General features: G+C 63.1%; 46 protein-coding genes and 1 pseudogene (1 of these 47 only partly in view). 14 read left to right on the plus strand and 33 right to left on the minus strand.

The window, feature by feature from the left end; translation table 11 throughout:
* The 4 genes from QCE49_RS22865 to QCE49_RS22880 form a co-directional block, all read right to left on the minus strand.
* On the minus strand, positions 1-385 hold the 5' end (the start) of the coding sequence (locus QCE49_RS22865; RefSeq protein WP_250457321.1) for a hypothetical protein. 1,709 nt of this gene lie to the left of the window's left edge; only the first 385 of its 2,094 coding nucleotides appear in the window; the start codon lies at positions 383-385; the stop codon falls past the left edge of the window.
* A complete protein-coding gene (locus tag QCE49_RS22870) occupies positions 382-1,695 on the minus strand; it encodes a phosphatase PAP2 family protein (protein ID WP_051996625.1) in 1,314 nt (437 codons plus the stop codon). Before QCE49_RS22870 ends, QCE49_RS22865 begins: the two co-directional genes overlap by 4 nt.
* 37 nt (positions 1,696-1,732) lie before the next feature.
* Entirely contained in the window at positions 1,733-3,532 is a 1,800-nt protein-coding gene (locus QCE49_RS22875) for an adenylate/guanylate cyclase domain-containing protein (protein WP_250457320.1), read from the minus strand.
* A gap of 256 nt (positions 3,533-3,788) precedes the next feature.
* The gene (locus QCE49_RS22880) at positions 3,789-4,799 is read right to left on the minus strand and encodes a LuxR C-terminal-related transcriptional regulator (RefSeq protein WP_250457318.1); all 1,011 of its coding nucleotides are present in this window, start codon (positions 4,797-4,799) and stop codon (positions 3,789-3,791) included.
* Between the two features lie 144 nt (positions 4,800-4,943).
* Between QCE49_RS22880 and QCE49_RS22885 the strand changes: the two genes are divergently transcribed.
* Positions 4,944-6,569, plus strand: coding sequence for an ABC transporter substrate-binding protein (locus QCE49_RS22885; RefSeq protein ID WP_250457316.1), 1,626 nt, complete (start codon positions 4,944-4,946; stop codon positions 6,567-6,569).
* A gap of 14 nt (positions 6,570-6,583) precedes the next feature.
* On the opposite strand, the gene QCE49_RS22890 is transcribed toward QCE49_RS22885, so the two are convergent.
* Entirely contained in the window at positions 6,584-6,961 is a 378-nt protein-coding gene (locus QCE49_RS22890) for a DUF3331 domain-containing protein (RefSeq protein ID WP_008348391.1), read from the minus strand.
* A gap of 398 nt (positions 6,962-7,359) precedes the next feature.
* Here QCE49_RS22890 and QCE49_RS22895 point away from each other — a divergent pair, with 398 nt between their 5' ends.
* The 3 genes from QCE49_RS22895 (at position 7,360) to QCE49_RS22905 (ending at position 10,082) form a co-directional block, all read left to right on the plus strand.
* On the plus strand, positions 7,360-7,707 hold the full coding sequence (locus tag QCE49_RS22895; RefSeq protein ID WP_008348393.1) for a DUF4148 domain-containing protein: 348 nt from the start codon (positions 7,360-7,362) through the stop codon (positions 7,705-7,707).
* Between the two features lie 28 nt (positions 7,708-7,735).
* On the plus strand, positions 7,736-8,518 hold the full coding sequence (locus QCE49_RS22900; RefSeq protein ID WP_175981129.1) for an alpha/beta hydrolase: 783 nt from the start codon (positions 7,736-7,738) through the stop codon (positions 8,516-8,518).
* Positions 8,519-8,669: 151 nt separating this feature from the next.
* A complete protein-coding gene (locus tag QCE49_RS22905; RefSeq protein ID WP_033536287.1) occupies positions 8,670-10,082 on the plus strand; it encodes an HdeD family acid-resistance protein in 1,413 nt (470 codons plus the stop codon).
* Between the two features lie 12 nt (positions 10,083-10,094).
* On the opposite strand, the gene QCE49_RS22910 is transcribed toward QCE49_RS22905, so the two are convergent.
* The 6 genes from QCE49_RS22910 to QCE49_RS22935 form a co-directional block, all read right to left on the minus strand.
* Complete coding sequence (locus tag QCE49_RS22910; protein ID WP_250459923.1) at positions 10,095-11,330, minus strand: NYN domain-containing protein; 1,236 nt, start codon at positions 11,328-11,330, stop codon at positions 10,095-10,097.
* A gap of 80 nt (positions 11,331-11,410) precedes the next feature.
* Positions 11,411-11,806, minus strand: a complete 396-nt coding sequence (locus QCE49_RS22915; RefSeq protein ID WP_008348401.1) for a polyketide cyclase — start codon at positions 11,804-11,806, stop codon at positions 11,411-11,413.
* A gap of 13 nt (positions 11,807-11,819) precedes the next feature.
* On the minus strand, positions 11,820-13,604 hold the full coding sequence (locus QCE49_RS22920; RefSeq protein WP_250459921.1) for a DNA-binding protein: 1,785 nt from the start codon (positions 13,602-13,604) through the stop codon (positions 11,820-11,822).
* A 270-nt stretch (positions 13,605-13,874) separates the two neighbouring features.
* Positions 13,875-14,183 carry a DUF4148 domain-containing protein gene (locus QCE49_RS22925; protein WP_008348405.1) on the minus strand — a complete coding sequence of 103 codons (309 nt, stop codon included), beginning with the start codon at positions 14,181-14,183 and terminating at the stop codon, positions 13,875-13,877.
* A 234-nt stretch (positions 14,184-14,417) separates the two neighbouring features.
* Complete coding sequence (locus QCE49_RS22930) at positions 14,418-15,695, minus strand: MFS transporter (RefSeq protein ID WP_033536226.1); 1,278 nt, start codon at positions 15,693-15,695, stop codon at positions 14,418-14,420.
* Positions 15,696-15,721: 26 nt separating this feature from the next.
* Positions 15,722-17,089, minus strand: coding sequence for a M20 family metallopeptidase (locus tag QCE49_RS22935; RefSeq protein WP_284508323.1), 1,368 nt, complete (start codon positions 17,087-17,089; stop codon positions 15,722-15,724).
* 168 nt (positions 17,090-17,257) lie between these two features.
* Between QCE49_RS22935 and QCE49_RS22940 the strand changes: the two genes are divergently transcribed.
* Positions 17,258-18,193 (plus strand): LysR family transcriptional regulator, encoded by a 936-nt coding sequence (locus QCE49_RS22940; RefSeq protein ID WP_034473156.1) that lies wholly within the window; start codon positions 17,258-17,260, stop codon positions 18,191-18,193.
* Between the two features lie 4 nt (positions 18,194-18,197).
* Here QCE49_RS22940 and QCE49_RS22945 read toward each other — a convergent pair whose 3' ends face one another.
* From QCE49_RS22945 to QCE49_RS22960, 4 genes are read right to left on the minus strand one after another with little or no spacing between them, the layout of a single operon-like run.
* On the minus strand, positions 18,198-18,578 hold the full coding sequence (locus tag QCE49_RS22945; protein WP_250459916.1) for a VOC family protein: 381 nt from the start codon (positions 18,576-18,578) through the stop codon (positions 18,198-18,200).
* Between the two features lie 59 nt (positions 18,579-18,637).
* Positions 18,638-19,894 carry a patatin-like phospholipase family protein gene (locus QCE49_RS22950; protein WP_250459914.1) on the minus strand — a complete coding sequence of 419 codons (1,257 nt, stop codon included), beginning with the start codon at positions 19,892-19,894 and terminating at the stop codon, positions 18,638-18,640.
* 15 nt (positions 19,895-19,909) lie between these two features.
* On the minus strand, positions 19,910-20,692 hold the full coding sequence (locus tag QCE49_RS22955; protein WP_175981140.1) for a 3-hydroxybutyrate dehydrogenase: 783 nt from the start codon (positions 20,690-20,692) through the stop codon (positions 19,910-19,912).
* Between the two features lie 21 nt (positions 20,693-20,713).
* Positions 20,714-21,493, minus strand: a complete 780-nt coding sequence (locus tag QCE49_RS22960) for an acetoacetate decarboxylase (protein WP_250481966.1) — start codon at positions 21,491-21,493, stop codon at positions 20,714-20,716.
* Positions 21,494-21,774: 281 nt separating this feature from the next.
* Between QCE49_RS22960 and QCE49_RS22965 the strand changes: the two genes are divergently transcribed.
* Positions 21,775-21,954 carry a hypothetical protein gene (locus QCE49_RS22965; RefSeq protein ID WP_033536228.1) on the plus strand — a complete coding sequence of 60 codons (180 nt, stop codon included), beginning with the start codon at positions 21,775-21,777 and terminating at the stop codon, positions 21,952-21,954.
* Between the two features lie 255 nt (positions 21,955-22,209).
* Here QCE49_RS22965 and QCE49_RS22970 read toward each other — a convergent pair whose 3' ends face one another.
* The 4 genes from QCE49_RS22970 to QCE49_RS22985 all read right to left on the minus strand — a co-directional run bounded on the left by QCE49_RS22970 (position 22,210) and on the right by QCE49_RS22985 (position 24,661).
* On the minus strand, positions 22,210-22,773 hold the full coding sequence (locus tag QCE49_RS22970) for a M48 family metalloprotease (RefSeq protein ID WP_250459910.1): 564 nt from the start codon (positions 22,771-22,773) through the stop codon (positions 22,210-22,212).
* A 2-nt stretch (positions 22,774-22,775) separates the two neighbouring features.
* Entirely contained in the window at positions 22,776-23,636 is an 861-nt protein-coding gene (locus QCE49_RS22975; RefSeq protein ID WP_250459908.1) for an oxidoreductase, read from the minus strand.
* 87 nt (positions 23,637-23,723) lie between these two features.
* Complete coding sequence (locus QCE49_RS22980; protein WP_235366229.1) at positions 23,724-24,005, minus strand: hypothetical protein; 282 nt, start codon at positions 24,003-24,005, stop codon at positions 23,724-23,726.
* A 38-nt stretch (positions 24,006-24,043) separates the two neighbouring features.
* A complete protein-coding gene (locus tag QCE49_RS22985; protein WP_250436732.1) occupies positions 24,044-24,661 on the minus strand; it encodes a hypothetical protein in 618 nt (205 codons plus the stop codon).
* Between the two features lie 482 nt (positions 24,662-25,143).
* Here QCE49_RS22985 and QCE49_RS22990 point away from each other — a divergent pair, with 482 nt between their 5' ends.
* Entirely contained in the window at positions 25,144-26,298 is a 1,155-nt protein-coding gene (locus tag QCE49_RS22990; RefSeq protein WP_250459926.1) for a porin, read from the plus strand.
* A gap of 171 nt (positions 26,299-26,469) precedes the next feature.
* Here the strand turns inward: QCE49_RS22990 and QCE49_RS22995 are convergent, their stop codons facing one another.
* The 3 genes from QCE49_RS22995 to QCE49_RS23005 all read right to left on the minus strand — a co-directional run bounded on the left by QCE49_RS22995 (position 26,470) and on the right by QCE49_RS23005 (position 28,229).
* Positions 26,470-27,036, minus strand: coding sequence for a ProQ/FinO family protein (locus QCE49_RS22995; protein WP_250459906.1), 567 nt, complete (start codon positions 27,034-27,036; stop codon positions 26,470-26,472).
* 117 nt (positions 27,037-27,153) lie between these two features.
* Positions 27,154-27,420 carry a hypothetical protein gene (locus QCE49_RS23000; protein ID WP_250436735.1) on the minus strand — a complete coding sequence of 89 codons (267 nt, stop codon included), beginning with the start codon at positions 27,418-27,420 and terminating at the stop codon, positions 27,154-27,156.
* Between the two features lie 164 nt (positions 27,421-27,584).
* On the minus strand, positions 27,585-28,229 hold the full coding sequence (locus QCE49_RS23005) for a TetR/AcrR family transcriptional regulator (RefSeq protein WP_008348435.1): 645 nt from the start codon (positions 28,227-28,229) through the stop codon (positions 27,585-27,587).
* Positions 28,230-28,324: 95 nt separating this feature from the next.
* On the opposite strand from QCE49_RS23005, the gene QCE49_RS23010 reads away from it, so the two are divergent.
* Positions 28,325-29,446: an MBL fold metallo-hydrolase gene (locus QCE49_RS23010; RefSeq protein WP_250459904.1), complete on the plus strand. Its 1,122-nt coding sequence runs from the start codon at positions 28,325-28,327 to the stop codon at positions 29,444-29,446.
* Here the strand turns inward: QCE49_RS23010 and QCE49_RS23015 are convergent.
* Complete coding sequence (locus QCE49_RS23015) at positions 29,437-30,303, minus strand: NmrA family NAD(P)-binding protein (protein WP_250459901.1); 867 nt, start codon at positions 30,301-30,303, stop codon at positions 29,437-29,439. The genes QCE49_RS23010 and QCE49_RS23015 overlap by 10 nt on opposite strands.
* Positions 30,304-30,516: 213 nt before the next feature.
* Here QCE49_RS23015 and QCE49_RS23020 point away from each other — a divergent pair, with 213 nt between their 5' ends.
* From QCE49_RS23020 to QCE49_RS23030, 3 genes are read left to right on the plus strand one after another with little or no spacing between them, the layout of a single operon-like run.
* Positions 30,517-31,332, plus strand: a complete 816-nt coding sequence (locus tag QCE49_RS23020) for a MaoC family dehydratase N-terminal domain-containing protein (protein ID WP_250459899.1) — start codon at positions 30,517-30,519, stop codon at positions 31,330-31,332.
* Between the two features lie 27 nt (positions 31,333-31,359).
* Positions 31,360-32,523, plus strand: coding sequence for an acyl-CoA dehydrogenase family protein (locus QCE49_RS23025; RefSeq protein ID WP_250441058.1), 1,164 nt, complete (start codon positions 31,360-31,362; stop codon positions 32,521-32,523).
* Positions 32,524-32,535: 12 nt separating this feature from the next.
* On the plus strand, positions 32,536-33,714 hold the full coding sequence (locus tag QCE49_RS23030; RefSeq protein ID WP_250459897.1) for a CaiB/BaiF CoA-transferase family protein: 1,179 nt from the start codon (positions 32,536-32,538) through the stop codon (positions 33,712-33,714).
* Here QCE49_RS23030 and QCE49_RS23035 read toward each other — a convergent pair.
* Both QCE49_RS23035 and QCE49_RS23040 read right to left on the minus strand, forming a co-directional pair.
* A complete protein-coding gene (locus QCE49_RS23035) occupies positions 33,711-34,646 on the minus strand; it encodes a LysR substrate-binding domain-containing protein (protein ID WP_008348449.1) in 936 nt (311 codons plus the stop codon). The genes QCE49_RS23030 and QCE49_RS23035 overlap by 4 nt on opposite strands.
* Positions 34,647-34,951: 305 nt before the next feature.
* Entirely contained in the window at positions 34,952-35,392 is a 441-nt protein-coding gene (locus QCE49_RS23040) for a UTRA domain-containing protein (RefSeq protein WP_250459894.1), read from the minus strand.
* Between the two features lie 4 nt (positions 35,393-35,396).
* On the opposite strand from QCE49_RS23040, the pseudogene QCE49_RS23045 reads away from it, so the two are divergent.
* The 3 genes and pseudogenes from QCE49_RS23045 to QCE49_RS23055 form a co-directional block, all read left to right on the plus strand.
* Positions 35,397-36,233, plus strand: a pseudogene (locus tag QCE49_RS23045) (cation:dicarboxylate symporter family transporter); the annotation flags it as partial.
* A 99-nt stretch (positions 36,234-36,332) separates the two neighbouring features.
* Entirely contained in the window at positions 36,333-39,074 is a 2,742-nt protein-coding gene (locus QCE49_RS23050; RefSeq protein WP_250436754.1) for an MGH1-like glycoside hydrolase domain-containing protein, read from the plus strand.
* 243 nt (positions 39,075-39,317) lie between these two features.
* Complete coding sequence (locus QCE49_RS23055; RefSeq protein ID WP_008348456.1) at positions 39,318-39,764, plus strand: universal stress protein; 447 nt, start codon at positions 39,318-39,320, stop codon at positions 39,762-39,764.
* Between the two features lie 13 nt (positions 39,765-39,777).
* On the opposite strand, the gene QCE49_RS23060 is transcribed toward QCE49_RS23055, so the two are convergent.
* The 8 genes from QCE49_RS23060 to QCE49_RS23095 form a co-directional block, all read right to left on the minus strand.
* Positions 39,778-41,235 (minus strand): NAD-dependent succinate-semialdehyde dehydrogenase, encoded by a 1,458-nt coding sequence (locus QCE49_RS23060; RefSeq protein WP_008348458.1) that lies wholly within the window; start codon positions 41,233-41,235, stop codon positions 39,778-39,780.
* Between the two features lie 131 nt (positions 41,236-41,366).
* Positions 41,367-43,028, minus strand: coding sequence for a cation acetate symporter (locus QCE49_RS23065; RefSeq protein ID WP_008348460.1), 1,662 nt, complete (start codon positions 43,026-43,028; stop codon positions 41,367-41,369).
* On the minus strand, positions 43,025-43,330 hold the full coding sequence (locus tag QCE49_RS23070; RefSeq protein ID WP_086969236.1) for a DUF485 domain-containing protein: 306 nt from the start codon (positions 43,328-43,330) through the stop codon (positions 43,025-43,027). The genes QCE49_RS23065 and QCE49_RS23070 overlap by 4 nt, the downstream gene beginning before the upstream one ends.
* A gap of 127 nt (positions 43,331-43,457) precedes the next feature.
* Entirely contained in the window at positions 43,458-44,225 is a 768-nt protein-coding gene (eutC, locus tag QCE49_RS23075; protein WP_250436758.1) for an ethanolamine ammonia-lyase subunit EutC, read from the minus strand.
* Positions 44,225-45,604 carry an ethanolamine ammonia-lyase subunit EutB gene (locus QCE49_RS23080; RefSeq protein ID WP_175981164.1) on the minus strand — a complete coding sequence of 460 codons (1,380 nt, stop codon included), beginning with the start codon at positions 45,602-45,604 and terminating at the stop codon, positions 44,225-44,227. Before QCE49_RS23080 ends, eutC begins: the two co-directional genes overlap by 1 nt.
* Complete coding sequence (locus QCE49_RS23085) at positions 45,601-46,752, minus strand: branched-chain amino acid ABC transporter substrate-binding protein (protein WP_250459892.1); 1,152 nt, start codon at positions 46,750-46,752, stop codon at positions 45,601-45,603. Before QCE49_RS23085 ends, QCE49_RS23080 begins: the two co-directional genes overlap by 4 nt.
* A gap of 11 nt (positions 46,753-46,763) precedes the next feature.
* A complete protein-coding gene (locus QCE49_RS23090) occupies positions 46,764-47,996 on the minus strand; it encodes an FAD-binding oxidoreductase (protein WP_008348469.1) in 1,233 nt (410 codons plus the stop codon).
* The coding region (locus QCE49_RS23095; RefSeq protein WP_309806481.1) for an amino acid permease at positions 47,996-49,327 on the minus strand (1,332 nt) is incomplete at its 5' end. The genes QCE49_RS23090 and QCE49_RS23095, both read right to left, overlap by 1 nt.

Here is a 49,327-nt window from a genome sequence, read left to right on the forward strand (position 1 = left end):
GCTCGCCGGCCAGCACCGGCATCGCGAGCGTGAAGCGCTCGATCATGCCGGCGAGATCGGTCTTCAGATGATCGAGAAACGCCGCCGTCACGAACGCGGTGCAAAAGCGCGTGTTTTCGAGACCCGCGGCCGGATGACGATAGAGCGCCGACATCCATATCCCGCTCTTGCCCTGCACCGTCTCGGCGAGCTTGCGCGCCGTCGTGCCCTGCGCCGTCTCGATGGCGATCGGCACGAAGCCCGGCGGCGGGCCGCCCAGGTCTGCGAATCGCGTGAGAACGGCCCACACGAGGTATGGATCGGCGCGCGTTACGCCCAGCACGCCGGCTTCGGTTTCGTCCAGCAGCGGCGTGGCATCCGAATGGACCTGCCAGATCGCGTTCATGTCGGCACGCGATTTCCGCTCAAGCCCTTGCCGTTCCACTCGTTCTTCGCCTCGTTCCATAGCCAGGCGAGAATCGGCGAGCCTGCGCCCGTCGGCTTCGGCTTGCCGAGCCAGATATGCGGGTAATCGGGGGACACCATCGTCGGCGGATCGGTCTGCTGCGCGGCGGTGGCGTTGGCGGGCCAGAGGAGCGGCTCCTGATCGTTGAAGTCCTCTTCGCCGTCGAACTGGTCGCCCCGGAACGTGCGCGGCGTGAAGGTGCCCCGATCGCCGTCAATCTTGCAGCGATGCACGAAATACTCCGCGAGCGTCGTCCCGAGCAGATGCCCCGCCGCCGTGTCCACCGGGAAGTGCACGCCCGCGATCGTGCGGTTGAGCGCGACGCGCCGCGCCTGCGCGTAAAGCTGCGTGTGCAGCGCCGTCGACGGCTGCGCGCCGGTCGCCATCGGCGCGTTGCGTAAATCTCGGAAGAAATCGTTCATCACGCCCGCGACGATGTACGCCTGCGTCGAATGTCCGCTCGGCAGCGAGCCGTGGCCGGGCGTCGGGATCATCGGCTGAACTTGCGGCGAATAGTCGATCGCGCGGCTGCACGCGAGCGCGTGCTTGAAACGCATTTCCACGGCGATCGCGAAACGCACCGCCGTCGCGAGCAGTTCGAGCGTCTTCGGCGTGCGCTGCGGACTCAGGAAAAGAATCGAGCTCCAGAAGGCTGCTTGCGGTCCCATCTGCAGCAGCGTTTCATTGGCCCGTTCGGCGCGCAGGTCGGAGTAGCGATCCATGAACGTGAGCTGCTTGACGAACACGTCCTTGCCCGGCCGATGCATCTGAACGATCAGCTTGGGCGGATCGAACTTGGGCGCGGTGTCGTTCGGGTCGATCCTGAAACCGCGATCCCACAGCGTCACGCCGGTCCCGCCAGCCTCCTCTTCCGCATCCTTTGGCGAGAGCGTGAAGGCGAGATTCGACACCAGTTCGAAGTCGAACACGCTCGCCCGCACCCAGTCGTCCCAGCGCCAGAGCTGGCCGTTGTCGTCGAGATTGCGAACGGGATTGCCGTTCGCGTCCGTCCGGAATTCGTCCTCTTCGGGATTGATCCCAAACGGCTGACCCGGCTGCCACGGCCCGCAGATGCCATCGCGATGGCCGATGAGACCCATCGTCTGCGATTCGGCGCCGCCGAGCATGTCGGCGCTGCCGACTCCGCCGACGCCTCCCACTCCTCCGACGCCGCCCACGCCGCCCACGCCGCCCACTCCGCCCACGCCACCTACGCCGCCTACGCCGCCCACTCCGCCGAGAGTCGCCATTTGTTCACCTCTTTGCTTCGTCAGGAATGCCTGCGGGCTACTGCAACGGCAAACCCGCGCGCCGCAGCGCGTCCGACCAGATGCGGCCCGTCTCGAACGCCGCGCTCGGCGAACGCTCCAGAAAGCCGCGCACGGTGAGATGCGGCTCGATCGCGAGCACCTTGCGGATCGTGAGCCGCGCATCGTCGACGAGACCGAGTTCCGCCTGCGCGATCGCGAGCGCGCGCAAGGTCGACGTGTTATTCGGCCCGTTGCGCAGCGAATGCTCCGCGAGTTCGATCACGCGCTCGTACTGGCGCGCGGAAAGCGCCGCCGTCGCGCAGAGCGACTCGTAGAAACTCTTCAGCGGATCGAGCGGCGAGAGCGCGAGCGCATGTCCCGTCGCCGCGACGGCTTCGTCGCCCTCGCCCTTGAATGCATGAAGCGTTCCCTTGAGCAGCCACGCGAGCGAATCGTTGGGATTCGCCTCCAGCGCGCGCTCGTAGCAATCCTCGCCGGCATCGAGCTGCTTGAGCAGATTCGTGCGGACGAAACCTTCGACCGCGAGCGCCATCGACGAGCGCGAATCGGCGTCGAGCGCGCGCCGCGAGCAGGCGAGCGCGGAATGCGCCTCGCCGACGCGGTCCGTCGTCCAGCCGCGATTGAAGCGCAGCACGTGCCATTTCGCGAGCCATGCGTAAGGCGTCGCCTGGCCGCGCGCGCGTTCCGCGAGCACGTCGAGCATCTGGCCGGCGCGCTCGAATTCGTCGCGCACGCCGCGATGCATCAGCGCAATCGAGCCGAGCAGCAAGGTCGAGCTTTCGAGCGTCGGCAGCGACTGGCTGCGCGTGCGTTCGAGCTCGTGCGACACGATCCGCGTGCCAACCGACGTATGAATGTGCGCGACGAGCGTGCTTTCGCCCGCGATGACGGCGTCGATGCTGTCGGTGAGCGTTTCGCCCCAGACGACGCAAGCGAGTTTGGTATCGGCGAGTTCGACGGCGAGCACGATCTTGCCGCCATGCGTGCGATACGCGCCCGACAGCACGTAGCGCGCATCGAGCAGCGCGCCCGCCTGCGACGCGTTCGCGCTCCGGTCACGCAACGCGCTCGTGGATAGCCGAGAGATCACGCGCAGTTCGTCGCTGCCCGAGAGACCGATGATGATGTCGTCGGCAAGAATCTCCCCGAGCACGTCATGGCTCGCGTCGAGGCAGCGCGACGCGAACGGAATCACCGCGATCGAAGGCCGCAGCACCGCCGCGCCGATGGCGTTCGGCGCGATCACCGGACGCGGCCCCGGTCCGCCGAGACGGAACGCGTGCACCGGATGCGCCAGATGCCGCAGATGACACTCGCCGAGATCCTCGATGCACGCGTCGAAAACGCCCGCGAGCCGCGCTTGCACGCAATCCGACATCACGATTTCGCCGGGTCCGGCGAGGTTGTAGAGACGCGCGGCCAGATTCACGCCGCGTCCGTAGACGTCCCGCTCGTCCGCGAAAAGCTCGGTCTCGTGCAGACTCTCGCGCAACATGAGCGGCTCGGCCGCGGCGTTGCCGTCGCCGCGATCGGCCGCGCTCGCCCTGCACGCCGCCTGAATGTCGAGCGCGCAACGCGCCGCCGGCAACGCGTGCTCGAACAGCATCATGAGGCCGTCGCCTTCGGTGCGGATCAGCCGCCCCTGATGCTCCGGCACGATGCGGTTTTCAATGACCGCGCGCAGATTGCGCCAGCGCGCGGCCGTTCCCGCTTCGTCCGCTTCGGCGAGCCGGCACGACTCGACGAGATCGGCGAACAGGACCGTACGCACGACGCGTTGCAACACATTGGCCGTACCGGCAAGTTCCGCGTTCATACTTTCAAGACCGATCGACGGCGCGTCCGTTCGATAACGGATGGCCCATGCTCTCACCGAGATCGCATCAAGCGCAGCAGGACGGCAGACGCGGGTCTCGCGCGGTGTTTGATGATGATTTGAATGGCCGCGACGCCCGGCATCTTTTACTCGCGTCCGATGTTTCGGGTCACGAAATGTCTGCCGCACACCATAACGTAGTCATTGCATCGGTGAATAGCAAGGCGCCTTTTCCGCACTATGTACGGAAGCGTTCCTAAGCGCCTCGATCCTTGTCGGCCTGTAGCCGGCTCGCGATGAGCTGGACCAGATAAAGCGCGAATTCGGGCTCCTGATAGTAGAGCCGAATGGCATCGGCGGCGGAAACGGTTCGCATCTCGCAGTCCGTCTTGCAGATCACCGTCGACGTGCGCCGATGCTCCGGCGAAAAGAGCCCGATTTCGCCGAGCACCGTGCCCGCGCCCAGTTCGATGCCGAGCTCCGAAAGCCGCACCGTGCCCTTCTCGACGTAGAACATCTGGCCGCTCGGATCGCCTTTGCGAAACAGCACTTCGCCGGGCCGGAAACGCTGGCTTTCCATTCTGGCGAGCAGGCGCGCGACCGGAAGCTGACCGCTGATGGCGTGATCGACCTGCGTCTCGCGGATCTTCGCCATGCGCGCCGCAACCACGCTCGCTTCGCCACGGCTCGATACGTTCAGCGCCTTGAATATCGTCGTGAGATGCGTCTTGACCGTGGCCTCGGCGATATCGAGTTCGCGCGCGATCGTCTTGTTGGAGCGTCCGCGCGCGAGCAGCGCGAGCACTTCGAGCTGACGCGGCGTCAGATGCAGGTTCGGGTCCGGCGCGACGTTTCCGGACGGCATGCGCAATTCGCTTCTCTCCGACGAAAGCAGCGAGCGCGGCAGCGAAACGCCGCCTGCCAGCACGAGACCGATCGCACCAAAAAGAAGCTCTGCCGAAGCGGATTTCTCGACACATCCGGCGACGCCCGTCGCGATCAGTTCATCGACTTGCTCGCGCGTGGCCATGCTCAACAGCACGATCACGGGCGTCGTTCCGACACGTTCGCGCGCGGCGTCGAGTTGCGCGCGGACATCGTTCAGACGATCGCCGTCCATGACGATGCAATCGGGCTTGCGTTCGTCCGGCCATCGATCGGGAAGACGGTCGGCCGCGTGCACTTCGGCATCCTGCGCGAATCCCCGCAGGAGCGCCGCGACGCCCTCGCGAAACAGCCCCGCCGGTCCGGTCAACAGTATCTTCATGCGATGCATGCTATACCGACTCGCGCGCTCATGCGCGATGGTCGAACGTTCGTCATGCGAAGCGCGCATGCCGTGCGCAAATTGTAAGAGCGTGCTGCGCTGCCTATACTGCATTCGCCATCGGCACACTGCGAGGCCACGCATATGACAGGCAAAAGCAAGCACGCATGGCGGGCGATTCATGCGCTGCTGGTCGCGCAAGCCTGCATTGCCGATTTCGCCGCCGCGCAGCAGCGCGTGCCCGACAAAAGCCTCGTGTACTGCTCCGAAGCCAGCCCCGCCGGATTCGACGATGCGCAATTCACGTCGTCGATCGAAGCGAGCGCGGCGGGCTATACCGTCTACAACCGGCTCGTGGAGTTCGATCGGGAAAACGGCGATATCGAGCCGGGGCTCGCGCAGTCGTGGGAACGCTCACCGGATGGCCTTCAATACACGTTTTATCTGCGCCACGGCGTCAAGTTTCATACGACTGGCTACTTCACGCCGACGCGCGAATTCAACGCCGACGACGTCGTGTTCACGTTCGAGCGCATGCGCGATGCACAGCATCCGTTTCGCCGCGCTTATCCCGTGTCGTTTCCGTATTTCCGCGACCTCGGTCTCGCGACGAACATCGAGCGCATCGACGCGCCCGATCCCTATACGGTGCGCTTCACGCTCGCACGAATCGATGCGCCTTTCCTGCAGAAAATGGCGATGCCCTTCGCGTCGATACTCTCGCGCGAATACGCCGACAAGCTGCTCGCCGCGGGCCGCGCGAGCGACATCAACTGGCATCCGGTCGGCACCGGTCCTTTCGTGTTTATCGACTACGCGAAAGACGCGACGATCCGCTTCGCGGGCAACACGCAATACTGGAAGGCGAACATCGTCCGGCTGAAATCGCTGACGTTCGCGATCACCACCGATCCGATGGTGCGCCTGCAAAAGCTCAGGCAGGGCGAATGTCAGGTGATGAGCTATCCGCGTCCCGCCGACATCGCGTCGATCAGGAAAGACGCGCGCCTGCAAGACGTGAATCAACCGGGGTTCAATCTGGGCTATCTCGCCTACAACACGTCCAGAGCGCCGCTCGACGACGTGACCGTGCGCCGCGCGCTCGACATGTCGATCGACAAGCACGCGATACTCGACGCCGTCTATCAAGGCACCGCGCGCGCCGCAACCAATCCGATGCCGCCGATGCAATGGGGCTACGACTTCGGCATTCGCGACGCGCCGTACGATCCGGCACGCGCGAAAGCGTTGCTCGCGCAAGCGGGTCACGCGAACGGACTCAAACTCAGGCTATGGGCGATGCCGGTGCAACGCGCGTACAACCCGAACGCGCGGCTCATGGCGGAGATGATTCAGGCGGACTGGGCGAAGATCGGCGTGCAGGCGGAGATCGTCACGTACGAAATGGGCGAGTACGTACGCCGTGCGCGCGCCGGCGAGCATGACGCGCTACTCATCGGATGGAGCGGCAACTATGGCGATCCGGACGACTGGCTCGGCGTGCTCCTCGGCTGCGACGCCGTGAAGGGCGGCAACTTCGCGAAGTGGTGCTACAAGCCCTACGACGATCTCATCAAGGAAGCGCGGGCCACGCTCGATATCGATGCACGCACCGCGCGCTATCAGCAAGCGCAGAGAATCTTCAAGGAACAGGTTCCGTTCACGCCGATTGCGCACGCGACCGTTTATCAGCCGGTCGCGGGCAATGTGACGGGCTTCAGGATCGATCGATTCGGCATGACGCGTTTCTGGGGCGTCGGCATCGACTGATTTCGTCTGAGAGTTCAGGACGGTGTCAGCTCATCGAGCACCGACGCGAGAATCATCGCGCCCGCATTGCCCGGAACCGGACGCGGATTCGGCGCATAAACACGATCGCCGCGACGAATCTCGACGCCGCTCATCGCGCATACGCCGACGGTGCGCGCGCGCATCGCACGCCACACCTGATCGCCATAACAGCAGCGCGTCGAGTCGCGCCATTCGATCGTCGCCGTCGTGCTCGATGGCCGCTCGATCAGCTTCACCGCGACGCGTTGATCGCCGCCTTGCGCGAAAGGACGCCTCGGCGAAGGCGCTTCGAAGCTCGCGCCATCACTCAACGATGTCAGCAGGAAGATCGTTCGCGCCCACGGATCGAGGGCGAGTGCAGCTTCAGCCATGTTCGGCTCCTTGTCGAAGAAATACGTGGAATCGGCATCGCCACTCCAAGGTAATGAAACCGAAATCGCGCGCCAACTGCCCGATGGTTGCGCCGGCCTATATCAAGGTTTAATGCGCGCGGCGGCTGCGCCCGCGAAAACTAACACCTTCGTATGAGCGCATCAGACAGACGGCTGGATTCACGGCGCGCACGCCACGCGAACGTTTAATCGATGCATCGAAGGTTGGTGCACGCACGCTCCTTCGTAGGTGTAGTCGAGCCGTTCCGTGGCCGATACAGTGTCGTCAAGGTCGAAACGCGAACGCAGACCAACGGCCTTATCGAGGGAAACCGAAGAACATCCATTATTTCGGATACCCGATCAATCGCATCACTCAATCCACCTTGGAGTCGATCATGAACAAGTACCTCGTCAGCCTCTCTCTCGTTGTCGCCACGCTCGCCGCGCCCGCGATCGCATTCGCGCAATCGAACGGCCCCGTTACGCGCGCTCAAGTCCGCGCCGATCTCGTCGCCGTCGAGCAAGCCGGCTATAACCCCGCGATCGCGAGCGATCCGTATTACCCCGCGGACATTCAGGCAGCGGAAGGCAAAATCGCCGCGCAACACACCGACGCATCGCAAGCCTATGGCGGCGTACGGACCGGCACGAGCGCATCGGCAGCGAGCGCGTCGAAGCATGCCGCGATGAACAACGCGTGCGTCGGTCCGGCCGACTTCTGCCAGCCGTTCTTCGGCAGCTGATCCATCGTTCGCATTAGCGGAGTCTTTCATGAAGCGAATTTTGCAAGTCGCGTCGGCACTGGCGTTATCGGCTGGCGTGTTGGCATCGGCGAATGTATCCGCGCAAACGCATGCGCCGATCAAGAACATCGTCCTCGTGCATGGCGCATGGGTCGACGGCTCGGGATGGAAGCCGGTCTACGACATCCTGACGCGCGACGGCTATCACGTCACGATGGTGCAGGAGCCACTCACCTCGCTCGACGCGGACGTCGCCGCGACCAAGCGCGTCCTCGACCTGCAGAACGGTCCGACGATTCTCGTCGGTCATAGTTACGGCGGGTCGGTCATCACGGAAGCGGGCGTGCATCCGAACGTCGCCGGGCTCGTCTATGTCGCGGCGCATGCGCCGAACGTCGGCGAGGACGAAGGCGCGCTCGGCAAGAAGACGCCGAGCTTCCTCGCGAAGCAGACGAACGCCGTCGAAAAGACCGCGGACGGCTACACGTATCTGAATCCCGCCGTCTTCCCGAAAGACTTCGCCGCCGATCTTCCGCTCAGGCAAGCGACGTTCGAATCGCGCTCGCAGATCCTGACTGCGGCGCAAGTCTTCACGACGCCGCTCTCCGCCGCGGCGTGGACGACGAAACCGAGCTGGGGCATCGTGGCGGGCGGCGACAAGATCATCAATCCGGATCTCGAACGCTGGTACTACGAACGCGCGCACAGTCACATCACGGTCATTCCGGGCGCGAGCCATTCCGTGTACGAATCGAAGCCGCAGCAGGTCGCGGCCGTGATCGAAGATGCCGCGAAGCATGCGGTGCAGTAGGTGAAAATCGCGCGGCGTCGTGCAGCACGCACGACGCCGCGCACATTCGTCTGGGGTTTGCGCTTCTTGCCGTATCCGCCGTCCATGGCTTATATAGTGTGTGGCCGCGCGTGTCGCGCACGAGGCGTCGAATGACCAGACGGAGGAAGCGATGGTTCGGCTCGTGATGATTCTTCTCGGCGTCGACTATCTGCGCACGCGCTGGCGCTCGGTGATGACGCTCGGCCTGCTCAGCATCGCGCTCGGCGGCGTCATCTTCATCGACGCGCTCGACGGTTCCCTGTACTTTCCCATCGTCCCCTTCGTGCTGCTGATGCTGCTCGAAGGCCTCGCCACGCTGGCCGTCGCGTGGACCGGCATGGGCGGCCAGCGCAAGCTGCGCTACGTGAAGGGCGCGACTTTCTGCCTCTCGGCGCTGCTCGTGCTGTTCGGCGGCGAGCACGGCAATTTCGTGCTGTCGCTCATCTTCGGCACGCTTTTTCTCGTCGATGGCGCGCTCCAGATCATTTCCGCGCGCGTGGTCCGCTTTCGCAAATGGCGTATCGCGATGGCGGGCGGCGTGCTCGAGATCGCCATCGCGATCTTCTTCTATCAGCCGTATCCGGATCACTATGCGGGCACGGTCGCGTATTGCGTCGCGTTCGGGCTTTTCTTCGGCGGCTGGAACATGATCCTGCTCGCGGCGCGCGTGCGGCGCATGGCGGCGAATCCCGCCGTCGATGACGGTGCAACCCACTCCGCTCACGACGACGCGAAGCCCGCCGCGCCATCGTTCGCAGGCGCGGTCTGGGACGGCCCGCCCGCGCCCGGCGAAGCCGCGCTGACGGTGCATGTGTGGACGCCCGTCGGCACGGCGAAGTCGCAACCGCGCAGGCAATTGATCATCGATCGCTATATCGCCGCCGTCGACAGGAACGGCACGATCTCGACCGGCCATGCGGCGCTGGAGACGCCCGAGGGCGTGTACATCAGCCTCTATCCGGCGGTCGAAATCGACCGGTCGCCGGACGAATTCTCACGCACGTTGCGCGCGACGCGCGAGAACGACGTGCCCGGCCTCTTTCAGCCGGACTACGAAACGGAATCGAAGGCGTGGTGTCCGTCGACGCAGCAGGTGCGTATCCGCAATTACGATCCGGCGCGGCTCGCGCGCTTCTGGCAGGAGTATCGGCGCGACACGACGTACAACCTCACGTACCGCAACTGTTCGAGTTCCGTGGCGCGGGCGCTGGAAGCGGCGATCGAAGGCGCGTCGGCGCGCGTGTGGGGCAAAGGCGGCGGATGGAAGCCGCTCGTGCGTATCATGACGACGCCCGAGTTGTGGGTCGCCGCGCAAGTTCGCAAACGCGCTGCGACGATGGCCTGGACGCCCGGCCTCACGCTCGACTATGCGCGCGCGCTCAGCATGCTCGCGGACCCGCGTCACTCGGGCTGGGTGAAGATGGCGCGCATCGCGGTCGCGACGATGTATCGCTCGCGGCAGCGCTGGCGCGCCGAAGAGCACGCCGCCGTGCGCGTTCAAGAGCAAGATGCGTCGGCGACGGCGGAGCAGCGTACCGGCTGACGCGCCGTGGCATCACGATTCGACCGGCTTGTCGGCAGTCTTGCGCGAGCGGTTGCCCCGCGCTGACGGCGTGCGCGATGGCTTCTCCGCCTTCGCTTCGGCATCGGGCTCGGCGACGGGCGCGGCGCTTTCATGCGGCACGTCGGCGGCGGCGCTTCGTTTCGCCGCGGTCTTGCGCGACCGGCGCGGCGCGGCGGGCTTTTTCGGTGCAGGCTCGGGAGTGGGCGCGTGTTCCTGCGACGGCTCGGGCGTTTCGACCTCGACGGGCGCCGGCGCTTCTTCGACGACGAACAAAGGTTCGGGCGCCGCCACGCGTGCAGACTTTCTCCCGCCGCGTTTCTCCTTGCGCCGGCCGTTCGCCGCTCCCTCGTGTTCTTTTGCGGGCGCGACCGCTGGCGGGTCGCTCGGTCTCACGTCCATCGGCGCGACCTGAGCCGTGTGAGCAGAACGAAACACGAACGCGCCGGATTTATCGTCGCGGCCGACTTCAAGCAGACCGCGAGATTGCGCTTCGTCGAGCAGATTGCCGAACGCGCGAAAGCCGTATTGCGTCTCGCTGAAACCCGGCTTGCGGCGCTTGATGGCGCTCTTCAGCACCGATGCCCAGATCTTGCCGCTCTCGCCGCGTTCCGATGCGAGCGCCTCGAAGGTCTCGACGGTAATCGCGATCGCGTGCGACTTGCGCGATTCCATCTCCTGCTTCGGTTGCCGCTCTTCGTCGGACGCGCGCTTCGCATCGCGCTGTTCGCGCTTGGCGATGGCGCGTTGCTGCTCGCGCACGAGGTCGTCGTAGAAGATGAACTCGTCGCAGTTCGCGACGAGCAGATCCGACGTCGATTGCTTCACGCCCACGCCGATGACTTTCTTCGCGTTCTCACGCAGTTTCGACACGAGCGGCGAGAAATCCGAATCGCCGCTGATGATGACGAACGTATCGACGTGCGCTTTCGTGTAGCAGAGATCGAGTGCATCGACGACGAGACGGATATCGGCGGAATTCTTGCCGGACTGACGCACGTGCGGAATCTCGATCATCTCGAAGCTGGCCTCGTGCATCGCCGATTTGAAGCCCTTGTAGCGGTCCCAGTCGCAATAAGCCTTTTTGACGACGATGCTTCCCTTCAGCAGCAGGCGTTCGAGCACGGGTCTGATATCGAATTTTTCGTACTTCGCATCGCGAACGCCGAGCGCGACGTTCTCGAAGTCGCAGAACAACGCCATGCTGACGCTTTCCTGAGGTCCAGCCATATGGTTCTCCAGCCCGTGCGGCATGTTTGGAATGACCACATGATAGCTTGCCGGCGTTGACTGGAAGGGATACGCGAGAATCAGCGCTTGCCGTAACGGGCCGCAAGCGCAGCGAGATCGCGGCGGACCCAGTCGGCGTCGGCGGCGAATGTGTCATCGGACATGCCGGGCTGGCGGAACAGCGTGAGCGCGATATCGGCGCCCGCGCCGTTCTGATACACGCGCAACGGAACGTAGACCTCGCCGCCATCCGGCAGACCGACGCGATGATCCATGATTCCGAACGCGTTGTGCTCGGTGAAGCGGATCGTCACTTCGCCTGCCGGACCGCGTGCGCGCCAGTGATCGCCCATGTCTTCGAGCGTCGACTGCGCCAGTCCGGACGCCCACGTCGGGAAGACTTCCGGACGCCAGATCGCGTCGTAAAGCTCGCGCCAGTCGCGATCGACGGTGACGGTGAGGGTCCGCGTATGCATCGTCACGCCGATGTCACGTTTCGATCTTCGACATCACCGCCGTGGCCGGATCGTAGCGATAGCCCTTCTGCGCGAGCTGTTGCGCCATCTTGTCGCCGATCAGCTTCTGCTGCGCCTCGCGGAACACGAGCTCGTGATCGGGCTTCAGGCGCTCCAGTTCGACCGCGAGCCGCCGCATCAGCGCGACCTCGCCGGTGCTGCGGGCATCGATGAAAAGGATCTTCTCGTTCGCCACGTCGAGGCGCTGGCGCAGGTCCTTCGCGTACGTGACCCACTGCTCGGCATTGGCGCGAAGGTCGTCGTAGGCCTTCGAATGCGCCTTCGCCTGCGCCGCCACCTGACGCTGCAGCGATGCCAGCTCGGACTCGTCGCCCTGCTCCTTTTCGACGAGACGCTTCGCGAGATCGGTCGCGTTTCTCTCGGCGGCTTCGGCGCGTTCGCGCAACGCGTTGACATCGTTCGATACGCGCGCGAGTTCCGCGCCCTGCTCGGCCTTTTCTTCCATCAGCGCGCTGACCTGCTTGCGGGCTTCGTCCAGCTCGGCGCCGATGCGCTCGGCATGTTCCCGCTGCGCCGAAACTTCCGCGCCGCGCGCAGCCGCGCTTTCGCGCTCCGCTGCCAGTGCGCTGCGCGCGTCGTTCAATTCCGCTTCCAGCGCGGCGATGCGGACGAGGTTTTCGCTCGCCTGCGCTTCGGCGGCCTGCGCGCGCGTATACGCCGCGTTGAGGTCCTGCAACAGGCGCTCGGCTTCCGCCGATTTTTCCTGCGATACGAGGCCAAGCGCTTCATGCTGCTGACGCGCCTGATCGCGCTCCTCGGCGATGCGCGCGAGTTCTTCATCCTTGGCCGCAAGCGACGCGCTCAACTGCTCGTGCTGCTGACGCGCCTGATCGCGCTCTTCCGCGATACGCGCGAGTTCTTCATCCTTGCCCGCGAGCGACGCGCTCAACTGCTCGTGCTGCTGACGCGCCTGATCGCGCTCTTCCGCGATACGCGCGAGTTCTTCATCCTTGCTCGCAAGCGACGCGCGCAATTGCTCGTGCTGCTGCCGTGCCTGATTGCGCTCGTCAACGATGCGCGCAAGCTCCTCGTCCTTGCCCGCAAGCGACGCATGCAGATTCGCCTGCTGCTCGCGTGCCTGATCGCGCTCTTGCGCGATGCGTGCGATGTCCTCGTCCTTGGCCGCCAGCGCCGCGTTCAGCGCTTCTTTCGCGCGCCGCTCTTCTTCGAGCGATGCGTTCACGGTTTCCAATTGGGCCCGCTCCGCCGACGCGCGCTGCGCCGCTTCCTCGATGCGCGTCTCTGCGGTCTGCGCGCGTATCGTGGCTGCATCGGCCTCTTCGCGCAGTCGCACGACCGATTCCTCGGACGCCCGCAATGCGCTCAGCATTTCCATCATTTGCTGGCGGTTCTTCGCGGCCTCGTCGCCGGTCTTCTGGAATTCGGCGAGCGCCTCGTCGCGCTCCGCAAGCGCGGTCGAGAGCCGCTGGCTCACGGCGGACAGCCGCTGTCCGGACATCCGCTCGGTTTCGTCGCGCGAGACGGTCCAAAGCCGCCGCGCGACATTCACGAGCGTCTCGGCAAGGTCGTCGGGCAGTCCGGTCGGTGCCTGCTGCTGCGGCATGTCCGGGGACCGCGCCTCGCGCCAGCGCTGCAGGCCGGCCGCGATGGCGACGACGGAGCCGTTTCCGGCCTCCGCCCAAACCGTCAAGGGAGAAACCTTGCGACCTTCTTCGGTCAGTCGATCGGCGATCGACGCGATTTGCTCGTCGGTGATGTTGTCTACGTCTGTGGGCATAAGCGCCTCGAAAATCAGTGGCGTCGCACTCAAAACACTGCGATACATTGTTACGTTCGGCTAAATCCGCGCGGGGCGGAGATGGATGATACCCATTTTCCGCGCTCGACCAATCGAAGCACGTCGCATGCCGTCGAAAATAGGATTTTGTAGCGAGAGTGTATCGTCTGCGGGACCTTGAAACCGTGGCGTAATACGTTATTGACAGAAACGCGTCGAGCCCGGACGAGCAATTTCGTCCGGGCTTTCTAATTCGTTAAATCCGTGCGATTACGGCTTCGCGAAAACCGGGCCGAGTCCGATGACATCCGTATCCGCCGAACGCGTGCCCGACGCGACGTTGCCGTTCGCCGGCGCGCCGTATGCCGTCAGGCCCTTCGCGGCGTCCACGCGCGCTTGCGCGGCCTGGATGTTTTGCGGATATTGCGTCTGATCGCTTGCCGGGTCGTAGCCCGCCTTTTCCAGCTCGACGAGTTGCGCACGCACTTCGGCGCGGGTGATCGGCTGATTCGACTGAGCGAACGAAAGAACCGGAAGCGCGACGGCAGCGGCGACGATCAGCGATTGGATGACTTTCATGATTTACCTCCAGTGAATTTTGATGGAAGGCCGTCTTGGCGATTCGCCGTGTGTTGCGAATCGTTCGGCTTGGAGGTATTTGAACTCGCGGACGTATCTGGCTTGTTTCGCGAAAAGCGGATTATGAAACGCCGTGTGTCGGGATTCGGTGCGGATACAGTGCGATACAAAGCGAAACGCCGATTGTCGATGTCATCGGCAATCGGCGCGTTCGTATCAAAAAGAGAAGCGGACTCAGGCGGCCGCGCTCGCCGCTCGCATCTGCACCTTGCCGCGGCTCACCGCCGCGAGCGCCGCGAGACTGATCACCGCCGTGAACATCATGTAGAAGCTCGGCGCGGCCTTGCTGCCCGTCGCGCTCAGAAGCCAGATGATGATCGCGGGCGTGAAGCCGCCGAACACCGTCACGCCGATGTTGTAGCCGATCGACATGCCCGTCGCGCGCGTCGACACGGGAAAGATCTCCGACATCAACGCCGGCAGCGCGCCGAAATAGATCGCCTTGAGCAGCGCGAGCCACGCGACGAGCGCGAACAGCGACGCCACCGACACATGCGAAACGACATACGCGAACGCCGGATAGCCCGTCACGAAGAGCAGGAGCGCCGCCGTCGACATCTGCTTCACGCGGCCGATCCTGTCCGAGAGATGCCCCGCGAAAGGCGTCACCAGCGTCAGCATCAGGCCCGCGACGGTGCTCGCGGCGAAACCCGTCGATGCATCGAGATGCAGTTCGCGGATCGCGAACGTCGGCACGTATTGCAGCAGATAGTTCACCGCCGTCGATACCGTCAGCGCGCCGATCGAGATGAGCAGCAGCGCCTTTTGCTGCGTGAATACATCGCGCACGGGCGTCGACGTGTGCTCGGCTTCGGTGTAATCGGCCGCGTCTTCGAGATAGCGGCGCAGGAAAAGACCCGCCGGTCCGATCAGCAAGCCGAAGAAGAACGGAATGCGCCAGCCCCATGCGGCAAGCTCGGCGGCGGGCATCAGCTTGGCGAGCGCGAAGCCGAAAATCGACGCGAGCAAGGTCGCGAGCCCCTGCGTCGCGAATTGCCAGCTCGCGAGCAGGCCACGCCGATCCGGCGCGTGCTCGATCAGCATGGCCGTCGACGGCCCGAACTCGCCGCCCGCCGAAAAGCCCTGGATCAGGCGCGCGATGAACACGCCCGCGGGCGCGATCAATCCGATCGACGCATACGGCGGAATCACCGCGATGATCGCCGTGCCGATCATCATCAGCCCCACCGACATCATCAACGCAGCCTTGCGCCCGCGCTTGTCGGCGTATGCGCCGAGCACCATGCCGCCTATCGGCCGCACCAGATACGACGCGCCGAACGAGCCGAACGTGAGCAGCATCGACGCCGTCTCGTTCGCGGCCGGGAAGAAGTTCTTCGCGATATACACCGCGAAAAACGCATAGATCGCGATATCGAACCATTCGAGCGCGTTGCCGACCGAAGTCGCGAGCACGATTTGCGTCAGGCTCAGGGGCTTTTTGTTCATGATGTCAGCGTGTCATGAGTGGCGTTCGATCAATGCGCGTCGCGCGTGGCGACGATCGCCGCGCCCATCTCGCCGAGGTCCCACCAGAGGCCCGCCATCACGCCGAGCGATTCGCGCATGACGGAGCCGAGCACGTGTTCGTTCGGCGCGTGCTGGTTGCACGCGGGATACGAATGCGGCACCCAGAGCGTCGGCAGGCCGAGTGTCTTCGCGAAGACATCGTTGGGCACCGTGCCGCCCAGGTTCGGCAACAGCGCGGGCTTCTTGCCGGTCGTCGCGCGCATCGAATCGAGTGCCCAGTGAACCCACGGATCGTCGAGATCGAGGCGCGTCGCGGGCGTGCCGCGCGTCGCCTTGACGGTCACTTCGATGAAGCCGTGCTGCGCGAAGTGACGTTCGAGATGCGTCTGCAGGTTCTCCCAATCCGTTCCGACGACGAAGCGCAACTGGCACACCGCTTTCGCGAGCGGCGGAATCGCGTTGACGGGTGCATCGGCGTTGCCGGATTTCATCGCGAGCACTTCGAGCGCGTTCCAGCCGATCACGCGTTCGGTCGGCGTCAGGCCCGGCTCGCCCCACGTGGGATCGATCTCGGGTGAGCTTTCGTCGCGGCCCAGTTCGATATCGGCGAGGGCTTCGCGCACCGCATCGGAAATCGGCGGCGGCCGCAATCCTTCGACGACGATGCTGCCGTTGCGGTCGACGAGACTCGCGATCGCATGCGACAGCACGACGGCCGGATTGCGCAGCACGCCGCCCCAGTTGCCGGAGTGATGTCCGCCTTCGCGGAGGTTCACCGTCAGTTCGAACGGCACGCCGCCGCGCGAGCCGAGAAAGAGCGTCGGACGTTCGGCGGATACGCGCGGCCCGTCCGACGCGATGAATACATCCGCCGCGAGCGCATTCTTGTGCGCGGCGCAGACTTCATCGAGACCCGGCGAGCCGACCTCCTCGCCCGTTTCGAAGATCACCTTGACGTTGTAGCCGAGCCTGCCTGCGCGCGCCTGCAACACCGCGGCGAGCGCCGCGAAATTGACCGAATGCTGGCCTTTGTTGTCGGCGGTGCCGCGGCCGTACCAGCGGTCTTCGTCGACGACGATGTCCCACGGCTTCAGGCCCGCGCGCCATTGCTCGTCGTAGCCGCGCACGACGTCGCCATGACCGTAGGTCAGCACCGTCGGCAAGTCGTCGGATTCGTGGCGTTCGGCGATCAAAAACGGCGGGCCGCCCGCGACCGGATTCTCGACGACGCGCGCCGTAAAACCGACGCGCGCGAGCGTGTCGCTGATCTCATCGGTGAGATAGGCATTCAGCGCGGGATTCCGCCCGTTCTGGCTCTCGGTGCGAAACGCGACGCGGCGCTGCAGATCCGCGAAGAACGCGCCCGAATCGAACATCTTGCAAGCGATGGCGATGGCGGCTTCACGACTTTCTTGATGTTCTTTCACGACGTCTCCGGGCAATTGTGGCTACTCATTCCGGCCAGTCTAGAAACGCCAAAAATTCGCGACAATTTCAAAATTTGCGACTAGCATTGCCAAAAAGGCAACGCTCAGGAAGGCATCGTGCTGCATGGCATCGCTCTCAAATACTTCGTAGAAGTCGCGCGCTCGGGTTCGCTGGCGGCGGCATCGGAACAGCTTCACGTCGCGGTGTCGGCGATCAGCCGGCAGATCGCGAAGCTGGAGGAACAGGCGGGCACGCCGCTATTCGAGCGCATGCCGCGCGGCATGATCCTGACGGAAGCGGGCGAGTTGCTCGTGCAGCACGCGCGCCGCGCGCTCATGGACGGCGACGCGGTGCTCGCGGAGATATCGGAGATGCATGCGCTCGGGCTCGGGATCGTGCGTATCGGCTGCACGGAGGGTTTCACGCGCTGCTTTTTGCCGAGCGTGATGGCGTCGCACTATCGCGCGCATCCGGGCACGCGTTTCGTGATGCGTTCGGGTACGCCGGGACAGGTCGAGCATTGGGTGGCGAGCGGCGAAGTCGATGTAGGCCTTGCGTTCTCGACATCGACATCTACCGCGCTGAGCGTCGAATACAGCGTGAAGGCGCCGGTCTGCGCGCTGCTGCCACCGACGCATCCGCTGGCGGGCAAGGCGAGCATCACGCTCGATGACGTGCTTCAGTACCCGACCGCCGTGCTCGATCGCGGCACGACGGTGCGCCAGCTGATCGACTGGTGCTGCTCGGCGCGCGGCGTGCATCTCGAGCCGGTTCTGACGAGCAACAACTCGAGCGCGATGCATCATTTCGCCGCGCTCACCGGCGCGATCACGCTCGGCAGCGCGGTCGCGCTCGAAGGCGATCCGGGCCCGCCGACGCTCGTCGCGACGCCCATCGACGAGCCTTTGCTCAACGAGCGCCTGCTGCAGGTCACGGTGATGCGCGAGCGGCGTCTGCCGCCTGCCGTCGATCAGTTTCTCAAGACGCTGACCGATGCGTTGCGCGAAAGTCTCGGTGCGCCGGCCGCGCGCGCGAAGCGAAAAAAGCGCTGACCCGTCATTGCGTCGCGACCCACCACGTCGTTCCGGCGGCATCGCGAAAGCCGCCGCGAAAGTCGTCGTCGTCGCGTTTGCGCGCGGGCGCCTGCACGCTTTGCGCGCCGTGCCGGAGCGCGCGATCGTAGACGGCTTGCGCATCGCGCACGTAGACGTGGATGTGCGGACCCTGCGATTGCTGATCGGTCGCGCCGCCGCCGATCATCACGACGCTATCGTCGATACGCAATTCGGCGTGCATCAGCGTGCCATCTGGACGATCGAAGCGGCGCAGCAGTTGTGCATCGAAGACACGTTCGAGGAATGCGATGATCGCCGGCGCGTTTGCGCAGACGAGATAGGGACTGACGGACGCGTAAGTCGCGGGTTTCCAGTCGGGCATGGCTTGCCTCGCAGGCGTTGTGACGAGGCTAACCAGAGTAATTCAAACGCCGCAACGCTTCAAACGCCTTCGACCACGTCATCCAGTTTGTTCGCCGCCGCCTTCGGCATGTCAGCGGTCGCCTGCGGCGCGGGTTCGTAACGATGCACGTCATGCGTCACGAAGCCGAGATCGTGACTCGGCACCTCGAACCAGTCCGGATGTCCGAACGAACGGCGAATGTCTTCCAGACCGCTCGCCCAGTGCTCGTCCATCGTATCGTTGCTGAACTCGTAATCCTTGTAGTGCCCTTCGAAAAACTTGTTCTTGTAGATGAGATGCACGACGTTCACCGCGCCGCCATCCGCGACCTTCTGCGCCTCGCGCAGCAGCGGATGCGAGCGGCGCGTCTTTTCCGGAACATGCTCCAGCAGCTCCTTGATGAGCCGCGCATGCTTCTGGTTATGCGAAACGAAATCGGTGATGGCGCGCGTTCTGCTCGAATACTGAATGTCTTTCGTGCGCTCGCTGACATCGAGAAAATCGCCGGGCAACGTGCCGCGCGCGCTCCACAGGTCCACCTGAAACACGAGCGTGTCCTTGTGCTGACTTTCGCGGATGATCTCCGTCAACGGCGTATTCGATACGAGCCCGCCGTCCCAGTAGAACTCGCCGTCGATCTCCACAGCCGGAAAGCCCGGCGGCAACGCACCCGATGCCATGAAGTGCTCGGGCTCGAGCCGCATCTTCGTGTTGTCGAAGTAGACGAGATTGCCCGTGCGTACGTTCACCGCGCCCACCGATACACGCATCGCGCCATCGTTGATGCGGTCGAAATCGGCGAACTGCAGCAGCGTCGCGCGCAACGCGGACGTATCGTAAAAGCTCACGTCGCTTGGGCGCCTGCTCTTCGCATGCGTCAAAGGCAAATGAACGCGCGGCGAGAAGAAGCCCTTCTGCCCTTCGGTGAGCGCGCGCGCCGCGGCCCACATGCTCGAAAACTTGCGGCCGATATTCGCGAAGCCGAACGCGGCGGGCATGAACGCGCCCACATGCCCGACGAGATCCGCGGGCTGGCAGATCGTGTTCCAGAACCCGCGCAGCGCGGCCACGCGATTCTCGGGCGCGTTGCCCGCGATGATCGCGGTATTCAACGCGCCGATCGAAATGCCCGAGGTCCATGTCGGATCCACGCCCACTTCGGCGAGCCCTTCGAACACGCCGGCCTGATACGAACCCAGCGCGCCGCCGCCTTGCAGCACGAGGCAAACGTCATCGTAGTCGGGCAGCGCGACGTGATTCGCCTGCGTGAGTGTGTTGCGTTGACTGCGGCGCATGGATTCTCCTTGTCGTTATTGCATGAACCAGCCGTGACTCACGACGACAGATTGCCCGGTCAGCGCATTCGATTCGAAGCCCGCGAGGAACGCGACGGTGTTCGCGACATCGGCGACCGTGGTGAATTCACCATCGACCGTTTCCTTCAACATCACGTTCTTCACGACTTCTTCTTCCGAAATGCCGAGCGCCTTCGCCTGCTCGGGAATCTGCTTTTCGACGAGCGGCGTGCGCACGAAACCGGGACACACGACATTCGCGCGCACGCCGCGCGGACCGCCTTCCTTCGCGACGACGCGCGCGAGCCCGAGCAAGCCATGCTTGGCCGTCACATAGGCCGACTTCAGCTTGGACGCTTCATGCGAATGCACCGATCCCATGTAGATGATCGAGCCGCCCTTGCCCGACGCGTACATATGTTTGATCGCGGCCTTCGTCGTGAGGAACGCGCCGTCGAGATGGATCGCGAGCATCTTCTTCCAGTCGGCGTATGCATACTCTTCGATCGGCGCGACGATCTGAATGCCCGCGTTCGATACCAGCACGTCGATACCGCCGAGCTTCGCCACCGTTTCTTCGATGCCCGCGTTCACGGCATCTTCGCTCGTCACGTCCATCGACACGGCGATCGCCTTGCCGCCCGCTTCGACGATGCTGTCCGCAACTTTCTGCGCATTCGCGAGATTCAGATCGGCGATGACGACCGCCGCGCCATCGGTCGCGAGCTTGCGCGCCGTCTGTTCGCCGATGCCGCTCGCAGCGCCCGTCACGAGCGCGACTTTTCCTTGCAGTGCCATGTGAATACTCCTTTGCCGTTGTTATTGGTTGACCGCGAGCTTGAGTTCATCGGGCGGCGCGAGATAGTCGTATGCGACTTCGCCGATATCGAGCGTGAGATTCGCGATGACATGCCGCGCGCCGAGGACCTTGCGCACCGGCAAATCAGCGACCGGCGCGAGCGCATGAGCGTGCAGTTCGAGCGCGGCCGGACCTTCCCATGCACCGATCACGCTCACGTCGCGCAGAAAGAAGCGCACGAGTTCGCACACGCGCGCAGTCCCGTCGACATGCGGCAGCACTTTCAGCAGATAGTTCGGCGTATCCGCGAGCTTCCTGCGTTCGGCTTCGAGATCGAGCGGACGATACTTGTAGCCCATCGTGCCCGTCGCGATGCGTTGCGTGCCGTAGTCGAGCGTGCCGAGCAGCGTGTCCTTGCCATCGACGCCAAGACGCGGCGACGCGAGCTTCTTCGGAAAGCCCCAGATTTCGCGGCCGCCCGCGATCGGACCTTCGTCGTCGAGATACATCGCATGCGTATAGCTGCCCTTCTTGCCATCCGGATCGATGACGGAAATCACCTGGCCGCTTTCGGTGTAATCGCCGAAACCGGATGAATCCGGCATGCGAATGAATTCGTAATGTACGAGACCGTTATCCACTTCGAGCGGCTCCGGAACCACGGCGCGCAGCGCGTCGGGATCGGTCTCGTAGGAAATGATGAAGTACTCGCGATTGAGAAAGCGGAACGGTGGACGCGGATAAGCGGGATTGAGCACAGGCATGGCGAACGCATTCCTGCGGATGTCGTCTTCTTTCACTGGATCGTCCCTGAGTTGAGAACAGGCACGATAGTAGATGCAGTTGATGACATTTGTCGCGGACGGCAGGCAGCGGATCGGCGTTTATGAAAGCAGTGCGAATCGACAAAAATCCCGCTGCTTCAACGCCTTATGCCCGCCCACTGATGAATTGCCTTTTTTTGTGCAATATACTGTTGCCTCAGCGGCGTCGACACGACGAGGAACCGGGCGATGCCGCGCGTCTCTCAAGCGCATGTCGATTCATCTTTCTAAGGCCATCTCCTCCAAGCGAGTCCCCGATGAAAACGTCCTTGAAGAAATCTCTCGTGCTTCTGGTGCTGGCGGCGTTTGCCGCGCCGACGCTGTCGTTCGCGGCCGCGGAGTATCCCGACAACAAGCCGCGGCCCGCCTATAAAAAGAAAGGCCAGAAGCATCATCACAAGAAGTCGGCGACACCGCCCGCTTCGCAGACGCAATAAGACGGCACGGCTCATAAAGGCACGGGCGTCCGTTAAGGACGCCCGTGCCTTTTCGTTGGATGACGCGTCTTGTCAGGCCGCTTCGATTCGTTGCGCCACGAGATTCAGCACGCGTTCCAGCACATCGCCATCGACCGGCTTCACGAGATGATCCCGGACCTTCGCTTTCGACGGAAATCGCGCCGCCATGCAATTCGACGAGATGCTTCGCGAGCGCCAGCCCGACGCTACCCATCGAGGCATTACGCGCGGCAACTATTGCGACGTCGATACGAGGCGCGCACGCATCGCATCGAGGCGCGCTGCATCGACATGTCCGCGCGCCGCCATTGCTTCGAGCGCAGTCAGGGCCGATTCAGGGCCGCAAAGCGCGGCGGCTTTCGCATCCGCATCGAGTTCGAAGGCGGCGGCGCGTTTTGCGGCACGCACGCTCCAAATCTTCAGACAGACGAACAAAGTGAACGCGAAGCCGATACCGGGAAAGGTTATGCGCCAGAGATCATCTTCCGATGAAATCGCGAAGACGATGCACGGTACCGATAACAGCATCATCACTGAAAGCACGGTCCATGCGAAATCGAGCAGCATCGTCTTGCGTTGCGTCGCGTGCCCGACTTCGTGCGCCACGACGATACGAAGCAACGGCTCCGGCAACGCGAGCGTGGCGCGATCAAGTTCGATGCGATTGAACAAGGCTTCGTAGCACGGTCCGTTCGACGTATTCACGAAGCGCACGCGCGGCGTTGCAACGTGCAGAAGAGCGGCATCGTCGGCGACGAGCGAGAGGATGCGCTGTTCCTGCGCGGCGAGCCGCTTCATGATCACTGCACCGGGTTATCGGCCCACTGGCTGCGCGCCTGCCATGCGTCGATATCGGCGTTGAGCTTCGCGAGCTTGTTGCGCACGAGTTCGAGTCCGGGGCCGCCGAGCACGAGATGTCCCGGCGGCTCCGGCGACGTGACCGCTTCGATGATGACCTGCGCCGCGCGCGCCGGATCGCCCGGCTGCTTGCCGCTTCGCTCCGCGATCGCCGCGCGTCGCGTGCCCGAAGTCTGCGCGTAATCGTCGATCGGATTGCGCGTCTGCTTCAGCGAGCGGCCCGCCCAGTCCGTGCGAAACGGGCCGGGCTCGACCGCCGTCACCTTGATGCCGAGCCCTTCCGTTTCGCGTGCGAGCGCTTCGCCGAGACCTTCGAGCGCGAACTTCGTCGCGGCGTAATACCCGCTGCCCGGATTGCCGACCAGCCCGCCCACGGATGTGATATTGACGACATGTCCCGAGCGGCGCTCGCGCATACGCGGCAATACGGCTCGGATCATCGCGGCCGCGCCGAAGAAGTTCGCTTCGAACATCGCGCGCACTTCGTCTTCCTCGCCCTCTTCGACAGCCGAGAGATAGCCGAAGCCCGCGTTGTTCACGAGCACGTCGATATGATCGAAGGCGGCGTAGGCATCGGCGATTGCGGACTTGATTTCATCGGCACGCGTGACGTCGAGACGCACGGCGATCGCTCGTCCTTCGCCACGCTCGACGAGATCGCCGACGCTATCCGGATTACGCGCGGCCACGACAGCGCGCCAGCCCTTGTCGATCACGGCGGAAGCGAGTTCGCGGCCGAAGCCGGTCGAACATCCGGTGATGAACCAGACGGGCGTATCGTGGCTGCCTTTCGAAGCTGTCATTGCGGTTCTCCATGTAAGCGGATCTCGCTACATGTTGAAGCAATTTCAACGCGCGTGCTTGCGGGCTCCTCGTCGAACGGCAGTGACTTATCGCATTGCCGGCATGCGAATGGCGCGATGATTCCGCGGCTCGAACAGAACCGCCTGCTCGACACGCGCCGCGATCTTCTTCCATCCGGCGAGCTCTTCGTCGAGCACGGCAAGCGTCAGAAGAATGCGTTCACGATCGTGATTCGTGCGCGCGAGCGTCGCGCTTTCACGCATCGAGACGAGCGTGGCCTCGCGCTCGGCGATCTGCTTCGCGATTCTTTCCCGCAGGCGTTTCAGCGATTCGTCCATGTTCGTATGACCGGTTGGTGTCGCCGTCATACGCGCAAACTTCGCGCCCGATCATGTTCGTGGATACTTCATCCCGCATCGCCCGCGCTGATCGCGGTTTGCATGCTCCTCAACAGCTTCGTCAGATAGCGCAATAGGCCGACCGTATCGCCGAATTCGATGAAACCCGGCTTCACACCATCGCTGAAGAGCAACGTTCCGTCGAGCGAGTGATCGACGATCAAGCCGGCGTAAGCAGCGTGCGGCATGTAGTCGTCGCCGGCGAGGCTGAACGTATTGCCGTTCACGGCCGCATCGCGCAGACGCATCAGGAACTGCACTTCGGGCGCGCGCGACGCCGACAAGCGATGGATATCGAAGTATTCGGCGACCGCGAGGATCGCATTCGAGCAAGGCACGGTCAGCGCGAACGCGATGCGCGCATCGGCCGTATCGAACGATGGCCACGACCGCGCGTCTTCCGGCGGCGGGCTTTTGGTGGGCGTGCCGTCCTCGCTGTGCGCGTGCGCTTCCGGATGCGAGCGCTTGCGCGCAAGTAGGGGCTGCGCCTTCGCGAAGTCCGGCGGCGGCGCGCCGCGCTCGATCCAGTCGGACAGCAGGCTTGCGTAGGCATGGAGCGCGGTCAATTGCGCGTCGATGAACGCGACGCCCGCTCGGCAGGCGTCATGGTGTTTTTGCTCGGTCATACCGTCTCCCTTGTTTTTTGAGTTCGATCTAAAGACACACCCGCGTTGCTTGCATGATCGCCTGCCCTGCGTTGCAATGCGCGCGCCTGTTCGCAGGCCGTGGTGCGGCGGGATGGACCGTTAGTTGCAGACGGTGCATGGAATCGGGTGCCGCTCGTGACGCTGCTGTGGAAGAAACGCTACAAGGCGCTTCGCGGAATTTACCGATACCTGACGACGCGCTATATTCCACCGGCTATAGCGTCAGTCGCCGGCCGAAGGTGCCGAGGCAACGCGACTTGCCTGCGTTCTTGCAACGGGACATCGCTCGTTTCGTCTGACGAAGTGCCCTACCCATCACGAAGCACTCGACCTTTGCGAAATTCCTTCGCGAAGCCGGGATGGCCGCGCTCGCGCTCAACGAATGCGTGGCGGCGATTCCTGAACCGGGCCGCGTCGAGCGGCATCCGCTTCACGCGGACAACACCAAGGAAGAAAGAAGAATGAAGAAGCACATCGTAGCGGCGGCCGTTCTCGGCATGTTCGGCATCGCGGCACACGCGCAAAGCAGCGTCACGCTATACGGGATCATCGATGCGGGCATCACCTATGCGAATAAAGTCGCGACCGCGAGCGGCCACGACAGCCTCGTGAAGTACGGCGACGGCGTCGCGTCGGGTAGCCGCTGGGGCCTGCGCGGCACGGAAGATCTGGGCGGCGGTCTCAAGGCGATCTTCGTGCTCGAAAGCGGCTTCAACAGCGGCGACGGCACGCTCGGGCAGGGCGGCGCGTTGTTCGGCCGTCAGGCGTATGTCGGTCTGGCGAAGACCGATTTCGGCTCGCTGACCTTCGGCCGTCAATACTCGTTCTCGACCGACTATCTCGGCAGCAACTACACGATGGGCAGCCAGACGGCCGCCGGAAATTACGCGTATCACATCAACGATCTGGATCAGCTGACGTCGAGCCGCATCAACAACGCGGTCAAGTTCAGCAGCGCCAATTTCCACGGCGTGACGTTCGGCGCGATGTATGGCTTCTCGAACTCGACGAACTTCGCGGGTTCGCCCACGACGGGAACGGGCACGTCTGCCGTGCAAGGCGCCTCCAGCGCGTACAGCTTCGGTTTGAACTATGCGCAAGGCCCGTTCGGCATCGGCGCGGCGTACACCAACATCCGCTATCCGAATGGGGCGACGCCGGCGTTCAGCGTGAGCATCGCGAACGTGAACACGCAAGGGCTGCGCGATCTGGAAACGTACGGTATCGGCGCGCGTTACACGATCGCCGCCGCGACGATCTGGGCGAATTGGACGCATACGCGCTTCGAGCCGATCACGGCTGCATCGTCGAACCTGAACAACTATGAAATCGGCGGCAAGTACGCGTTCACGCCAGCGCTGAACGCGGGCCTCGGCTACACGTTCTCCGATCTCGGCGGCAACCTCGAAGGCAAGTGGCATCAGATCAACGCCGTGGTCGACTACGCGCTGTCGAAGCGCACCGATGTTTATGCGAGCGGCGCGTATCAGAAGGCGTCGGGCAGCAACAGCGGCATGCCGGTGCAAGCGGAGATCGGCTCGTCGGCGTCGTTCATCGGCAGTGCGGGCGCGAACACGCAGTTCGTGACGCGCGTCGGTCTGCGTCACCGGTTCTGATCGAAGGTTGATTCGAAGAAACGCGACGCTGAAAGGCGTCGCGTTTTTTTCGCCCTTTATGATTCGGATAGCGAAGCATTCGGGCCACGCTATAACGAACTTTTGGACTAGCGCGAAAGGAAAAGGGAAACCCGCGCGCGATGCGAACTGCGCGCGGTGTCGCGTCTCGCGTTACTTGGCGGATTCCGCGGACTCTGCGGCTTTCGGAGCGGAAGCGGTGGCCGAAGCCGACGCCGACGCCGACGCCGAGCGCGCCAGTCGATTCGTTTCCAGATAAACGGCGCGTTCCGCATCCGCCGACGATACTTCGCCCGCTTGCGCGCCAGTCAGATCGACTCGCGGCGCACCTTGCACGAGCGCGGTCCAGTAACGGTTGCCGCGGCACCAGACCTTGATCGCCGCACGCAGTTCTTTCTCGTTGAGTCCGAGTTCTTCCGCGTGTTTCATCAGATCTTCGAAAATGCCGACCTTCAGCGGAACCTTAGGCGCGGGATTCTTCGGAAATGCGAGCGGAAAACGCTTCTGCAGCTTACCGATGGTATGCACGACAGGATCAACCGGCTTCGATGGCGCCGCGGCAGGCCTGGACGCGGCCGCCGCGGGTTTGGACGGAGCCGCCGCCTTCGCGCCCGCCGGCGCGGGACGCCGCACGCGCGGCGCCTTCTTCTTCGCTGCGTTGCTGGCAGCAGCCTGTTTTGCGAGTTGCTCTTTCAGTCCGGCGAGTTGTTCGAAGCCCATCACATCGTGCCCGTAGAAAACGTATCGCGATTTTAACAGCCTCCGGTGACGGCCTCGTTGCGGGCGGCTTTTTCGGGCGAGCATCGGTCCGAAAAAACCGCCCTCTCAGCGTCGCGCTTACTGTCCGCCCGAATAGACGTTGCAGAACGGTCGCGGACTGCAATTGCTCTGCGTGCCGCCGGTCCAGTTCGCTGTTCTCCCGCTCCTGCTCTGCCCCGGTGCCACGCCGCCATAGGCCGTGTCGCCGGACGACGCGGCGCCCTGCGCGTTCTGCTGAACGGGTGCGGGGATGGACTGCAGGGTATCGCTCGGCTCTTGCGCCTGAGTGAGGGTGACGAGGGAAAACGCGGCCACGAGCGTGGTCGTAACGAGGACGGTCTTCATGACTTTCTCCTTCGACGAAGGCTTACCGCTGCCCGACGATAAAAACCGCCAGGTGAACGCCGTGCGCAAGAATCCGCGCACTTTTAGACCCTATACCTTAATCGCGGCGAAATCTGCTTATTCGAGTTCGCGCATGAACGTTCGGCTTCTTCGCGGATGCTGCGTCACCCGTGTTTGGGCGCAGCGCGTTCGTAGCGTGCGAGAAACATGTCGGCGGCGGCTTCGGCCACTTTCTTTTGCTCGCTCTTCGATAACGGCGGCTGGCCCATCGTCACTTGCGGCCAGAACGCGAAACCCTTGACGATGCCATGCAGTTGCTGCCCTGCGAAAACAGGGTCGGTGACTGCGAGCCGGCCATCGGCGGCGGCTTTGCGAATCCAGGCCGTCACGTCTTCCTCGCGTTCGCCGATGCGCGCCACCATATCCCGCGCGCGCTCGGGCGAGTGAATGCCCGCCGCGATCGCCACGCGTGCGAGCGACAGAAAGGCCTCATCGTTCATGAGGCGCAGCTTGCGCGTGAGCATCGCGAGCAATTGCGCGCGCAACGGTTCGCTCGCGCTATAAGCCACCGCATCGCCGGTCTCGCTCGTATCCCATAGCCGATGCAGGATCGCGGCGAACAGCGCCTCCTTGCTCTCGAAGTGGTTATAGACCGTGCGTTTGGAAACGCCCGCGCGCGCGGCGATGCGGTCCATGCTGGTGGCGTCGTAGCCCGCGGCGATGAACTCCGCAACGGCCGCGTTCACGATCGCGGCGCGCTTCCGGTCAGTCAGACGCTGGGGAATGTCGTTGATGTCGCTTGAATCCATCCCCACATTTTACACCGATCGGTTTACTTTTCTCTCAAAATTAAACTACACTGTGCAGTCTACTTTCCGCTTCGGGCTCACGTCCCTTCACGTTCATGACTTCGTTCGCCGATCGCATCAGCCGTGCCCTGGGTTTCGCCGCAGCAAAGCGCGGACGCGCGTTGTCGAGCGCATCGCCGCAACATGACGGCGAGCGCTTTCGCAATGTGAAGCCGCGTCCTGTCGAAGGCTTCGGCAAGACGCTGCGCATCATGTGGAACATGCTGCTCCACAAACCGCGCAACACAGTGCCGACGCAAGCGCCGACCGTCGATACCCTCACCCGCGCCGATCTGGATGCCGCGCCCGACCGCAGCCTTTTCCGCCTCGGCCATTCGACGATGCTCTTCAAGCTGCGCGGCGAATACTGGCTGACGGACCCGGTGTTCGGCGAGCGCGCGTCGCCGTTCAAGAACGTCGGGCCGAAGCGCTTTCACGCGCCGCCCATCGCGCTTGGCGATCTGCCGCCGTTGCGCGGCGTGGTCCTGTCGCACGATCACTACGATCATCTCGATCGCGAAACCGTGCTTGCGCTTGCCTCGACGACAGCGATCTTTCTCACGCCGCTGGGCGTCGGCGATCGTTTGATCGAATGGGGCATCGATGCCGCAAAAGTGCGTCAGCTCGACTGGTGGCAAAGCGCGCAGATCGACGGCCTGACGTTCACCGCCACGCCCGCGCAGCACTTCTCCGGCCGCAGTCTCTTCGATGGCAACAGCACGCTGTGGGCGTCGTGGGTCATCGTCGACGATGACGTGCGCGTGTTCTTCAGCGGCGACACCGGCTATTTCGACGGCTTCGGGACCATCGGCGAGCGCCTCGGCCCGTTCGACGTCACGCTGATCGAGACCGGCGCATACGATCCGCAATGGCCGTACGTGCACATGCAGCCCGAGGAGACGGTGCAGGCGCACATCGACTTGCGCGGACGCTGGCTCGTGCCGATTCACAACGGCACGTTCGATCTCGCGATGCATCCGTGGCAAGAACCTTTCGAGCGCGTGACGGGCCTGGCGCTCGCGCGAGGCGTCGCGGTGGCGACACCGCGCATGGGCGAGCGGCTCGATCTCGAAGCGCCGCATCGCGGCGAGCGCTGGTGGCGTGATACCGTCGATGCGCCGAAGCCGGCGTCATCGTGGCGGATGTGCGCGTCGCGGGCCGAGGGCGTTCACGATTGACGTCCGACGAGCTTGCGGATCACATCGACGATGGGCGTCTTGCCTTTGACGATATCTTCGCTACGCCCTTCGAAGTCGATCCATCCGTCGTTGAAGCCATCGAGCATCTGAATGCGCGGCATCGGATGCTTCATGCCTTGACTCGCGAACAGTCCTTCCCACGTCTCGCGTTGCACTGCCTGCGCGCGCACCGGCTTGCCGAGCACGGATGAAAACGCAGCCGCGATATCGTTCGGGCTTGTGCGTTGCGGTCCTTCCAGTTCGACGACGCGCATGCCCGTCCATGTTTCCTGCATGAGCTTCGCGGCGAGTTCGCCGATGTCGTCGGTGGCGGTCATCGGAATCGCGCGATCGAGCGGCTGCAGAAACGAATGCACGATGCCTTCGTTGCGCGCCGAATCGACATCCCATGCGCAGTTCTCCATGAACCAGCCCGGCCGCAGAAACGTGACGGGAACAGGCTGCTTGCGAAGCGCTTCTTCGAGCAGCGTGCGCTGCGTCAGAAGATTGATTTGAGCGGCCTGCGCGCCGATCGTCGACAGGCACACGATCCGGCGCGGCCTGGCACGCGCGATGGCCGCGACGATCGCATCGATGACTTCGCGCGCTTCCGGAAAACCCGGCGCGGGATCGAATTCCGGCGGCGGCAGAACGAATACGGCTTGCGCGCCTTCGAAGGCGCGAGCGAGCGCATCGGCATCGGTCATCGTGGCGTGTGCGAGTTCGCAGCCGCGCGCCGACCAAAGCGCGCCCTTCCTCTCATCGCGCACGACGGCGCGTACGGGCTTGCCCGCTTTCAGCAGCGCGTTTGCGAGCGCACCGCCGACTTGTCCTGTGATTCCCGTGACGACATACATGATCCGGCTCCTTTCTCGTGATGCGTTTGACTTCGACGGATCGAATGTTATGGCGCTGCGTCGCGAAGAAAAATGGCCCGCGCGTCATGAGATTGATGACACCACGTCATAGGTTGAACCTATGCCCGGCACATGAAAGCGATATTTCCGCCCCGCGCGATATTTCTCTAAAGTCGTAATTCACCGGCCCCGCCCGGCAATGGAGACGACACAATGAAAACAGAGCGCGCCGTCGATATCGTTGCGCCCACATCCGTCGCGGCCCTCGCGGCCACACTCGATCACGATGCCGCCCCGCATGAAGGCGATGCCCTTCCGCCGTTGTGGCACTGGATCTTCTTCCGGCCCATTGCAAAACAGTCGCTCGTCGCGGAAGACGGTCATCCGAAGAAAGGCGGCTTTCTGCCCGATCTCGGTTTGCCGCGCCGCATGTGGGCCGGCGGACGCCTGCGCTTCCCCGCGCCGGTGATCGTCGGTGAACGCATTACGCGCGAATCGACGATTCTCAATGTCAGCGAGAAGCAAGGACGCACCGGCAAGCTCGGCTTCGTGACAGTCAGGCATCGCATTTACCGCAGCGATGCCACCGCGATCGAGGAAGAGCACGACATCGTGTATCGCGAGCCGGCAGCGCCCGGTGCGCCCGCGCCCGCTCCGGTCGCCGCGCCTCGCGATGCGCAATGGCAACGCGACCTCGTTCCCGACGAGACATTGCTGCTGCGCTATTCGGCGCTCACCTTCAACGCGCATCGCATTCACTACGACAAGCCTTATGTGACGCAAGTCGAAGGTTATCCGGGACTTGTCGTGCATGGGCCGCTCATTGCCACCCTATTGATGGACCTGCTGCGCCGCGAGTTGCCCGACGCGACCGTCATCGACTTCGCATTCAAGGCGCAGCGCCCGTGTTTCGCGGGCAATACGCTGCATCTGTGCGGGCAGCCATCGGCGGATGGCAGGACTGTCGAACTCTGGTCGAAGGATCACGAAGGCTGGCTCGGCATGACGGCGCGCGCCACGCTCGGCTGACGATCTCCACACATCCGCAGGCACATCATGATCGAATCGACATCCGACGCTTATCAGGACATTCGTGAGGCCGTGCGCGATCTCTGCGGCCAGTTCACCGGCGAATACTTTCGCAAGATCGACGAAGCACGCGGTTATCCCGAAGCATTCGTCGATGCCCTCACGAAAGCGGGCTGGCTCGCCGCATTGATTCCGCAGGAATACGGCGGCTCGGGTCTGGGGCTTACCGAAGCGTCCGTCATCATGGAAGAGATCAATCGCTCGGGCGGCAATTCGGGCGCGTGTCATGGGCAGATGTACAACATGGGCACGTTGTTGCGTCACGGTTCGACGGAACAGAAGAAACGCTACTTGCCGAAGATCGCATCGGGCGAGTTACGTCTGCAATCGATGGGCGTGACCGAACCGACCACCGGCACCGACACGACAAAGATCAAAACGACCGCGGAAAGAAAAGGCGATCGTTATGCGATAAACGGCCAGAAGGTGTGGATCTCGCGCGTGCAGCATTCGGATCTGATGATTCTGCTCGCGCGCACGACGCCGATCGCGGACGTGAAGAAGAAGAGCGAAGGCATGTCGATCTTCATCGTCGATTTGCGTGAAGCAATCGGCAATGGCCTCACGGTGCAGCCGATCCTCAACATGGTGAATCACGAAACCAACGAGCTCTTCTTCGACAATCTGGAGATTCCTGCCGAGAATCTCATCGGCGAAGAAGGCATGGGTTTCAAGTACATACTCGATGGCCTAAACGCCGAACGCACGCTGATCGCGGCGGAATGCATCGGCGATGGCTACTGGTTCATCGACAAGGTCACGCAGTATGTGAACGATCGAATCGTGTTCGGGCGTCCCATCGGGCAGAATCAGGGCGTGCAGTTTCCGATTGCGCGCGCGTACGTCAATGTCGAAGCCGCGAACCTGATGCGCTTCAAGGCATGCGAACGCTTCGACGCGCACAAGCCTTGCGGCGCGCAGGCGAACATGGCGAAGCTGCTCGCCGCCGATGCATCGTGGGAAGCGGCCAACGCCTGTCTGCAATTTCACGGCGGCTTTGGCTTCGCGGCGGAATACGATGTCGAACGCAAATTCCGCGAGACGCGTCTGTATCAGGTCGCGCCGATTTCGACCAACCTGATTCTCTCTTACGTCGCCGAGCATATCCTCGGCCTGCCGCGTTCGTTCTGAAGGAGGCCGGTCATGCGCCCGCTGCAAGGCATCAAGGTCGTCACGTTCGAGCATGCAATTGCAGCGCCCTTCTGCACGCGTCAGCTCGCCGATCTCGGCGCGCGCGTCATCAAGATCGAGCGTCCAGGCACAGGTGATTTCGCTCGCAACTATGACGAACGTGTGTCGGGACTCGCATCGCATTTCGTGTGGACGAACCGCTCGAAAGAAAGCGTGACGCTCGACGTCAAGCATCCTGGAGCACTCGATGTCGTGCACAAGCTGCTCGCCGATGCCGATGTATTCGTGCAGAATCTCGCGCCCGGCGCGACGCAACGGCTCGGCCTCGATTACGACGCGTTGAAGGAGCGCTATCCGCGGCTCATCGTGTGCGATATCTCCGGCTATGGTTCCGATGGCCCGATGCGCGACAAGAAAGCGTATGACTTGCTGATTCAAAGCGAAGCGGGTTTTCTGAGCATCACGGGTTCGGAAGGCGCACCGGCGAAAGCAGGCTGCTCGATCGCAGATATCGCCGCCGGCATGTATGGCTACACGAACATACTCGCGGCGCTCATCGAACGCGGACGCACCGGGCGCGGCAAAAGCATCGACATTTCGATGCTCGAAAGCATGGTCGAATGGATGGGCTATCCGCTCTATTACGCGATCGACGGTCAGACGCCGCCGCGCAAGGCGGGCGCATCGCACGCGACGATCTTCCCTTACGGCCCTTTCCCCGCAGGCGATGGCAAGACCGTCATGCTCGGCCTGCAAAACGAGCGCGAGTGGAAGAAGTTTTGCGAAATCGTTCTTCGTATGCCCGAGCTTCAGCGCGACGAGCGCTTCTGTGCAAACAGCCTTCGCGCGCAGCATCGCGACGAGTTGATGCGCCTCATCGTCGATGCATTCGCCTCATTGACGGCCGCACAGGTCATCGAACGGCTTGAAGAAGCGGGCATCGCGAATGCGCGGATGAACGACATGCACGATGTCTGGAAGCATGAACAGCTCGAAGCGCGCAATCGTTGGACACAGGTCGATACGCCCGCCGGCAAGATTCCCGCGCTCTATCCGCCGGGACGCTTCAGCGCCGATGAACCGCGCATGGACGCCGTGCCCGCGCTCGGCGAGCACACGGAATCCGTGTTGCGCGAACTGGGGCTGAATAGCGAAGCCATCGAACGCTTGCGCGCGGCGAAGGCGATCTAGGTTCGTCGCATCGTCACGCCTTGCCAGCGATCGCGGTCAATGTGCTCGGCGATCAACTCGATCAACGTCTCGCGCACGGCGACGGTCGCTGAGTTCATCGGCGCATCGTTGGGCCAGCAAATGCTGGCCGGGCGCCTGATGATCGGATCGACGATTCTGCGCATTTTCGGCAGCAACGCCTCGTTCCATTGCACGATCGCGGACGAAGGCAGAATCGTGCAGGCTCTGCCCGAATGCGCGATAAGCAAAAGCGATGGCAACGAGTCGATATCCGCAACGATGTTCAGCTCGACTTTCTCGCTCGCGAACGTGCGCTCGATCAGCAAGCGCAAGCCATTCGATGCGCCGGGCGCGACGAGTTTCACGCCCGCGAGCTTCGCAAGCGGACATGTCGATGCGCGCGGCGAGATGCCGCCGCCCGGCTCGCCCGCAAGATAAAGCGTTTCGTCGAGCACGGGCAACGCGGTGATGCCAGGTGTATCCGATTCACGAAACAGAATCGCGAGATCGAGCCGGCCATTGGCAAGCAACTCGTTCAGATAGCCGCTCATGCTTTCGAAGAACTGCAGGCGTATGCCGGGATACCGGTCCTGAATGCGCTCGAACAGGGGCACGGCGAGAACGGATGCCATCGTCGTCGGCAGGCCGACCGCCACGGTGCCGGATTCCGCGCCCGCGCCCTTCGTCACTTCCTGCTTGAGCTGCTCCATTTGCCGCAGCACGACGCGTGCATGCCGATAGAGCGCGTCGCCCTCGGCCGTGGGGGTGACGCCATGATTGCTGCGCAGAAGGAGCGTGACGCCGAGTTCCTCTTCGAGCCGCGCCATTTGCTGGCTGAGCGAAGGCTGTGCCACGTAGAGCTTTTCCGCTGCTTTGCCGAGACTGCCGTAATCGACGATGCTGACGAAGTAGCGAAGCTGGCGAACATCCATATGAGGGTGCGAGGATCGAAGTCAGGGCGCGCTCGTGAGCGTCTGGCGCCGGTCGCCTATTCTATAGCTCGCATCGTCATACGAATCGATTCGCTTCGCTCAGGGCGCATCAATGCCCCGGTCCGTTCGGTTCGATGCAGCTCGACACGAGCGTGCTGTTTGTGCCGGCTTCCGATGCCCGCTATCGCGCACGCCGCTTAAAGCTCATGGCTTGCGTAGCCGCCCTGTTCCTGCCCATGGCGTCCTCCTTCTGCGTTATTCGAAAACGCACGCCGGATAACTTCGATAGCACGCCCGCGACGATTTTAGCCCGGCGATCGCTTGAGACGCATCGACACCGAAAAGCGCTCTGCGGGATGCACCGTCACCGATATCTCGAACGTCGCGCCGCTCGCGTCGAGATAGCGGCGCACGATTTCCAGCGCCGCCGTTCCCGCCTCGACGCGCAGGCGTCTCGCCATCTCCGCCGATACGGCAATGGCACGCACCTCCTGCTGAATCTCGTCGATGCAGCGTCCGTAACGCGCTTCGATCAGCGCGCTGATGAGCGTATCCGGGTTCTCCTTCGCGGCTTGCGCGACGTCCTCGTATTCCGGATCGATATACACATCGGTCCAGCCAACGGGCGGACTGTCCTTGTCGCCGTCGATACGCACGCTCGATATGCGCAGCCACGGCGTGCCTTGTGCGCAGCGCAGCGTCTTCGCGAGCTTCGCGGAGGTTTCGATGTGCTGCGTCGACTGCACGACGCTCGATCTCGTTTCGGAAGTGCTGTTCTCGTTCATCAACCTCGTGATGAAGCTCGCGCCGCTCGGCACGTTCGGCGCGGTCGCGTATTCGGTGGGCAGCAACGGCACGGCAGTGCTGATCGCGCTGGCGCAGCTCGTCGTGAGTTTCTATGCGGTGGTCGTACTCTTCATCGTCGTCGTCATGGGCATCATCGCGAAGCTCGCGGGCTTCAGCCTGTGGCGCTTTCTGCGCTACATCAAGGACGAGATCTTCATCGTGCTCAGTACTGCTTCGTCGGAAAGCGCACTGCCGCGTCTTCTGATCAAGCTCGAACGGCTCGGCTGCGCGAAGCAGACGGTCGGACTCGTGCTGCCCACCGGCTATGCGTTCAATCTCGATGGCACGTCGATCTTCATGTCGATGGGCGTCATGTTCATCGCGCATGCTTATGGCGTGCAGATCACGCTGGAACATCAGATCGGCATTCTGCTGCTGATGCTGCTGACGTCCAAAGGCGCAGCCACGGTTTCCGGCGGATCGTTCGTGGTGTTCGCAGCGACCGTCACGTCGACGGGCATCCTTCCCGTCGAAGGACTCGCGTTGATCTTTGGCGTGTATCGCTTCATGTCGATGGCAATCGCGACGTGCAACACCATCGGCAACAGCCTTGCGACGGTCGTCATCGCGAAGTGGTCGCGCACGTTCGATGCGGCCGTCAGCGAACGGCATCTTTATCCGGAGCGCTATCCGGAGATCGCCGAAGCAGACCGGCGGCTCGCGGACGGCAATCTTCTCCCCGAAGACATGAACGACGCGAATCCTCATCCGGACGGTATCCCGCTAAAAACGGCGCGATGATTCTCGCAGCGCGGCAATCGCCGCGCTTTTTTTCACTTCGCTTATCATCGGAAAACCGCGCATCGAACGTGCTGGATGAGCAACCGCAACGGAGGTCGCATGCCACCGCTACGCGCAATCCATCTGCTGCAAACGAAGGAAGGCTCCCGTCTGCATGGCGCCGGGCTCGACCGGTGGCGCCGCTGGGGCCCGTATCTGAGCGAGCGTCAATGGGGCACCGTTCGCGAGGATTACAGCGAATACGGCACGGCGTGGGACTACTTTCCGCACGACCATGCGCGCAGCCGCATGTATCGATGGGGCGAGGACGGTATCGCGGGATTCGGCAACGACCCGCTCGACTGGTGCGTGTCGCTCGCGTTGTGGAACGGCCGCGATCCGATCATCAAGGAGCGGCTTTTCGGTCTCACGAACGAGCAAGGCAATCACGGCGAAGACGTAAAGGAACTGTACTTCTATCTCGACGGCACGCCGACGCATTCGTACATGAAGATGCTGTACAAGTATCCGCACGATGCGTATCCGTATCAGCAACTCATCGACGAGAACAAACGGCGCGGTCCCGATCAGCCCGAATACGAACTGCCCGACACGGGCGTATTCGATTGCGACCGTTACTTCGACGTCTATGTCGAATACGCGAAGCACGCGCCCGATGACATCGTGATGCGCGTGACCGTCGAGAATCGCGCGGACGAAGCCGCGACGCTTCATCTCTTGCCGCAATTCTGGGCGCGCAACCGGTGGGCGTGGTCGAGCAAATGGGGCAAGCCGTCGCTGAAGCTCGAACACGATGCGCGCGAAGGTGCCCGCGTCATCGCGCACAATCCGTCGCATGGCGAGATGGATGTCACGGCTTCTGCGCAAGCGCCGGTCGAATGGATTTTCTGCGAGAACGAGACGAACGTTCGTCGCATATACGGCATCGAAGGCGCGGGGCCGTTCAAGGATGGCTTCAACGACTATCTCGTCGAAGGCGACGAACAGGCGATACGCCGCGATCGCGGCACGCGTTGCGCCGCGCATGTGCATCTGCAACTCTCACCGCATGAAAGTTCCGTGATGTACTTGCGCTGGCGTCCGGCATCGGTTTCGAACGATCCGCCGCTCGACCTGGCCCAGCTTTTCGCGCGTCGCGAAGCGGAAGCCGACGAGTTCTATGCGACGCTGCAACACGATATCGACGATGCCGACGCGCGTCTCGTGCAACGCCAGGCGCTCGCCGGCATGCTATGGACGAAGCAGTATTATCAGTTCGACGTCACGCGCTGGCACGACGGCGATCCGGGCCAGCCCACGCCGCCGAAAGAACGGCGGCATGGCCGCAATGCTGACTGGCGGCACATGTGCAACGGCGACATCGTATCGATGCCGGACAAGTGGGAGTATCCGTGGTACGCATCGTGGGACCTTGCGTTCCATGCGGTCGCGTTCGCGACGATCGATCCCGACTTCGCGAAGAAGCAATTGCTGTTGCTCGTGAAAGAACGCTACATGCATCCGAACGGGCAATTGCCCGCTTATGAATGGGCATTCGGCGATGCGAACCCACCCGTTCACGCATGGGCGACATGGCGCGTGTTCGAGCTCGATCGCGAGATGACCGGCATCGGCGATCACGCGTTCCTCGAGGTCATGTTCCACAAGCTGCTGCTCAACTTCGCGTGGTGGGTCAACCGCAAGGACGCCGACGACCGCAATATCTTTCAGGGCGGATTTCTCGGCCTCGACAACATCGGCATCTTCGATCGCTCGCAGCCGCTGCCGACCGGCGGACGTATCGATCAGGCCGACGGCACCGCATGGATGGCATCCTACGCGCTCGACCTCATGCAGATCGGCCTCGAACTCGCGATGACGAACGAATCGTATGTCGAGATCGCGGTGAAGTTCTTCGAGCACTTCCTGTATATCGCGGAAGCCGTGAGCTGCGGCGAAGTCTGCAATACCGGCCTATGGGACGGCAGCGACGAATTCTTCTACGACGTACTGCATCTGCCGAACGGCGCGCGCGTGCCCATGCGCATTCGATCGATCGTCGGACTGATTCCGCTCTTCGCCGTTCATGTGCTCGAGGAAAGCGTGTACGGCGACTTGCCCGGACTGCGTGAACGCCTCGTATGGTTTCTCGATCATCGGCCGAACCTTGCGAAGCTCGTATCGCGCTGGACCGAGCCTGGCAAAGGCAACACGACTTTGCTTTCGCTCTTGCGCGGACATCGCATGAAAGCGCTGTTGCGCCGCACGCTCGATCAAGCGGAGTTCCTGTCGGACTATGGCGTACGCGCGTTATCCCGCGTGCATTGCGACAAGCCTTATGTGTTCGATCATGATGGCGTGAACGTCTGCATCCGGTACTTGCCCGCGGAATCGGATTCGCGCGTATTCGGCGGCAATTCGAACTGGCGCGGGCCGATCTGGATGCCGGTCAATTACTTGTTGATCGAATCGCTTTACGAGTTTCATCGCTACTACGGCGATGATTTTCGCGTCGAGCATCCGACGGGATCGGGCAAGTTTCATTCGCTGAGCGAAATCGCCGACGATCTCTCACGGCGCATCAGCATGCTCTTTTTGAAAGACGAAGAAGGCAAGCGTCCTGTGATGGCCGCGTATCCGATGCTGCAAGCCGATCCGCGCTCGCAGGATCTCATTCTCTTTCACGAGTACTTTCATGGCGACAACGGGCGCGGTGTCGGTGCGTCGCATCAGACTGGATGGAGCGGGCTCGTTGCGCTGCTGCTGCAACCGCGTCTGATGAAGTTATCGCACGTGGGGCCGGAAGCGCCCGTCATGGCCGTGCGTCTGCATGAAGAAGCGAGCGCCGAGATGGGACGCTAGCGCGTCATGAAGCAATCGACTTCGAATGCGTAGCTGCCGAAACAGAAGCCGCCTGTCCGTCGCTTTCGATGACACATTTTTCTGGTGCGCGGGGTACCGCCGGAACGTTTGTACCATGCGGATGCGGACGATGAAAATTCTCGCGGATCTGATTTTCGCGCTGGAAATTCTGGCGCTCGCCTATACTTGAATCGTCGGTTCGCGTGTTTCTTTCATGTCCCCAGAGAACCGGAGGACGTCATCATGTTCAACCATCTGCTGGTTCCCACTGACGGGTCCGCGCTCTCCGAAGCGGCTGTCCGCATGGCGGTCTCGCTCGCCAAAGAGAACAGTGCGCGCATCACCGGTCTCTATATGGTGCGGCCATTTCATATGACCGTTTATAGCGCCGAGATGGTCGGCGCAAGTCAGGATGAGGCGCACGCCGCGGATCAGGCCCGCGCGCGGCAATATCTCGAGAATCTGCGAAGTATCGCCGCCCAGGCCGGCGTCGCTTGCGATACGGAAGCGCCGACGGGAGCGCATCCGTATGAGGCGATTCTCGATACGGCGAAAGCGCGGCACTGCGATCTCATCGTGATGGCGTCGCATGGGCACGGCGGAATTCGCGGGCTATTGCTCGGGAGTGAAACGCAGAAAGTGCTTACACATAGTCATTTGCCGATTCTGGTGGTGAGGCCGCCGGAGTGATGCGTCCGCCGTCCTACCGCTCCAGATTCCCGAAACAGACATACTTCGCTTCGAGATACTCCTCGACTCCCGACGATGCCCCTTCGCGCCCCATGCCCGATTCCTTGATCCCGCCGAAGGGCGCAACTTCGTTGAACACGAGGCTGTCATTCACGCCGACGACGCCGCATTCGAGCGCTTCCATGACGCGGAATGCGCGGCTGATATCGGCGGTATAGAAATACGCCGCGAGCCCCGTGCGCGTATCGTTCGCGAGCGTGACGACGTCGTCCTCGTCCCTGAACGGCAGCACGCTGGCAATCGGGCCGAGCACTTCGTCGCCGCATACGCTCATCGACGGATCGACGTTCGTCAGCACCGTCGGCCTGAAGAAGTTCGATCCCGGCGCGACGCGCGAGCCGCCCGCTGCGATCTTCGCGCCGAGCCTGACCGCTTCGTCGACGAGACTTTCGATGCGCGTCACCGCCGCATCGCCGATAAGCGGGCCGATCTGCGCGCCCTCGTCCAGCCCGTCGCTCACTTTCAGCAACGCGACCTTGGACACGAGCTTGGCGACGAAAGTCTCGTACACGTCCTCATGCACGAAGAAGCGGTTCGCGCACATCGCCGCCTGCCCCGAATGACGAAACCGCGCATCGAGCGCGCCCTTCACGGCGAGGTCGATGTCCGCGTCGTCGAACACGATGAAAGGACAGTTCGCCCCCAGTTCGAGCGACATCTTCTTCACGGTAGGCGCGCATAAAGTCATCAGCCGCTTGCCTTCCTCGATGGAACCGGTGAACGATACTTTCCTCACGTCGGGGCTCGCAAGCAGCGTGCTGCGAACCGGTTCGCCCTCGCCCGTCAACACGGAGAGCACGCCGCGCGGCAAGCCCGCGTTCTCGCCGAGCACGCACAGCGCGAGCGCGGAGAATGGCGTCTGCGGATCGGGGTGATGGATGACCGTGCAGCCCGCCGCGAGCGCAGCGCCGACGCGTCGCGCAACCATCGACGAAGGAAAGGTCCATGACGTGATTGCGCCGCACACGCCAATCGGCTGATGCAGCACACGTATGCGTTGATTGCGTCGCGGCGCGGGAATGTTGTCGCCGTAAATGCGGCGCGCTTCCTCGGCGAACCAGTCGAGATAATTCGCGGCCTGCGTGATTTCGGAGCGCGCTTCGTGCAGCGGCTTGCCTTGTTCGCGGCAGAGGATGATGGCGAGATCGTCGCGATGATGTTCGACGAGGCGCGCCCACTCTCTCAGCACCGACGCGCGCTCGCGACTGCTCCAGCTGCGCCAGTCCTGCAGCGCCGCGTGCGCGCACTGGATGGCCTCCGTCACCTGCTCGTCCGTGACCTGCGGCACCGAGCCGATGATTTCTTTAGTGGATGGATTGATGACAGACACGCGCGGCAGCGAAGTATTGTCGATCCACGCGCCGCCGATATACGCCGATTGTTCGAAAAGACTGGGGCACTGCAGTTCCATGGCTCGCTCCAATGCGTTGGCGCTTCGTGCAATCAGGTGCATCGAGCTTAACGCATTTTCCACTCGCCATTCGGACGCGCGCGGCATCCCGGGTATACGAATACTGCGCGCGCCGCTCACTCAACATCACCTTAATGGCTCGCGCCCTCCACCGCGCCGATGCCCGTTTCGGAGCGCACGGTCTGCGCTTCGAAGCCTGCTTTATCGACACGCGCACGCGCCGATTGATCGGTTACAGAGAAGAGCCAGATGCCGATGAAACCGATCGCCATCGAGAACAGCGCAGGCGATGCATACGGGAACGGCGCATCCGCGTAGTGGAACACATCGACCCATACGGCTTTGGACAGGACCGTCATCACGACCGCCGAAAGCAGGCCGAGAAAGCCGCCGATTGCCGCGCCGCGCGTCGTGCAGCCGCGCCACAGGACCGACATGAAGAGCACCGGAAAGTTGGCGGACGCCGCGACCGCGAACGCGAGCGACACCATGAACGCGATGTTCTGCTTCTCGAACACGATGCCGAGCACGACCGCGACGATGCCGAGCACGATCGTCGTGATGCGCGACACCTTCAGTTCGCTCTTGCTGGACGCCTTGCCCTTCTTGAACACGGTCGCATAGAGATCGTGCGACACCGCCGATGCACCCGCGAGCGTCAGGCCCGCCACCACTGCGAGGATAGTTGCAAACGCAACTGCCGAGATGAAGCCGAGGAACACGTTGCCGCCGACCGCGCTCGCGAGATGCACCGCCGCCATGTTCGTGCCGCCGAGCAGCTTGCCGCCCGCATCCTTGAACATCGGATTGGTGCTCACCAGCACGATCGCGCCGAAGCCGATGATGAACGTGAGTATGTAGAAGTAGCCGATCCACGTCGTCGCCCAGAACACCGACTTGCGCGCTTCCTTCGCGTTGGGCACGGTGAAGAAACGCATCAAGATATGCGGCAGACCGGCCGTACCGAACATGAGCGCGATGCCGAACGAGATCGCCGAAATCGGATCCTTGATGAAGTTGCCCGGACCCATGATCGACGCCTTCTTCTCGTGCACGTCGACGGCCTTCGCGAAGAGCGCCTCGGGGCTGAAGTGGAATTGCCACAGCACCATGAACGCCATGAACGATGCACCCGCAAGCAGCAAACACGCCTTGATGATCTGCACCCACGTCGTCGCGGTCATGCCGCCGAAGAGCACGTACACCATCATCAGCGCGCCGACGATCACGACCGCGATCCAGTATTCGAGCCCGAACAGCAGCTTGATGAGCTGTCCCGCGCCGACCATCTGCGCGATCAGATAGAACGCGACGACGACGAGCGTGCCCGATGCAGCGAACGCGCGAATCGGCGTCTGCTTGAAGCGGTACGCGGCGACATCGGCGAATGTGAAGCGGCCGAGATTGCGCAGACGCTCCGCCATCAGGAACGTGATGATCGGCCAGCCGACGAGAAAGCCGATCGAATAGATCAGCCCGTCATAGCCATTGCTATAAACCGCCGCCGAAATGCCGAGAAACGACGCCGCCGACATGAAGTCGCCCGCGATCGCAAGACCGTTTTGAAAGCCCGTGATGCCGCCGCCCGCCGTGTAGAACTCGGCCGCGGAACGCGTCTTCTTCGCGGCCCATTTGGTGATGAAGAGCGTCGCGATCACGAACGCGATGAACATGCAGATCGCGGTCCAGTTGGTCGCCTGCTTGACCGCCTGACCGAGATCGCCGCCTGCTGCAAATGAACTCGCGGACGCCGCGAAAAGCGCGCCCGCCGTGACGATGCGTTGCGGCTTCATGCGGCCTCCCGCTTGATCTTGTCGGTGAGTTCGTCGTACGTGCTGTTGGCGTGGCGCACATACAGCCCCGTGATGACGACCGTGAACACGATCACGAACAGGCCGATCGGCATGCCCCATGTCATGACGCCCGCGCCCATCTTCGCGGCGAGCAGATCCTTATTGAATGCGATGAGCAGCACATAGCCGTAATAGACGATCAGCACGAGTGCCGTCAGCGTCCAGCCGAGCTTCGAGCGCTTTCGCACCAGTTCGCCGTAAGCGGCGCTCGACTTTATTTTCTCTACGATCTTCAGATCCATTTCCGTCGTCTCCTGCATGAATGCCTCGTTTACGATGCGCTGGAGACTAAGGTAAAAGCGTCCGCTTACCCGTTTCTTACGTGAAGCGTTTTCTTTCGACGGGGTTTACGCGAAGCATCGTCCATTGCTATGCACCCGATAGGCGATCCATCGTTCGCCCGGGCAGCGTCGTCGCGCTGTCGTCTTTGAGGCTCACGCCCGTCAGCTTGCGCGTGCGCGCTTCGTTCAGCAGCCACGCGAGCTTGAACGCGGCCGCGTCGTAAGCAAGTCCTTCAGGACGCACGTTCGATATGCAGTTGCGCTCCGCATCGCTGCGGCCCTGCACGGGATCGTAAGTCACATACACGCCGAGGCTCGCGGGCGAACTGAGCCCCGGCCTCTCACCGATCAGCACCGCGACGATGCGCGCCCTCAATATCGCGCCGATGCAATCGCCGAGCGCGACGCGCGCCTGAGTCGCGACGACGACCGGACCGATGCGCCATCCGTCGAGCCGCGCGATCGTTCTTTCGATGAGCGGTATCGCGTGCGTCGCCGCTGCGTTCGACGACAGTCCATCGGCGATGACGAACACGACATCCGCGTCCGTCGCGTGGGTCGCGAGACTCGCGGCGCTGTCGTCGCTCAGCATGCGGCCAAGATCCGGACGACGGAGATAAACATCGCGTGCCGAAGCGGCGCTGCATACCGAAGCACATGCGAATCGCTTCGAAGCCAGTTCTTCCAGCAACGACGAGACATCGAGCGGCCGATGCACCGCATCGCGCGCCTGCGCATGCGCGAGATTGAACGCGAGCAGCGGCGCGGTCGGCACGCTGTTGCCCGCGCGTCCCAGCGCGATGCGCGCATCGGTGAAACGGCGCAGCGCTTTCCACGGATTCTGGCTGACGCTCATCACGCCCTCATCCAGTCGTTCAGCGCGGGCCACTCGGCGCGCGTCTGAAGCATGCCGCGCGCATTCGTGATCTGAATCGCGCGCAGCCACGCTTCGAACTCCGGCGCGCGCTTCAGACCGAGCACGTCGCGCACATACAGCGCGTCATGAAACGACGTGCTCTGATAGTTCAGCATGACATCGTCTGCGCCGGGCACGCCCATGATGAAGTTCACGTTGGCCGCGCCGAGCAGCGTGAGCAGATTGTCCATGTCGTCCTGATCGGCTTCGGCGTGATTCGTGTAGCAGACGTCGCAACCCATCGGCACGCCGAGCAGCTTCGCGCAGAAATGATCTTCGAGTCCGGCGCGAGTGATCTGCTTGCCGTCGTACAGGTATTCCGGACCGATGAAGCCGACCACGGTATTCACGAGAAACGGATCGAACTTGCGCGCGACCGCATAGGCGCGCGCTTCGCAAGTCTGCTGATCGACGCCATGATGCGCGTTCGCCGACAACGCGCTGCCCTGTCCCGTCTCGAAGTACATCAGGTTCTCGCCGACCGTCCCGCGCTTCAGCGACAAACCCGCTTCATACGCTTCCTGCAACAACGCGAGCGAGATGCCGAACGACGCATTCGCCTTTTGCGTGCCCGCGATCGACTGGAACACGAGATCGACCGGTGCGCCATGTTCGATCGCCGCAAGCGTGTTGGTCACGTGTGTCAGCACGCAGGTTTGCGTCGGCACGTCGTAGCGTTCGCGGAACGCGTCCATCATCGCGAGCAATTTGCCGATGGCCTGCGGCGAGTCGGATGCGGGATTGATGCCGATCATCGCGTCGCCGCAGCCGTACATGAGGCCATCGATCATCGAAGCGGCGATGCCTTGCACATCGTCGGTCGGATGATTCGGCTGCAGGCGCACCGACATGTGCCCCGGCAATCCCACGGTATTCCTGAAACGCGTGACGACCGGACGTTTCTTCGCCGCGAGAATGAGATCCTGATTGCGCATCAGCTTCGATACGGCCGCGACCATCTCGGGCGTCAATCCTTGCGATACGGCGACGAGCGCGGCGGTATCGGTCGTATCGGCGAGCAGCCATTCGCGGAACTCGCCGACCGTCAGATGCGACACGACGGCGAACGCCTCCCGCGAATGTTCATCGATGATGAGGCGCGTCACTTCATCGTCCTCGTACGGAATCAACGCTTCTTCGATGAACGCGCGCAACGGCACCCTCGACAGCGCCAACTTCGCCGCCGCGCGCTCTTCTTCCGTCGCGGCGGCGATGCCCGCGAGTTCGTCGCCGGAACGTCGCGAACTCGCTTTCGCCAATAGCGTCTTGAGATCGTCGAAACGATACGTCCGAACGCCTACGGTTTCGCTGAAGCTCATACGCCGCTTCCGCCGACCGTCCTCAAACTCTTCCATTGCCCTTGCTCGACCTGAAAGAGCGTGTATGGAGGCTTGATGAGATCGCCATATGGATCGAACGAAATCTTGCCGGTCACGCCAGTGACGTTGACCTTCGCGAGCGCTTCCACGATCTTGCCGCGATCGAGCGAGTTCGCATCGTGAATGGCCTTGATCATCGCGAGCGCGGCATCGTAGGCGAATGGCGCATATAGTTCGACATCCTGATTGAAGCGTGCCTTGTAGCGCTTGCCGAACTCCTGCGCGGAAGGCAGCTTGTCGAGCGCGGGACCGGGCTCGAGGTCCTGCGTGCCGTTGCCCGATGTGCCCGCGATCTGCAGGAACGCGTTGCTCTTCAGTGCGCCCGCGCCGAAGAGCTGCGTCGTCATGCCGAGCGAGCGCATCTGCTTGACGAGCATCGCGCCTTGTTCATCGAGTCCGCCGAAGAAGATCAGATCGACGTTCTGGCTCTTCATCGTCGTGAGAATCGCGCGGAAATCGACGGCCTTGTCGTTCGTGTATTCGCGCGCGACGACCTTGCCGTTGGCTTCCTTCACGCCCTTCTCGAAGGCATCGGCGAGACCTTGCCCGAACGCCGTGCGATCGTCGATGATGCCGATGCGCTTCGGCTTCATCTGCTCGACGACGAAGCGCCCCGCCACCACGCCGCCCACGCCATCGTGGCCCATCGTGCGGAACACGTTCTTGAAGCCCTGTTTCGTGAGTTGCGGATTCGTCGAGCCGGGCGTGATCATCGCGACATTCGCCTGGTGATAGACGGTCGATGCCGGAATGCTGCATCCCGAGTTGTAATGCCCGATCACGCCGACGATGCCGCTATCCACCGCTTTCTGCGCGACCTGAATCGCGACGCGCGGATCGGCCTGATCGTCGTACACCTCCAGTTCGAACTTGACGGGCTTGCCGCCGACGATGGGATGCTTCGCGTTCTCTTCGTCGATCGCGAGTTGCGCGCCGTACTGCAAGTCCTTGCCGACGCGCGCAACCGGCCCGGTCAACGGTCCGACGAACGCGATCTTCACGACCTCGGGATCGGCGGCCCACGACATCGGCATGTACGCGGCAAGCACGCCCGCGGTCACGCCCGAAAGAAAGATACGGCGATTCATGTTCATGCTCCTCAGTGAAAACGCGACGCGCGATAACTCGCGAGATCGAGTGGCGGCGAACGTCGCGCGATGAGATCGGCGACGATGCGTCCGCTCACGCCCGCGAGCGTCAAGCCAAGATGCTGATGCCCGAACGCATACACGACGCGCTCGCTCGCCTTCGATGCGCCGATGACCGGCACGCCGTCCGGCAGCGTCGGACGAAAGCCCAGCCATTCGCGATCGGGCGTGCCGAGCGCGGGCAACGCGCGCTTCGACGATACGGTGACGAGATCGAGCAGCGCGCGATTGCGCTCCTCGATGAAACCGGCGAGTTCGACGGTGCCCGCGACGCGAATGCCATCGCTCATCGGCGTCATATAGAAGCCGCGCTCCGCCCAGCCGCACGGCCGCGATATGAGGTTCGATGCCGACGCATAACGGATGTGGTAGCCGCGCTCGGTATCGAGCGGCACGCGATCGCCACATTGCTGCGCGAATTCGCGCGAACGCGCGCCCGTCGCGACGACGACATGATCGAAGCGGCGCGCATCGCCCTCGACGCGCAACGCGACGTCCTGCACGCCCGGCTCGATCGCGTCGACCTTCTTGCGTTCGAGTTGCGCGCCACGGGCGGCGAGCCGCTCGTGCAAGGCCTGAAGAAAGCCCGCCGGATCGCTGAAATGCCAGCTATCGCGAAACAGCACGCCGCGCGCGAAAATCGGCGCGAGGTGCGGTTCGAGTTCGCGGATCGCGCCGCTGTCGAGCACATCGAAGCCGACGCCAAGCCTCTCGCGCAATGCCAGCGAATCGCGCGACGCGTCGAACGAAGCCGCGCTCGAATACAGATAAAGGCATTCGCGCGGCTTGACGAAGCGCTTCAAGGCATCGTCGTCGAGCAAGAGTGCATAGCCTTCCTGCGCACGCGACAACAACGCGGCCAGCGCCTGTGCGCTCGCTTCGAAATTCTTTTGTCGCGAGCTCATCAGAAAGCGCGCGAGCCACGGCGCGAGTTGCGGCAGATAACGCCAGCGCAATCTGAACGGGCTATCGTTCGAGAAGAGAAAGCGCGGAATATCGCGGAATACGGACGGATTGTTCACCGGCACGCATCCGTATGGCGCGAACGTGCCCGCGTTGCCGAACGACGCGCCCTGCGCCACGCCCGACGGATCGAACAGCGTCACGCTGTGACCGTCGCGCGTGAGCCAGGCCGCGCTCGCCATGCCGATGAACCCCGCGCCGATGATCGCCACGTTCGACATCAGTCCTGCCCCTTCCATGCGAGCCGATTGTCTTGCGACAGGAAGCCCGTCGCCGATTCGCTCTCTTCATGACGATGATGATGCTTCGCGGCGAAGAAGTACGCCGCCGATGCGGCCGCGAGGCTCGCGAGACTCGCCATCAGTTGCGGACGCAGTTCGTGGTCCGCGCCCATGGCCGCAAGCACACCGACGATCGCGATCACGACGGCATACGACAGCCACGGGAAGAGCCACATCTTCAGCGTGAGACGCTCGGGCGCTTCGCGTTGAATGCGTCGGCGAATGCGGATTTGCGCCAGCGCCGTCGCGAGATAGACGAACAGCATCACCGCGCCCGATGCGTTCACGAGAAACAGGAACACGCCCTGCGGCGACACGATCGCGGCGACGATCGCCACATAACCGACGACGCTCGACAGCACCACCGCGAGACGCGGCACCTTGTTCGGCGTGAGCTCGAGCAGCGACTTCGGCGCATCGCCGCGTTCCGCGAGACGGAACAGAATGCGCGACGACACGTACAGGCCCGAGTTCAGCGCGGACAGCACGGCGACGAGCACGATCGCGTTCATGATGTCGGCGGCGTAGGGAATGCGCATCGTCTCCAGCGCGGCGACGAACGGCGAGTGGCCCGTCACGATGCTGCCCCACGGCACGATGCACGCGATCAGGAACAGCGAGCCGACATAGAACGTGATGACGCGCAGGATGACCGAGCGCGTCATCGCGGCGACGCTTTTCGCGGGATCGTCGGATTCGGCCGCGGCGATGGTCGCGATTTCCGCGCCGCCGACCGCGAAGATGACGGTCGGCACGGCGGCGAACACGGACATCGCGCCGAACGGCAGGAAGCCGCGATTGCCGGTGAGATGCGCCACGGCGCTGCCCGCGTGCCCGAAGCCGAGCAGATAGCCCGCGCCGATGGCGAGGAACACGATGATCGCCGCGACTTTGATCGACGCGAACCAGAACTCGAATTCGCCGTACGACTTGACCGAAAGCAGATTGATGACGGTCATCACGGACAGCAGCACGAGGCCGATGACCCAAACCGGCGCGGGTATCCAGCGCTGCAATATCGCCGCGCCGGCGACCGCTTCGACCGCGACGACGATCACCCAGAAATACCAGTACAGCCAGCCGCTCGTGAAGCCGGCCCAGTTGCCGAGGCCGATGCGCGCATATTCGGTGAACGAGCCGACGCCGGGCACGGCAAGCGCCATTTCGCCGAGCATGCGCATGACCATCAGCACCACGATGCCGGCGACGAGATACGACACGCACGCCGCCGGACCGACGGTCGCGAGCGTCGCGCTGCTGCCGACGAACAG

The sequence above is a fragment of the Caballeronia sp. LZ008 genome (assembly GCF_031451435.1).
GTDB classification, from domain to species: domain Bacteria; phylum Pseudomonadota; class Gammaproteobacteria; order Burkholderiales; family Burkholderiaceae; genus Caballeronia; species Caballeronia zhejiangensis.

Coding starts and splice junctions, on each gene's coding strand:
- QCE49_RS22965 (WP_033536228.1), top strand. CDS start 21,775: ATGAAAACGTCCTTGAAGAAATCTCTCGTGCTTCTGGTGCTGGCGGCG.
- QCE49_RS22935 (WP_284508323.1), bottom strand. CDS start 17,089: ATGTTCGATTCGGGCGCGTTCTTCGCGGATCTGCAGCGCCGCGTCGCG.
- QCE49_RS23015 (WP_250459901.1), bottom strand. CDS start 30,303: ATGTATGTCGTCACGGGAATCACAGGACAAGTCGGCGGTGCGCTCGCA.
- QCE49_RS23050 (WP_250436754.1), top strand. CDS start 36,333: ATGCCACCGCTACGCGCAATCCATCTGCTGCAAACGAAGGAAGGCTCC.
- QCE49_RS22895 (WP_008348393.1), top strand. CDS start 7,360: ATGAACAAGTACCTCGTCAGCCTCTCTCTCGTTGTCGCCACGCTCGCC.
- QCE49_RS23030 (WP_250459897.1), top strand. CDS start 32,536: ATGCGCCCGCTGCAAGGCATCAAGGTCGTCACGTTCGAGCATGCAATT.
- QCE49_RS22890 (WP_008348391.1), bottom strand. CDS start 6,961: ATGGCTGAAGCTGCACTCGCCCTCGATCCGTGGGCGCGAACGATCTTC.
- QCE49_RS23020 (WP_250459899.1), top strand. CDS start 30,517: ATGAAAACAGAGCGCGCCGTCGATATCGTTGCGCCCACATCCGTCGCG.
- QCE49_RS22925 (WP_008348405.1), bottom strand. CDS start 14,183: ATGAAAGTCATCCAATCGCTGATCGTCGCCGCTGCCGTCGCGCTTCCG.
- QCE49_RS22880 (WP_250457318.1), bottom strand. CDS start 4,799: ATGAAGATACTGTTGACCGGACCGGCGGGGCTGTTTCGCGAGGGCGTC.
- QCE49_RS22910 (WP_250459923.1), bottom strand. CDS start 11,330: ATGGCTGGACCTCAGGAAAGCGTCAGCATGGCGTTGTTCTGCGACTTC.
- QCE49_RS22905 (WP_033536287.1), top strand. CDS start 8,670: ATGGTTCGGCTCGTGATGATTCTTCTCGGCGTCGACTATCTGCGCACG.
- QCE49_RS22915 (WP_008348401.1), bottom strand. CDS start 11,806: ATGCATACGCGGACCCTCACCGTCACCGTCGATCGCGACTGGCGCGAG.
- QCE49_RS23080 (WP_175981164.1), bottom strand. CDS start 45,604: ATGAGCTTCAGCGAAACCGTAGGCGTTCGGACGTATCGTTTCGACGAT.
- QCE49_RS22980 (WP_235366229.1), bottom strand. CDS start 24,005: ATGACGGCGACACCAACCGGTCATACGAACATGGACGAATCGCTGAAA.
- QCE49_RS23085 (WP_250459892.1), bottom strand. CDS start 46,752: ATGAATCGCCGTATCTTTCTTTCGGGCGTGACCGCGGGCGTGCTTGCC.
- QCE49_RS23005 (WP_008348435.1), bottom strand. CDS start 28,229: ATGGATTCAAGCGACATCAACGACATTCCCCAGCGTCTGACTGACCGG.
- QCE49_RS22975 (WP_250459908.1), bottom strand. CDS start 23,636: ATGACAGCTTCGAAAGGCAGCCACGATACGCCCGTCTGGTTCATCACC.
- QCE49_RS23070 (WP_086969236.1), bottom strand. CDS start 43,330: ATGGATCTGAAGATCGTAGAGAAAATAAAGTCGAGCGCCGCTTACGGC.
- QCE49_RS22920 (WP_250459921.1), bottom strand. CDS start 13,604: ATGCCCACAGACGTAGACAACATCACCGACGAGCAAATCGCGTCGATC.
- QCE49_RS22985 (WP_250436732.1), bottom strand. CDS start 24,661: ATGACCGAGCAAAAACACCATGACGCCTGCCGAGCGGGCGTCGCGTTC.
- QCE49_RS23035 (WP_008348449.1), bottom strand. CDS start 34,646: ATGGATGTTCGCCAGCTTCGCTACTTCGTCAGCATCGTCGATTACGGC.
- QCE49_RS23025 (WP_250441058.1), top strand. CDS start 31,360: ATGATCGAATCGACATCCGACGCTTATCAGGACATTCGTGAGGCCGTG.
- QCE49_RS23065 (WP_008348460.1), bottom strand. CDS start 43,028: ATGAAGCCGCAACGCATCGTCACGGCGGGCGCGCTTTTCGCGGCGTCC.
- QCE49_RS23055 (WP_008348456.1), top strand. CDS start 39,318: ATGTTCAACCATCTGCTGGTTCCCACTGACGGGTCCGCGCTCTCCGAA.
- QCE49_RS23010 (WP_250459904.1), top strand. CDS start 28,325: ATGACTTCGTTCGCCGATCGCATCAGCCGTGCCCTGGGTTTCGCCGCA.
- QCE49_RS22950 (WP_250459914.1), bottom strand. CDS start 19,894: ATGCGCCGCAGTCAACGCAACACACTCACGCAGGCGAATCACGTCGCG.
- QCE49_RS23090 (WP_008348469.1), bottom strand. CDS start 47,996: ATGTCGAACGTGGCGATCATCGGCGCGGGGTTCATCGGCATGGCGAGC.
- QCE49_RS22870 (WP_051996625.1), bottom strand. CDS start 1,695: ATGGCGACTCTCGGCGGAGTGGGCGGCGTAGGCGGCGTAGGTGGCGTG.
- QCE49_RS22970 (WP_250459910.1), bottom strand. CDS start 22,773: ATGAAGCGGCTCGCCGCGCAGGAACAGCGCATCCTCTCGCTCGTCGCC.
- QCE49_RS22955 (WP_175981140.1), bottom strand. CDS start 20,692: ATGGCACTGCAAGGAAAAGTCGCGCTCGTGACGGGCGCTGCGAGCGGC.
- QCE49_RS22875 (WP_250457320.1), bottom strand. CDS start 3,532: ATGAACGCGGAACTTGCCGGTACGGCCAATGTGTTGCAACGCGTCGTG.
- QCE49_RS22900 (WP_175981129.1), top strand. CDS start 7,736: ATGAAGCGAATTTTGCAAGTCGCGTCGGCACTGGCGTTATCGGCTGGC.
- QCE49_RS23060 (WP_008348458.1), bottom strand. CDS start 41,235: ATGGAACTGCAGTGCCCCAGTCTTTTCGAACAATCGGCGTATATCGGC.
- QCE49_RS22995 (WP_250459906.1), bottom strand. CDS start 27,036: ATGGGCTTCGAACAACTCGCCGGACTGAAAGAGCAACTCGCAAAACAG.
- eutC (WP_250436758.1), bottom strand. CDS start 44,225: ATGAGCGTCAGCCAGAATCCGTGGAAAGCGCTGCGCCGTTTCACCGAT.
- QCE49_RS22945 (WP_250459916.1), bottom strand. CDS start 18,578: ATGCCCGACTGGAAACCCGCGACTTACGCGTCCGTCAGTCCCTATCTC.
- QCE49_RS22990 (WP_250459926.1), top strand. CDS start 25,144: ATGAAGAAGCACATCGTAGCGGCGGCCGTTCTCGGCATGTTCGGCATC.
- QCE49_RS23000 (WP_250436735.1), bottom strand. CDS start 27,420: ATGAAGACCGTCCTCGTTACGACCACGCTCGTGGCCGCGTTTTCCCTC.
- QCE49_RS22885 (WP_250457316.1), top strand. CDS start 4,944: ATGACAGGCAAAAGCAAGCACGCATGGCGGGCGATTCATGCGCTGCTG.